This is a genomic window from Duganella phyllosphaerae, assembly GCF_001758785.1.
GTDB classification, from domain to species: Bacteria; Pseudomonadota; Gammaproteobacteria; order Burkholderiales; family Burkholderiaceae_D; genus Rugamonas; species Rugamonas phyllosphaerae.
The window spans coordinates 1-57,671 of record NZ_LROM01000065.1 but is presented as its reverse complement, the minus strand read 5'-3'; the positions used below and the strand labels follow the sequence as shown (position 1 = coordinate 57,671).

The window sequence follows — 57,671 nt, the reverse complement described above, 5'->3', positions numbered from 1 at the left end:
ACCGGCCGCGCCTGCGACAGGCTGTACACCGCCATCACGCCGGTGGTGCCGCCCAGATACACGATGCCCCACTCCGCCTTGCCCGTCATCGGATCGACAAAGATCTTGCGCAGGTGCCGGCGCGGCGTGGGAAAGCGCGGATCGCGCAGCAAGTCCTTGAGCGATGGCGGCTGCGGCGGCTGGCCGGCCGGCGTGGCATCGGCATAGCTTTGCAGCGCATCGCTGAAGGCGGCGCCGATCACCAGCAATTGCTGCTCGGCGCGGCTGCGCTGCACCGTGGCACCCAGCTTGAGCGAGGCGGCAGCCACCAGGCCGATGATCGCCACCATGATGATCAGGCTCACATAGGTGAAGCCGCCCGCGCGGCGCGCACGGCTATGGCGCATCACCAGTCGGCATAAGGCTTGCCGCTGCGATCATTGCCGGGGGCGCCGCTCTTGATGTCGTACACGTTGCCCTTGAGGCCATCCTCGGGCGGCACGACGATCCAGGTAGTGTCGCTGTCGGTGACCGGGTCGCGCGGCAACGCGCGCAGGTATTTTTTCTCCACCAGCTGGTCGAGCGAGTCGGGATAGCGGCCGGTGTCGCCGTAGTACTGGTCGATCAGGCCGCGCAGGTTGCGCAGGTTATCGGCCAGCACCACCTCCTTCGACTTGTCGATGCTGGGGAAGTAGCGCGGCACGGCCAGCGTGAGCATCAGTGCGACAATGCCCAGCACCACCAGCAACTCGATCAGCGTAAATCCCCTGGTGCGTTTTTTCATGGCTACCACTTCTTGTAGGGCACGCCGTTCAGGCCCGCCTGCTCGCTCTGGCTATAGACATCGTAGACATCGTCGCCCTCTTTCGGATCGTCAGCTTCGCTGGCGTAGCTGCGCTTGCCCCAGGTTTGCGCCCCCGCCAGCGCCGCGTCGGTGTTGAACGGATCGCGCGGCACCCGGCGCAGGAAGTAGATCCTGGCCTGCTTGGGATTCTGGATATCGGGCACGCCTTCGACCAGCACCTCGAGGTTGCGCGGATAACCGGTGGACGTCACGCTGCGCGTCACGCGTCCCTGGTCGTAGGCCAGCTTGTAGGCGTCGATGGCGCTGCGAATCTGGTACAGCGCCTCGCGCAGGTCCTGCTCCTGGCGCCGCTGCACCACCACCTGGGCGGTCGGAATCACCAGCGCGCCAAGCAGGCCGACGATGGCCAGCGTCACCAGCAGTTCTATCAGGGTAAAGCCGCGCGCGCGCATGGTTGCCTGTCTCCGCTTATTGTAACGGGCGCGGCTGGCCCCTGGCAGGCGGCAGCGGCGCTGGCTGATCGCGCGACAGCGGCACGTCCTGCACCGGCGGCGGCACCGACGGGATCGGCGACTCTTCCGCTGGTGCTGCGGGTGCGGGTGCGGATTCCGGTGCAGGCAAAGCAGGTTCCGCATTTTGCTCTGCCGGTTGCGCCGCCTGCGGCTGCGGTTGCTCTTGCCGCTGCTGTTGCTGTTGCTGTTGCTGTTGCCGCTGTTGTTGCTGGATCTGCTGCATTTGCTGTAACTGCTGCTGTTGCAGCTGCTGCGGCGATGGTCCCGAAGGCTGCGATGGCAGCGAAGGTTGCGAAGGTTGCGACGGCGACAGCATCACCGGCGCCGTCTGCGCGGCCGGCGCCAGCTCGATCACCGCACCCACGCCCGGCCGTGGCTGGGCGCCCGGCAGCGCCGGCATTTGCACGGCGGGACGCGGGCTCATGTCCGGACGGCGGCGGAAGCTGGCGTCGGTCCCGGCCGAGAATTCCGAGGCCGAGGCTTCGGGCCGCTGCACGTTGCGGATCAGGCGCGGCGTGATCGACAGCACGATCTCGGTTTTCTGGTTGTCGTCGCGCTGGGTGCCGAACAGGCGGCCCAGGATCGGCAGGTCGCCGGCGCCGGGGATCTTGTTGCCGGTGCCGCGCTGCTCGTTGTTGATCAGGCCCGCCAGCACCTGGTTCTCGCCATCCTTCAGTTGCAAGGTGGTGCTGGCCTGGCGCGTACCGAGCTGGTACGCGGTGCTGCCGTTCCTGGTAGTGAGTGTGCTGACCAGGTTGCTCACCTCGAGCTCGACCTTGATGGCGATTTCGTCGTTGAGGTAAATGGTCGGCTCCACCGCCAGCTTCAGGCCCACGTCCACGTAGGTCACGCTCTCGCTGGCAAAGCCGCCCACGCCGCCCGACACGGTAGGCGTGACCACCGGCAGCTTGTCGCCGATGACGATATTGGCCTTTTGCTTGTTGCGCACGCGGATGCGCGGATTGGCCAGCAGGTTCGAGTCGGTATCGGTCTTGTTGATGTTGATCGCGCCGGTGATGCCGGACAGCAGGATGCGGTCCGAGTTCAGGTTGCGCAGCTCATTGACCGTCGCACCATCGGCAAACTGGGTCAACGGCGTGATGCCGATACTGCCCGGCCACTGCACGCCCAGGTTCATCAGCGTGCTGCGTTTGACCTCGAGGATTTCCACCTCCAGCATCACTTCCGCCTCGGGCATGTCCTGGGTGGCGATCACGCGTTCGGCCAGGCGGATCGCTTCCGGGTTGTCGCGCACGATCAGCAGGTTGAGCTTTTCATCGACCACCACGTCGCGAGTTTTAAGAATCGTCTTGAGGGTGTTGGCCACCATCTTGGCGTCGGCATTGGCCAGGTAGAAGGTCTTGACCGTCATCTCCTGGTATTCCTTCTGCTTGGCGGCCGTGTTCGGATAGATCAGCACGGTGTTGGCGTCCATCACCTGCTGTTCCAGCTGGTTGGTCAGCAGCAGGAAATAGATCGCCGCCTCCACCGTGCTGTTGCGCAGCAGGACCGTGGTGCGCTGGTCGGTCTTGACGTCCTTGTCGAACACGAAGTTCAGGTTGGACCGGCGCGAGATCACCTCGAAGACCTGCTTCAAGGGCGCGTCGCGGAACTCGATGGTGATCGGCTGCTTGTACGCTTTTGCCAGGCCGGTTTCGGCGGCGGACGGCGCGGTCTTTTCGGTCACTTCGCGCAGCAACTGGCGCGCCGGCTCGTTCGACGGTGTCTCGGTCAGCAAGGCATTGAGGCGCTGCTTGGCCAGGTCGTACTCGCCCTTGGCCACGTGTTCGCGGGCGATGGCCAGCAGCTTGGCGTGGCGCTGGTTACGCTCGAGCGTGCGCAACCCGGCGCGGGCGCGCTCGTTGGCCGGGTCGAGCGCCAGCGCGCGGCGCCAGCCCTGCTCGGCCAGTTCCGGCTGGCCGTCGGCCGACTGGCGTTCGGCTTCACGCACAAAACCCTGGACGGCGCGGTCGCGCGCCTGCACGTAGGCGGCGCGGTATTCGGCGTTGGTCGGTTCGGCCTTGAGCGCCTCCTGGTACTTGAGCAGGCCCGCCTCCACCTGGTCCTGCGCCATCAGCGTGTTGCCGTCGCGGTAGGCCATCTGGCCGGCGCAGCCCCCCAGCGCCAGCACCAGGGCCAGCAGCGGCGGCAATGCCAGCCGCCGGCGGTGTTGTTTCAGAAAAACCTCCATCAGTGAACCTCGCAAAACCGTAGCGAGCGGTTCGCTATCGTCGTGAGTAGCGGAGGCGTACGGATGTACGCTGACGCTGGGCATTGGAGCGGCGATAGCGAGCCGCGCAGTAGGTTTTTCGAGGCTTCCATTAATCGATTGCTCCAATATTTATTTGCTGCACCTGGTTCAGGGGCAGGTAGGTCACGGTGAGCAGCGGCGGCGCGATGCGGTCGATGCGCCAGGCGCCTTCGATCACGCTCTGGTTGCGCGCTATGTAAGTCTTGTCGCCGCGCGCCAGGTACACCTCCCAGGCGCCGTCCTGCACGGCCTTGCCGAAATAGTTGAACGGCACCGGCGGCGCCACTGCCGGTGGCGGCGGCGCGTTGGCGGCCGCGCGTTCGGCGGCCGTGGGCAGTGGCGCCGGTGGATTCCAGTTCTGGCCGAGGAACACGCCCTCGCCGGCGCCAAAGGTGGCATCGCCGGTCTCGCCCACCAGCTGCGCACGCGGCACCAGGCGCGCGATCGCCACTTCCGGCTTGGCGCCGGCCTGGGCCCGCGCCGATGGTGCAGCCGCCGACGACGGCGACGGCGCGCCACGGCGCACCACCGGCTCGACGATCTCGCCGCCCGGCGTGCGGTCGCCGAACAGGACCAGCGCAGCGGCGCCAGCCAGCGCCAGTCCCATGGCAACCTGGTACGGTTTCATGGCGCGTCCTTCAGGTAGAACGTGAAGCGCAATCGCGCCTCCACCACCGGCTCGGCGATGGTCTCGCGGCGGAAGCTCACTTCGTCGAGCGCGGCAAACGGCATGTCGCGCAGGCCCTGCATGGCGAACTGCCACAGCGGCTGGTAGCCGCCCTTGACCGGCAGCGTGACCTGGTACGTGCTCACCCGGCTGGCCTTGTCGTAGCTTGATTTATATTCACCCTGGTTCAGCGCCAGGCCCGACTTGGCGGCCAGGTCGAACAACATGCGCACCTGCTGCTCGGCGTGGCGCTTTTCGCCCAGCGTGGCATAAAAGTCGGCCAGGTTCTGGTTGGCCGACGGTGGCGCCACTGCCGGCTGCTGCGCCAGCAGCGAGGCCGGCGTGGGCAGCGGCTGCGCCATCAGCCGGGCCTGGGCCGCGCGCTGCGGCAGCAGCCAGGCCCATGCCGCCACGCCCGCCACGCACAATGCCGCCGCCACGCAGGCCGGCGCACCAACGCGTGCCAGCGCCAGCCGCACGCGCAGCACCAGCGCCTGCATGCCGGCGGCATCGATCCTGATGGTGCTCAGCGGGTTACCCACGTGGCCTCCAGTTGAAAACGCAATGGCCGGCTGGGATCGGCCTCCTGCACGTCGTGCCGCGTGAGCGCCACCGCGCTGAAGGCTTCCTGCTGCTTGAGCTGGGCGACATAATCGACCATGTCGTCGCTCGATTTCGCCTCGGCGGTAATCTTGAGCACCTGCTTGCGCGCGTCCGGCTCCAGCGCCACCAGCGCAATGCTGGACGGCGTGGCCGAAGCCACCGCATCCTGCAGCGCGCGCCACGGCAGGTTCAACTGGCCGATGGCGCCGTTGACAAACGCCGCCTGCGCCTCGGGGATGGCCACGGTGGCCACGGTGGCCACCTGCGCCGGCCGCGCCGACATCGCCGCCGCGCGCTCCTGCACGTGTTGCATCTGCTGCGCGCGGTCACGGCGGTCGTCCGCCAGCCGGGTGGCCGTGGTCACTGCACCCGCGCACAGCAGCACGCCAAGAAAGCCCAGCGCCAGCAGCGCCGGATGGGTGTGGAACAGCGTGCGGCGCAGGCTGCGCGGCGCAAAATCGATGCGCATGGCGCGTGATTTCCTGATCATCGGGCGCCTCCCCAGGCCAGTTGCGCGACCGGCGAGAAGCCGGCGCCCAGCGACTGCCGCGCGTGGTCGAGCGCTTCGCAGCCGATCGGTGCTGCGGCTGCGGCAGGGGCAGCGGCTGCCGCACTTGCCGCCCGCAACCAGCTCGCCGGCACCGCGCCGCATGCCTGCAACAGCGCCGGCGCCGGCAGGTCGAGCAGCAGGGCCTCGCGCTGCAAGGTGTGCGTGAGCCAGGCCGGGTCGGCGGCGGGCGCTGCGGGCAGAGGCAATACCCGCAGCGCCCGTACGCCGTCGTCGGCCACGGGCGCCAGCGTCATCAGGCCATCGTGCACCAGCGCATACCAGGCGCCAGGTTTGAGGGCGCCGTGCCAGCGGTTCCAGGTGCTGACGAAATGCGGTTCCACGCCGACCACCGCCAGCCGGAATTCCTCGGCCACCATGGTCAGCGACGCCAGCAAGGCGCGCGGCACGGCGGCGGCAAAGAACGGCTGCACTGCGTTCCAGTCGGCGCCGATCTGCCAGGCCGATGGCGCCTCGCCGTACAGCGACTGGAAACGCAGGCCGGCGGCCGCTTCGAGGTCGTCGATCCGGGTGGCGCCTGGCGGCGGCGTCACGCGCCACAGGCGCGCCAGGTCGTCGGCCAGTACGAAGGCCGCCGGCCAGCCAGCCAGGCTTCGCACCTGCTGCTGCTCCTGCAAGAGTGCGCGCAAGGCGCTGGCAATCGCATCGAACGGATGCGCCGACGACGTCGCGATGGTGTGCTCGGCCAGCACCGTCACCGGCGAGCCTGTTGCGCGCCAGCGGCTTACCCGCAGCAGGCTGACGGCGTGGGCGGCGACACCGATGCGCAACGATTGTCCGATGGCTCTACGCATGCAGGGTCACCCGCTTGATTTCGGTGAGCGTGGTGCCGCCGCGCCTGACCAGTTCCAGGGCGGCCAGGCGCAGGCTGCGGGTGCCGTTGGCATGGGCGGCCTGCTTGATCTGGCGGATCGGCCGCTTGTCAACGATCAGCTCGCGGATCTCGTCGTTGAGCGTGAGGATCTCGGCGATCGAGCGGCGGCCCTTGTAGCCGGTGCCGCGGCAGTCGCCGCAGCCTTTGCCCTGCATGAACAGGTAATCCTGCGCTTCGGCGCGCGCCAGGCCCACGCTGGCCAGTTCGGCGTCGTCCGGGGTGTACTGGGCGGCGCAGTGCGGGCAGTTGATGCGCACCAGGCGCTGGGCCCAGATGCCGTTCAAGGCCGAGACGAACGCGTACGGGTCGATGCCCATGTGGGTAAAGCGGCCGAACACGTCGAACACGTTGTTGGCGTGGACGGTGGTGAGCACCAGGTGGCCGGTCAGCGCCGACTGCACGGCGATTTCGGCCGTCTCGCGGTCGCGGATTTCGCCGACCATGATCTTGTCCGGGTCATGGCGCAGGATCGAGCGCAGGCCCTTGGCAAAGGTGAGGCCCTTTTTTTCGTTGACCGGGATTTGCAGGATGCCGGGCAGCTGGTACTCGACCGGGTCTTCGATGGTGATGATTTTCTCGCGGCCGTTATGGATCTCGGTGAGCGCAGCGTACAGGGTAGTGGTCTTGCCCGAGCCGGTGGGGCCGGTGACCAGCAGCATGCCATACGCCTCCTGCGCCAGCACGCGCAAGGTGGCCAGCGACGGCGCATCGAACCCCAGAGCTTCGAGCGTGAGCGAACCATACGCCTCGATCATGGCGCGCTTGTCCAGAATGCGGATCACCGCGTCTTCGCCATGGATGCTGGGCATGATCGAGACGCGCAGGTCGATCTCGCGCCCGCCCGCCTCCACCCGGAAGCTGCCGTCCTGCGGCACGCGGCGCTCGGCGATATCGAGTTCGGCCAGCACCTTCAGGCGCGAGATGATTTGTTCTGCCACTTCGATGCCGTTGACGGCAGTGGCGTGATCGAGCACGCCATCGACGCGGTATTTGACGGCCAGCCCGCCGGCCGTGCTTTCCAGGTGGATGTCCGAGGCGCCGGCCTTGAGCGCGTCGTACAGCGTGGAATTGACCAGCCGCACGGCAGGACTGGCCGCCTCCGACACCGAGGCGAACGACAGCACGGCGGCGGTCTTGCCGTCGCGCCGGCCTTCGCTGGCGCCGGGCAGCAGGTTGTCGGTGGCGCGCGCGGATTCTTCCTGCTTGGACAGATAGGCCTGGATGTCGGCCTGCAGCGCCAGGCGCACGGGCAGCGGCGCGTGCGGCGTGGCGCGCGCTTGCGTGGACAACCAGGTTTGCAGGTCGAGATCGAACGGGTCGGCGATCACCGCCAGCAGCTGGCCAGCATCGGCCCCTGGCGCCGCCGGCAGGGTGCGCAGCAGCACGCAGTGGCGCGCCATGGCCTGCGACAGCGGCAGCAGGTCGAAGGCCGGCGCGCAGGCCAGCATGTCGGCCGTCTCCAGCACCGGCAGGGCGAACGGCTGCGCCAGCGCGCGCACCAGCTCGCGCGGCTCGGCGCCGGTGAGGCCTTCGAGTTCCTCGACCAGGGTACGCTTCGATTGCGCGCGCAGGTGGCGCGCGCGCGCCAGCAGCGCAGCGTCCAGGACAGGCGCAACAGGATCGTTGACGACAGCGCTCATGACATGTCTCCGGCCAGATCGAAGATCGGCATATACAGCAGCACCACGATGGCGCCCACCACCAGGCCGATGCCGGCCATTAGCAGCGGTTCGAAGGTGCGCGTGAAGCGTTCGATCCAGCGTGTGATTTCGCCGTCATAGAATGCCGCCGACTGGGTCAGCATCGGCCCCATGTCGCCGGTGCGCTCGCCCACGCGCAGCATGCGCAAGGAGATGGGGGTGGTCAGCTGGTGCGCCTCGAAGGCGGTGGACAGCGGCTGGCCCGATTCGATGTCGGCGCGCGCCGCCTGCAGGTTCTGGCGCAGCCCGGCCGACACCATGCCCTGCACGGTGTTAATGGCGTGGATGATGGTGATGCCGCCTTCGCTGAGCATGCCCAGCGTCAGGTACAGGCGCGAGAGCTCGTAGATGCGCACGCGCTCGCCGATGGCCGGCAGCCGGCCCAGCAGGCGCAGCACGCCGCCGTTGCGCAGCAGGCGCCGTACGCCAAGCACCAGCGCCGCAAGTACGAAGGCGATCATGCCCAGTAACAGGCTGGTGTGGCCGCTGGCAAACTGGCCCCAGTTGAGCATTTGCTGCGACAGCCACGGCAGGTCGCGGCCGGCGCCCTGGTACACCTCGGCAAAGCGCGGCACCACGTAACCGATCAGGAACAGGCTGACACCGCCGCCGACCAGCAGCAGGATGCACGGGTAGATCGCGGCCGAGACCAGCTTGCCGCGCACCAGGTCGATGCGCTGCTGGTAGTCGATGAAGCGCGAGAGCGAACGCGGCAGGTCGGACGTGCCTTCGGCCGCCTTGACGATGCCGATATACAGCGGCGGAAACAGGTCGGGCTGCTCGGCCAGCACGGCCGAGAAACGCTGGCCTTCGCGCAGGCCGGCCAGCAGCCGCTCGAGCACGCTGCGGGTGGCGGGATTGGCTTCCTTTTCCAGCAGGGCCTCCAGGCCCTCGACAATGCCAAGGCCGGCGGTGAGCAGCGCCAGCAGCTCCTGGCTGAACAGCACCAGCGAGAGTGCGCTGCGCTTGCCACTGGCGCGCAGCCCCTTGCCGGCAGGCGCGATGGCGCTGACGAACAGGCCACGCGCCTCCACCTGGCGGCGCGCATCGGCCTCGTCGCGGCCATCGATCACGAGCTGGGAAATGACCATCTCGGCCGACAGGGTGCGTACGTCAAACTGCATGATGAAGTCGGCTTTCGGTGAAGACTGTGCTGTGCGAGACGCTGACTGGAACGTTTATTGCGAGACGATGTCGGCATCGTCGCCGCTGCCGCCTGGCTGGCCGTCGCGGCCCAGCGAGGTGATCTCGAATTCGGCCTTGGCGCCGGGCGCCTTGTACTGGTAAGGACGGCCCCACGGATCGGACGGGACCTTGGGCAGGTACGGGCCATTCCAGCGGGCGCCGGCCGTGGGCGGCGCCACCAGCAGCGCGTTCATGCCCTCTTCCGTGTTCGGATAGCGGCCGACATCGAGGCGGTAAGTGTCGAGCGCTTTTTCGAATGAATTGATTTGCGCCTTGGCCATGGTCACTTCGGACTTGCCCAATTGCGAGAAATACTTGGGTCCTACATAGGCCGCCAGCAAACCGATGATCACGATCACTACCAGCAATTCCAGCAAGGTAAAGCCCTTCGACTTGTTGCTGCCAGTTACTACCTGCGTGCGCATCTTTACCACATCCATCCAACCACTCCTTAGTGTTGCCTGCTGCCTTGAAAGTCTTGCGGCGCCGTGTGGCTACCACTCGACAAGGCTACCATGCTGTTTGCTTGGAGGACAATCTTTTTCAACGAGCACGACCGCAGATAGTGTGGCACTCACGCCGCATACGCCAGCGGTTGGAACAGCCGCAATGCGGCGCTGCGTGCTATGGCATGGGTCCGGTTCGACACACCAAGCAGGCGGTACAGACGCTGCAAGTGGTTCTTCACGGTCAGGCCGCTGATGCCGAGGATCTGGCCGATCTCGTGGTTGCTCTTGCCTTCGCGCACCCAGTGCAAAATCTCGGCCTCGCGCGCGCTGACCGGGCGTGACAGAACGGTCAGCCCCGCGGTAGCGCGCGACGCCGCGCCGCAGTGCGCCAGGTGCTGCAGCATCAGGTGCAAATGCGGCAGCAACAGCGCCAGGAAATATGCGTGGCGCGCCTGGGGCCGCTGCGGCAAACCGAGCAGCACGAACACACTGGACCCGCCCGCCAGGCGGCCGGTAGCGTGCAGCGCCAGGTTATCGAAACCGAGCGCGCGCAACTGCGTGCGGAACGGCGCGGCGAATCGCGCAGCGGCGCCATCGCCATCGTCAGCGGCATTAGCGGCATCAGCGACATTAGCGACATGGGCGCAATCGGCGCCATGGGCTGCGTCGAGCAGCAAGGAACGGCAGTCGTGCTGGCGGCAATGGCGCGCCAGGCGCAGCGCCAGGCCGTCGTCGCCGGCCAGGCGCTGGCGCAGGGCGGCATCGAGCACTGTGCTGTGCTGGCATTCCACGTGCAGCAACCGGTCGTGGCCATCGAAGTGCAGCGCCACCAGCACCCGGTGCGGCAACAGCGCCTGCAACGGCCCCTGGGTCCACAGGAAAAACTGCCGCGCATTGTCCACCGGCACCGCTGCCTCCACTGCGTGCAGCAAGTATTCCTGCTCGCGCTGGCTGAGGATGACCATCGCCGTTGCCGTTGCCGTTGCTACCGGTAATGTGCTCACGCGGCAGCCCCCACGAAGCGATAGCCGCTGCCACGCACGGTCTCGATGCGGCGCTGGTAGCCGGCCGGTTGCAGCGCGCTGCGCAGGCGGCCCACGTGGGTGTCCACCGTGCGTTCTTCCAGTACCACGGCGTTGCCCCACACCTGGTCGAGCAACTGGGCGCGGCTGTGGATGCGGCCCGGATGGCGCATCAGCACGTCGAGCAGCTTGAATTCCACCCGGCCCAGCGCCAGTTCGCGCGCGCCGGCCATCACCCGCAGCGTGTGCGGATCGAGCCGCAACCCGGCGGTCTCGATCGCGTCGTGCGCCCCGCCCTGACCGCTCTGCCCGCCCGACCAACCCGCGCTCGCCGGCGCACGGCGCAGCAAGGCATGCACGCGCGCCACCATTTCGCGTGGACTGAAGGGCTTGGTCATATGGTCGTCGGCGCCGCCTTCTAGCGCCATGATCTTGTCCGCCTCGCTGGCGCGCGCGGTCACCATCATCACCGGCAGCGCCCGCGTGCGCGGCTGCGCGCGCAGCCGCCGCACCAGCGCCAGCCCCGACTGCCCGGGCAGGGTCCAGTCGAGCAGAACCAGGTCGGGACAGTGGTCCTCGAGCAGCATCAGCGCGCTTTCCGCGTCGGGCGTGCAGCGGACGACGTGACCGGCCATGCCGAGGTTGAGCGCGATCAGCTGCTGGACCGCGCGGTCGTTTTCGATGACAAGGATGTGGGCGGCTGGCATGGCATATCCGTGTAAAAATAACACTATGCAATATGCAGCCAGCCCCTGACTAATATGTTTTCCTTGTGATATTTATATCCTGATCAAATAAATACCGCTCAATATCAACCGTGCTGGCGCCGACGCCGCGCCACGCCACCGAGCAGTGCCAGGCCGGCGCCCAGCATCAGCCAGGTATGCGGCTCCGGTACGGCACTGACCGAGGTGCCGATCTGGTTGACCAGCGGCGTGGCGACCGCACTGCCCAGCGACGTCCAGTTCAGCACCACCAGCGCACCGTTGGCGGCGGCGGTGCCCAGCGCCACGGTGCCGCTGTTGTCGAACAGCGACACCCCGAACGCCGAACCGAGCCCCGACAGCGACGGATCGAGGTCGCCGCTGAAGGTCACCGTGAAGCCCACCTTGCCGCCGAAATTGACGCCATGGAACAGGTCGTTGTAACCGCTGGCATCATTGTTGCCGATCACGTAGCCAGACGCCAGCGAGCCGCTGACATTGCCTGCCGTGACAGCGTTGGCGGCATCGCCGAAGCCGAAGAAATTGGTCAGCAGCGCCTGGGCATACGGCGTGCCGCTGTTGCCAGGATTAAATTGCAGGTCGATCCAGCCGCTGGGGCCATTGGCAGCCACCAGCGAGCTGGTGTCGAGTTCGATCTGGAACACCGAGGCGGCGGACGCCAGGCTGGTGCAGGCGCTCAGCGCCAGCACCAGGGCCGCGCGACGCAGGGAAGTGAAGGTAGGTGTAAACATGGTCGGTCCTTAGAAATTGCCGCTGTAGACGGTGGTGGTGTAAGTGATGGCGGCAGTGCCGGTCTTGGTAAAGCTGACCGGCACAGTGATGGTGGCGCCGGGCGCCAGGCTGGACACTGCGGCAGTGATATAGGGCGCACCGCTTTGGCTGCCGCTGGCGTTGAACAACGTTACGCCAGCCGGCAAGCCTTTCAGGGCGATCTGCAACGGCCCGGTCAGCGCGGTGGCGGCGGTGTTGGTGATGCTCAGCGTGCCGGTCCACTTGCCGCTGGCGCGGGCAAACACCAGGCCCGAGGCCGCCGTGCGCACGCTGGCCGTCACATCGGCAGGCAGACCTGCCAGGTTCAGCGTCAGCACCACCGGATCGTGGTCCGAGGCGCGGTACGGCGCGTCGGTGTACTTGTCCTGCGGCTTGCCGTCGGTGTTGTAATCGACTGCCACCGGCTCATCGGCATTGTTGTGCCACTCGGCCGCGTCGGCCACCTGGGCGCTGAGCGCGGCGCTGGCCAATGCGTGGTCGAGGTAGCCGGCTTCGCCGTTGAACACGTACGAGTACGGCATGGCGCCGGCGCCGCGCACGAAGCGCTCGAGCTGGTTCACAAAGCCCTGGTTGACGATGGCCTGGATCGGGTCTTCGTGGCCGTAGGCATTGAAGTCGCCGATCAGCAGCACCTTCGGGTCGCCGGCGGCAGCGACCACCTGCGGCACGAAAGTGCCCACCAGGCGCTGCGCCTGCTGCACGCGGGTGGCGTTCCAGCAACTCTGGCCGTCATTCTTGTCGCCATCGACACTCGCGGCGGACGGGCAGCTGCCCTTGGACTTCAGGTGGTTGACCACCACCGTGAACTTGGCGCCGTTGGGGGCGACAAAGGTCTGCGCCATCGGCGGCCGGTTGTTGATGGCGTCGCTGTCGGTCAGGGCCGTGCCTTGCAAGGTCACTGCGGCCGGCTTGTAGATCATGGCCACGCGGATGGCGTCGGTGCCGGTGGTGACCGGCTTGGGCACGACCGCGTAGGTCCTGGTGCCGGGCGCAATCGCAGCGTTGAGTGCATCGACCAGTTGCGAGACCGAATAGTCGCCGTCGTTCTGGATTTCCATCAGGCCCACCACGTCGGCGTTCAGCGCTTTCAGTTCGCCGACGATCTTGGCGCTCTGGCGCTGGAATTCCACCAGGTTGTCGGCGCCGCGGCAATTGCTGCGCGACGGCGTGCCGCCGCCCACGCTGCAACCCTGGCCGGTCTGGCCCAGGTGGTTGCCACCGTTGGTAAACGTGGTGAAGTAATTGAGTACGTTGGCGCTGGCCACCTTGACGTTGCCGCTGGCCAGGGCCGGCACCGCCGGACGCGGATTGTCCTGCGAGAACACCGGCGGCACGGTCGGCTGCAGCTTGAAGGCCGCGCCGCCACCGCCCTTGGCGCCGAAATCGACCACGCCGGTCAGGCCGGAAACGGTGTCGCCGGCGCGCAGCGAGCCATCCACGCCCAGGTACGGAATCACGGTCGGCGTGGTGAAAACGCCGTCGTCGAGGATGATCTGGTTGCGCGCATTGGCGGCCGCCAGCGCCTGCGCCTCGGGTGTGCCCGGGCGGTAGCGGTTGGTCGGGGTTTCCAGCCGGCCCGACGACAGCGTCACTTCGCCGCGATCGGCCAGGTACTGCAATTGCGATACGGTCAAATTGTTATTGAAGCGCACCAGCATGCCTTCCACCTGCGTGAAATCGGCAAACGGCAGCTCGATATTGGTCGGTGCAATCGCGATGCCCTTGGCCAGGCCGACGATGCCGGTAATGGTGGTCAGCTCGGTATAAGGTTGGCTGCTGCCGGTCGGGACGTAGTCGGCCACGGTGCCCGTGATGCGGATGCGGTCGCCCACCTGCACGGTGGCGGTGTTGGCGGCCGTGGTGAAGATGAACAGGCCGTCCGAGGTTTGCGGATCGCCGTCGCCCACCTCGTCCTGGATGAAGAAGCCGGAGCCCACCTTGGCGGTGACCACGCCTTCGGTAGTTTGCACCGTGCCGGCCACCGGGCTGGCTGCGCCGCTGCCCTGGATTTGCGGAATGGTGCGGGTGAGCGTGGCTGGCGCGGCAATCTTGACGTTGACCGTGCACGCCGCTTGCTGCGACTGGTCGTTGTCGAAGCGGATGGTGACCGGATAGGTGCCGGCCGCCAGGCTGCTCGCTACGGCCAGGTTGGCCGTGGCCGTGCCGCCGGCGCCTGGGGCCGACTGAAAATCGGTCAACGCGATGCCGCCCACGGCGCCAGCGGTGATCGTGGCGGCATTGACGATGCCGTCGGCATCGCTGGCCGACACGCCGGCGCTGCCGCCCGTCGGCCGGGCAGCTGGCCACGATTGGCGGCTGCGCCGGCACGCCGCACTGGTTGCGCGGGCTGGCGGTGGTGCGCGGCGCCGGTGCGCCGGTGGCAAAATCGCTGGCGTTGTTGTCGGTGTCGGTGCAGCCGCCGTTGGCGCGCAAGGCCGCCAGGGTGTTCGACAGGCCGGGGCCGGCCGCGCCTTCGAAACCGCCGGCGTTATAGCCGAACAGGTCCACCAGCGCACCGCCACTTGGATTGGTGCCGGACAGCGCGGTGCCGTTCGACACCAGCGCCACCTTGCCGGCGCTGCCGCTCATGGCCAGCGTGCCGGGCACGAAAGGCGCCGGCAGGTCGGCCGAGCCGCCGTTGCCGGCAGCTTGCTGGAACAGGAAATACTGGCCCGGTTCGAGCACGGCAGTGTTGGCGGGCACGCGGGTGGCGTTCCAGGTACCGCCGGCCGCGCTGGCGTACTGCACGCTCCAGCCGCTGATATCGACAGCAGCGCCGCTGCGGTTAAAAATTTCGATGAAATCGTTTTTATACGTGGCGCCGCTGTTGCCGCCACCGCCATATACCTGGCTGATGACGACGGGCGCGTCCGCCCGGGCCTGGGCGGACAGGGCCGCCAGCAGGGCGGCGGCGATCAGGGTACGGGTGCCAGGGGCGTTGGCGGCAATGCGAATGGGGGTCATGTGCGATCCAGGTTATCAAAATGTTTTTTATATTGCATTTTGCATATTATTGGATCTGCATGACGACATCATGACAGGCGCTTGGTCCGAATGGATCAAGCACCCGGTTGTGGACAAGTTCAGCGCGCGTAGGGTGCGGCCAGCGGGTCGCCGATGAACACGCCCTGCGCCGGCCAGGCCACGCTGCGCCAATACGCCTCGATGGCGCTGTCGCCGCTCAGGTAGCGCTTGAGCAGCACCGCGGGTTGCGGGAATTTTTGCCAGTGGTTGCACGGCTCCGACACGGTGCCGTAACTGGCCGTGGCGCCCGCCTCCAGCCAGCGCAGGCTGCTCATCTGGCTGGTGCCCAGCAGGTCGCCGCCGGTCGACGTCAGGTGGTCGGCCAGCGCACCGGGCAAAAATTTCAGCGTGTCGAGCTTGTCCACCTTCACCATGCCGGTCTGGTACACCATGATGTCGCTCACGCCTTCGAGCACATCGGCACGCATATTCCTGATGGTCAGTTCGTGCGACTTGACCTGCCCCGACGGCGGGAACAGCCGCGCGCGTGAACTGCGCGCCGTGTCGGACGTGGTCAGGTAATAGGCGCTGGCCTGCGGCAAGCGGAAGTTGCGCATGGTGCCACGCGCGATCAGGGCTTTGCCGAGGTCGAGCGACGTGGTGGGCAGCAGCATGCTGATACGCATGGCAGCAGCCGCTGGCGCCAGCGCATTGGCGTCGCCATAGTAGGCGCTGGGCTTGCCGGGACCGCAAGGCGTGTTGCACTGGTCGGCATCGTAGCCGAGCGTGAGCGCCGACGTGATGGCGTTGCAGCCCACCGCGTACGGCGCGGTCCACACCATCAGCACGGCGCGGATGTCGGGCCGCAGTTGGGCCAGGATCTGCTGGCGCACCGGGGCGAAGTCTTCAGGGCTGAGCTTGCGGGCGCGCGGATCGAGCTGCACGTGAATGATGTTTTTTTCGGGCACCTGGTGCGCCTCGCGATACAGCGCAGCCAGCGCGACGCTATTGGGCTCGTTGTCGTTGACCACCAGCGCCAGCTGGCTGGGCCCGAGCGCGGCATGGGCGCCTCCCGTGACGGTCGCCCCCAGCAAACCCAGCGACAACAAGATGGATGAACGCATCGTCCCACTCCCAAGATCCCGGTCGGCACGACCTGGCTGGCCTCATTATAGGGGTGACGCTGGCGCGCCATAAAAAAATCCCCCGGGCCTGCGCGCGGGGGATTCTTGTCGGTGCGGCGGCGTGGCCGCCTCACCTGCCTAATCAGGCAGCGTTCTTGGCTTTGCGACGACGGGCCATGAAGCCCAGCAGTGCCAGGCCGCCAACCATCATGCCATAGGTTTCTGGTTCTGGTACGGCGGTCACAGTGATGTCGCCGCTGTAGGTGGCGCCAGCTTTTGCGTTGCCGAACAGCGACAGCACGAATGGTGCGCTGTCGGTCGAAGCGAGGTAACCGAAGCTGTATTTGCCGTAGTTATCGAACGTGCCCTTTGCGCCGTTCAGGTTCGACATTGCGCTGTCGAAAGTCAGGTTCTGGCTGCTGATGGTCACCACCACGTTGTACATGCCCGAAGCCAGGCCGGTCAGGGTGATGATGTCGCTGCCGCCGGACAGGATGCCGTCGGTCGGGGTGAACTGACCATTGAAGTGGTTCTGGTTGCCATCGGTCGGGTTGAGGAAGACCGGTACGGATTGGTCGGCAGCAGCAGCACTGAACGAGGCAGCAGCCAACAGGCTGGCAACAAGCATTTTGAATTTCATTTGAAAATTCCTTAGAGGTAATTGGCTACGCTATTGCGCTATAAATGTGTTTTTAGAACAACTTTAAGAATGATAGCACAACAATCTGTAATTCTGTTGTAATTTCCCTACTTTAAATAATTTTTTTGACATAACTTTTCCACAAGGAAATTAAAGCCGACAACGCGGGGCAAAAAGAGACGAATGAGGACGACAAGGCAGGAGGGGGAGCAGGAGAGCGTGGCCGGAGACGAGCGCCCCCGGCCAGGGAGGCGACAGCAGCTAGTGTTTAAGCGATATTCTCTTTCTCTACAACGTCCGCGTCGCTGCGCGGCTTGCTGCGGCGGTCGCGGGCGTTGGTCCACTCGCTGGCGGTGTACTCGGACACGTGCTTCATCTCGCCGGCGCGGTTGACGCTGTACTCCTTGAAGACGATCATTTCTTCCAGGCTGACATCCGCGAACACGCGCGTGTACTCAAACAACACGCTGCGCACAATTTTGGCGCCGGCGCAGATATGACTGCCATGGCCGATCCAGGTAGGGCCGATGATGGTGCTGCCCGCTTCGATCTTGCAACCGGAGCCGATGTATACCGGGCCTTCGATGGTGGTGCCTTCCCAATCGATATTGGTGTTCAAGCCCACCCAGATGCCGTCCGCCAGCTGAATGCCCGGCACGTCCATGTGCGCCACTTCGCCCATCATGACGCTCTGCGACACTTCCCAGTAATCCTTGACGCTGCCGATGTCGATCCAGTTGAAGGCGCGGTTCTGCGCATAGAACGGCACGCCTTTCTCGACCAGCAGCGGGAACAGTTGCGAACCGATATCGAACACCGTGTTTTCCGGAATCAGGTCGAGAATTTCAGGTTCGAAGATATAGATACCGGTGCTGACGAAGTTCGACAGCGCTTCTTCCTCGCTCGGTTTTTCCTGGAATTGGGTGATGCGGCCATCCTTGTCGCTGACCACCACGCCATAGCTCGACACCTTGTCGTATGGTACTTCGCGGCAGATCACGGTCGCCTTGGAACCCTTGCGGCGGTGTTCGAACAGCGCCGATTTCAGGTCGAGGTTGATCACTGCATCGCCGCACAGGACGATGGTGGTGTCGTCGAAGAAGCCGCCGAATTGCTGGATCTTTTTCATGCCGCCGGCCGAACCGAGCGCTTCGGGCACGACTTCGCCTTCGTTGTTGGTGTGGCCTTCGAACGAATAGCCGATCTGGACGCCGTATTGATGGCCTTCGCCGAAGTAGTCCTCGATTTTCTCGTGCAGGTAGCTGACATTGACCATGATCTCGTTGACGCCGTACTTGGCCAGGTGTTCGATCAGGTAAGCCATTACCGGCTTGCCCAGCACCGGTATCATCGGTTTAGGAAGGTCAAACGTCAGGGGGCGCACGCGGGTGCCCTTGCCTGCGGCCAAGATCATAGCTTTCATAATGAGGTCCTTTAGATAGTTAAAAATGTGTGGTACAGGCGGGCGGCGCGGTGCGCGTCATCGCGCACAGGCGGCCGCCGCAGACCTGGTTGTTGACCGTATCGTGCGAGATCATGACATAGCGTCAACTTTTTGACCAGTCCAAATTGCTGCGTGTGCACATCGCCGTCGCGGACGCGCGACGTGACTGGTCTCTTGCAACGCAATATAGCAGAGCCAACTGCCGCTACTCGGTTCCGCTGGCAGCAGTGCGCGCCACGCCGGGATTAAATAGCAATTGAATATCGGCCGTGATAATAATATATTTCAATAAAAATATTTCTATAAAACAATATATTTTTACCATCTACGGATATTCATTATATTAGTAACTAAATTTAACATTTTGCGTGCGTTGAATATCTATTATATTGCTTGCTTTTTGGTTAAAGCAAACCGTGGGTGACTTGCGAAAACCCAGCAACTACGCGGCTTGCAGCGCTTTTTGTGCGTGTGATCAATACGCTCACGATTTGTTGCAGGGGTGCTGCATTCGACCAAATTGAATTGAAAAAAATTTCGCTACGGAAAGACATTGTGTATAATTAATTTCAGGTTGAGTGATCGCCCATTCATTTGAAATTAAATCCAGGAGTTAGACATGTTTCTCAATAATCCGCTTTCTGTGTCCGCACGCCAGCTCACCAAAATGATCGGCTGGTCGGTATTGAGTGCGTGCGCCCTGAGCTTGAACGTGCAAGCGCAGACCACCACCACGCCGCCAGTGAGCATGAGCACGCCTCCAGCGTTCTCCACCTATACCAACCCGTTCGCCGCGCAATCGCTGTGGAACGTCCGTCCGGTGAACCCGGTACTCGACACCTCGTTCACCATTCCTACCTCGAGCTACTACCCGGAGATCAACTCGGGCGCCTACTCGACCGGTTTCTTCCTGGCCAAGGACACCGACCTGCCGATGAAAATTTACGGCCAGGGCGGCGCCAACCTGGTCAACAACCCCGATGCCGGCGGCAGTACGGAAGTCACCCTGCCACGCTGGCCTGCCAACACCCTGCCCGCCACTGGCAGCGACGGCCATGCCGACATCTATGATCCGGTGACCAATGTCATCCACTCGTTCTGGCAGCTCAAGAAGGTCAACGGCAAATGGCAGGCCGCGCTGTACGCCTGGTCGCCAGCCAACGACACCGGCTGGGGCACTCCGGCCCACTTCTATCTTGGCGCCCGCGCCACCGGCGTGGCCGCCTCGGCCGGCCTGATCCGCGCCCAGGAAATCAACGACGGCTTGCCGATGTACCGTCACGCGCTGGCCATGTCGCTGACCTATAACGCCCTGTCGGCAACCGAGCCATATGTGTATCCTGCGACCTCGGCCGACAACGATGCCGCCAAGACCAACACCGGCAAGATTCCCCAGGGTGCGCTGATGATGTTGCCCGCGAACTACGACACCTCGAAGATTTCCAATCTCGCGCTGCGGAAGGTCGCTGAAACGCTGAAAAACTACGGCGCCTACGTGGTGGACCGCAACGTCGGCACGCCGTTCGTGATTTACGTGGAAACCGGCAGCACGCTTGGCCTGCACGCCAAGGGCTGGGACAACAATGTTGCTGCTGAACTGGACCGCATGCGCCAGAACATGCGCCGCGTGATAGGCGCCCAGAGCTGGCAGGATGGCAATGGCAAGGCGTTCGATGCCGCCCAGCCCAACCTCAATGCGCTGTCGATGCGCGGGCCGTGGATCAAGAATTCGGGTACCGTTACCGGCACCTACGATACCTGGTCGCAGTCGATGGTCTTCCCTGCATCGCCGACGAAAAGTGTGATGCAAAACGGCAACTCCACCGGCCTGAGCAAGGTCAAATGGGGCGCGCCAGTGGTCGGCAGCACACAGCAGCTGAAGGTCATCAGCACCGGCGGCGCCACCCTGCGCATGGCGCTGTACTCGGGCGGCACCATGGTGTTCGATACGGGCAACCAGAACAACGGTTACATCAAGCGCTTCGTCTGGCCAGCCGGCGCCTGGTTCGTGCTCTACACCACCAACGGCACCAACCAGGTCTCGAGCGTGCGTGGCGAACTGGTCACCGTGCAACTGGCGCCAGCGACGGCTGCCGCCAACGCCGCCAAGGCCGCCACGCTGAAGACCTTGCTCGAAGCATCGCCGACCTACACCGGCGCGCGTACCGGCGTGCGATAACTAATTGCCGGCTATTATTGCCGGCAATATCCGTTGCTTGCTCACTGGCCGACCTCGCGTCGGCCAGTGGCATTTTGCAGTGCATCAAAAAACCCTACTGTGCGCCCTGCAAGTGAATTAAAATACATCACTTGATGATCAGATAGCATGCGCCGCTGCCGCGCTGCCGCGCACCATGAACCGTTCCCTCTTCAGTTCGCTGGCCCTGCTCTGCCTGGCCAATACCTCGTTCGCTGCCACGCCTGCGTCCACGCCCCCTGTATTTGGTACCGTAGAGCATCCATTCGCCGTCGATTCTCCCTGGAACGCCCGTCCGGTCGGCCCGGTTTTCGGCACTGACGAGATTCCGACGTCGAACTATTTCCCCAACATCGGCGGCGGCCCCTTCTCCACCATCGGTTTCCTCGGTGGCAAAGAATCGCCGTCGCAGGAAGTACTGGGCGCCAAGGGCAAACCCGATGTCTGGGATTACAACCAGGGCGTTCAACGTTCGATCACCATTACCCACTGGCCGGCCGGCCTCACCCCCGCCAGCGGCAGCGACGGCCACGCCGACATCGCCGAGCCGGATACGGGCATGTTGCATTCGTTCTGGCAATTGCGCCAGCGTGGCGACCACTGGTCGGCCGTGGGCTATGCCTGGAGCCGTCTCAAGGGCCGGGGCTGGGGCGATCCCGCCGACTTTTACCAGGGCACGCGCGCGGTGGGCATCCCGTCCACTGCTGGCCTGATCCGTCGTCACGAAATCGACGACGGCCTGCCCACCTACCGCCACGCGCTGGCCATGTCGCTCACGTTTAACGGCCTGGCGAAATCGCCAGCCTACATCTTCCCGGCCACCGCCGCCGATATCGACGCCTCGCGCAACACCGGCAGCATCCCCGAAGGCGCGCTGATGATGCTGCCGCCCAACTACGACACCAGCAAGATCGGCAATCCGCACCTGCGCAAGGTGGCAGACACCCTGAAAACCTACGGCGCTTACGTGGTCGACCGTAACGAGGGCACGCCGTTCTATATATATGTTGAAAATGGCAGCGGCTTCAATTTGCACGGCAATGGCTGGAATGTCGAAGTGGGCAAGGAGCTGCAGCGCATGCGCGCCCACCTGCGCCAGGTGGTCTCGACAAGCGGCTGGCTCGATGGCAACGGCAAACCGATGAAAATGGAAAAGCCGACCAACCTGCTCTCGATGCGCGGCCCGTGGCGCGGCCAGGGCGGCGCATACGACGCCATCACCGACCGGCTCACGCTCGAAGCGGGCGCCAGGTCGCGCAGCTCGGTGCTGCGCGACATCGGCCGCGTCAGCTGGGCCGCGCCGCGCGCCGGCGCCCAATGCCGCTTCAGCGTGCAGGCCACAGGTGGCGCCACCCTGGCCCTGCAGGTCCGCAGCGAGGACATGAGCCGCCAGTTGTTCGACAGCGGCCCGCTGGCCGACGGCGCCAGCGCCACCCTGCCCTGCCCTTCGGGAAAAGCGCGGTATGACCTGATCGCCGCCGGCGGCAAGTCCGACGCTACCGTGCGCGCCACCCTGGCGCCGCAAGATTAATCCTCATGACACGAAAGCACGCACACCATGGCTGATGATGCAGACTGGGCGGCCGACCTGGACCGTTACGGCATGCGCCGCCCCTTCCTCAAGGAACAATCGATCTGGGCGGTGTGGCTTTACCGCCGCGGACGCCGGCTCGACCGCCGTCCGCCTGGCCTCGGGCGCAAGCTCGGGCTGGCCGTGTACTGGGGCTTGTTCCGCGTGATCGAAACGGTGACCGGCGTCAGCCTGCCCAAGAGCGCGACCATCGGCCCCGGCCTGCGGGTCTGGCACTTCGGCAATATTTTCGTGCACCCGGACACCGTGATCGGCGCCCGCTGCACGCTGCGCCAGGGCGTTACCATCGGCAACCGCCACGCCGGCGGCCCCACCCCGGTGATCGGCGACGACGTCGAATTCGGCGCCTATGCGCAAGTGATCGGCGGCGTGCGCATCGGTAATAATGCGCGCATCGGCGCCATGTCGGTGGTGCTGTGCGACGTGCCCGACGGCGCCACTGCGGTCGGCGCCCCGGCGCGCATCATTGCCGCCCGGGAGGCTGCATGATTACCGTGCTCAGCATTATTCTTTGCGCCGTGCTGGCATTGCTGGCCGTACCCGTGCTGGTGCTGCTGGTGCAGTCGCTGCTGGCGGCCAAGCCGGCCGGCCCGGGCCCGGTCCTGGCCGGGCGCCGCCCACGGGTAGCGGTACTGGTGCCGGCCCATAACGAACAGGACGGCATCGGCGCCACCCTGGCCACCCTGCTGCCGCAGATGCTGGCCGGCGACCGCGTGCTGGTCGTCGCCGACAACTGCTCCGACAACACCGCCGGCGCCGCCCGCGCGGCCGGCGCCGAAGTGCGCGAGCGTCACCATGACGAACAGCGCGGCAAGGGCTATGCGCTCGACTTCGGCGTGCAATGCCTGGCCGAAGACCCGCCCGAAGTGATGCTCATCGTCGATGCCGACTGCCTGGTGGAACCGGGCGCCATCGACCGCCTGGCGCGCACCGCGCTGGCCAGCGGCCGGCCGGTGCAGGCGCTGTACCTGATGCGCTCACCACCGGGCAGCGGCCCGATGAAGAAGATCGCCGAATTTGCCTGGACCGTGAAAAACCTGGTGCGCCCGCTCGGCTTCCTGCGCCTGGGCATCCCTTGCCCGTTGATGGGCAGCGGCATGGCCTTCCCGTGGCCGGTGATCAGCACCGCCTCGCTGGCCAACGGCCACATCGTGGAAGACATGAAACTGGGCATGGACCTGACCCGCGCCGGCACGCCGCCACTGTTCTGTCCGTACGTGCTGGTCTCGAGCACCTTCCCCAGCAGCGACGCCGGTACCCAGAGCCAGCGCCGCCGCTGGGAACACGGCCACCTGAGCATGATCGTCTCGGCCGCGCCGCGCTTCCTGCTCGAAGGCCTGGCGCGCGGCCGCCTGGCCATGGTAGGCATGGCGCTCGACCTGATCGTGCCGCCGCTGGCGCTGCTGTCGCTGGCGGTGATCGCCGCGCTGGGCGCCAGCGGCCTGTTCGCACTGATTACCGGCGCGATGGCGCCGCTGCTGCTGGCGCTGTCGATCGCCGTGGCGATGGGCGTGGCGGTCTTGCTGGCCTGGTGGCGCTACGGCCGTCAGACCCTGAGCGCGGTCAACCTGGCCATGGCAGTACTGTATATTTTCTGGAAAGTGCCGGTGTATATCGGCTTCCTGGTCAATCGCCAGGTCGAATGGGTGCGCTCCAAGCGCGACAGCGAATAATTTTATCTACCAAGGAATACTCATGAAAGTTCTGGTTACCGGCGGCGCCGGCTATATTGGCTCGCACACCTGCGTCGAACTGCTGCAGGCCGGTCACGACATCGTCATCGTCGACGACCTTTCCAACAGCACGGTCGAGGTGATCGACCGCGTGACGACGCTGGCTGGCCGCGCGCCGATCTTCGTCGAGGCCGACATCCGCGACCGCGCCGCCATGGAGCAGGTGTTCGCCGCCCACGCGGTGGACGCGGTGATCCATTTCGCCGGCCTCAAGGCAGTCGGCGAATCGGTAGCGCAGCCGCTGCGCTACTACGACGTCAACGTCCACGGCAGCATCGTGCTGCTGGAAACCATGGCTCGCCACAACGTCAAAAAAATCATCTTCAGCTCGTCCGCCACGGTCTACGGTGACCCGGACACGGTGCCGATCCGCGAAGACTTCCCGCTGCGCACCACCAATCCTTACGGCGCCTCCAAGCTGATGGTGGAAAACATCATGCGCGACCACGCCAAGGCCGCGCCGGACTGGGGCATCGTTCTGCTGCGCTACTTCAACCCGGTGGGCGCCCACGAAAGCGGCCTGATCGGCGAAGATCCGCGCGGCATCCCGAACAACCTGATGCCATTCATCGCCCAGGTGGCAGAAGGCCGCCGCGAGCGCCTGTCCGTGTTCGGCAACGACTACGCCACCACCGACGGCACCGGCATGCGCGACTACATCCACGTGGTGGACCTGGCGATCGGCCACGTCAAGGCCCTGAACAAGCTCGACGACAACCACGGCGTGCTGACCTACAACCTCGGCACCGGCGCCGCCAGCAGCGTGCTCGACATGGTGCGCGCCTTCGAACAGGCCTGCGGCAAGACCATTCCGTACAAGATCGAGCCGCGCCGGGCCGGCGACATCGCCGTGTGCTATGCCGCCACCGACGTGGCCGAGCGCGAGCTGGGCTGGAAGGCCCAGCGCAACATCGAGCAGATGTGCACCGACACCTGGCGCTACCAGAGCAGCCTGATCCGCTAAGCCGCAGGTTCCGCCCCAACAAAAAGGCCGCTCAATGCAGATTGAGCGGCCTTTTTGTTGGCATCGAAGCCTTGTAGTGCGTTATTCGTTACACCTTTTCGCCGAAATACTCGCGGCGCATCGACGACGAGATGAAACTCAGGCGGCGCAGGCGGCGCAGCAGCTCGATCGGACGTTTCACCAGCCACTTCGGGAAATATTGCGTCAACACGCTGGCCGACTTGCTGTGCGATCCGACGTGACCCACGCGGTAAACCGCGCCCACGAACGGCACCGGCGCCAGCGACTTGCCGTTCTTTTCCAGGAAGTCGCGGATGAAAATGTGGCTGCCCAACATGCGTTTGACATATTCGTCCGATGCTTGCTCGAAGCTCGCCGGCAGTTCGTACAAGTCAGCCCTGATCAGGTAGCACGTACCGCACAATTTCGAGAAGTCGGCAAAGCGGTAGACATAGTTGCTGCCATCACCCCACACATAACCTTCGCGGATGTACCAGCCGTTCGCCTGCGGGCTGGAGACCGCCAATGCCGCCAGCTTGTTGCTGATGAAATCGTCGTCATCGACCACCATCACGTGTTGCATTGCACCGGCGTGCAACATGCCCGCCAAAATCCGGCGCCCCTTGTCCAGCCTGACCGCTTCGTAAAATGTTTCCTTGTCCACGCTGCCCTGCTCGTGCAGGGGATTGGCCTCGAAGTCGACCCACTTGACATCGAAGCCGGCAGGCAATACCGGCAGATCGGCGCCACGATTGGCGACGATGATCGCTTTCCAGTCAGCGCTTTCCTGCGCCGCAATCGACTTGACGGTCGCGGTGAGATTACTTTTGAGCTTGGCCCAATCACGTGCGTTGTCCTGGTGGCGGACGGGAATTACAAAGGTCAGTGCTTTTTTCATCTTGGTTTCACATCAGTCTGGGCGCTGCAAAAAGAATCGAATGGTTGACACGCGGGCGAACGCTTCAATGGCGCTGTCCGCGCTTGATCAGCACAGCCAGTTTGGCCGCTTCGGTATCGATCGAGTGGCGCTCGACCGCACGCTGGTGGGCGCGTTCGCCCATGGCGGCGATCTGGTCGAGCGGCGTGGCCAGCACGCGCTCGAGGCCGGCGGCGACCGCATCGACATCACCGGCCGGAATCAGCCAGCCGTTCTCGCCGTCGTGCACCAGTTCGGGAATGCCGGCCACGTAGGTGGTCAGCACCGGCCGCCGCAGTACCATCGACTCCATCACCACCACCGGCAGACCTTCGGCAAAGCTCGGCAAGGCCAGCGCGCGCGATGCCAGGATTTCTGCGCGCACCTGGTCGCTGCTGATCCAGCCAGTGATGCGCACCACGTCCTGCAACTGGTGGCGCGCGATCAGGGTCTCGATCTCGCCGCGCATTTCGCCGTCGCCGGCCAGTACCAGTTCCACCGCCACGCCGCGCGCCACCAGTTGCGCCACCGCGCGTACCAGCAGCAACTGGCCCTTCTGTTCGCACAAGCGGCCCACGCACACCAGGCGCGGCGCGGGCGGCGGCGGCACCGCTGCGCCAGCGTGGAACGCCGGCTCCAGGCCGCAATGGACGATTTCAACTTTCGGCCAGTCGGTATACGGGATCCAGCGGAACAGCTGGCTGCGGCCGAAGCTGCTGATCGCCACCACGAACGCCGAACGGGCAATCTTTTCCTTGATATGCAAAAACTCGGGCTTGTCGAATTCTTCGGGCCCGTGCACGGTAAAACTGTAGGCCGGACCACCGAGCGCGCGCGCCAGCATGGCCACCTCGGCCGGGTTGGTGCCGAAGTGGGCGTGCAGGTGCCGCACGCCGGACGCACGCATCCAGCCCACCATGCGGCATGCTTCGGCCAGGTAGATCAGGTGCAGTGGCAGTGGCCGGTCGGCGCGGCGCGCCATGCGTACAGCCAGTTTGGCGGCGCCGAAGAACTGTCCGGGCGCACGCACCAGTTCGGAGAACATGGACTTGGCCAGGGCCAGCGCGCCGTCGCGCAGCAGGTACCGGGTTTTTTCGCGTTCGCGCAAATCTTCGGCATCGACCAGCTGGTCCGCCCAGCCGCGCAGCGCAAAGCGCTCGACCTCGAAGCCCTGGCGCTCCAGCGCCAGGATTTCACGACGGATGAAGCTGTGGCTGACTTTGGGGTACTGATTGATGAGGTAAGCTATTTTCATTAATTCTTCAATTTGACTTTAACGGGGGACATGCCGATGCCGGGCTTTCAGCCTCGGCCGGGGCTTCCGCTTCCACCAGCGGATCGACCGGCTCGCGCTGCGCCGCGTCGGGCGCCGCTTCGGCCACCACGTCGGCGGTAATGGCAACCGCGGGCGTGCGCGACCGGCTGCCGTCGAACCAGCCATTGACGGTGTCGGCCCAGTGCTTGCCGCGCTTCATGAACCAGCTCTCGTAGTACCTGGTCGAAGCATAGGCCAGCAGGAACAGCACGGCAAAGAACAGCGGCCGCTTCAGGTATTTGACGATCACGTCGCCGCTGCCCAGCCAGGTAAAGGTGAGCATCGGATGAATCACGTACAGCGCATACGAAATGCCGGCCACGAACACCAGTACACGACTGTGCAGCCCCAGCACCATGGCTGCAGACGGCTGCATCAGCGTACCGCCCACCAGCAGCAGCGCGAAGTACGGACGCAGGAAATTGAGCCACTGGCCCTGCGGCATGCTGGAAAACAGCAGCAGCAAAGCAAGCAGCCACAGCGGCACCATGCGCAGGCAATCACGCGCACGCGTGCCGAAACTGCCGTGAAACAGCAGGGCCAGCGTACAGCCGGCCAGGATTTCATCGATGCGGTAGTAGCTGATACTCGAGGCGATCACGCCATCCCATACGCGCAGGGCGGTAAACCCCAGTCCTATGAACGGCAGCAACAGCAGACCACGGCCGCGCAGCACCACCACCAGCAGCGCCACCCCCACGTAGAACTGCAGCTCCATGCACAAGCTCCACAAGTGCTCGGTCATGGGCACCAGGTCGTTGGGCATGGCCTGGTCCAGCGGCATGTTGGCGTAAAACAGCAAGTGGCTGGCCCACCGCGACAACGGCGCCAGCGACAGCAGCAGCGCGATGATCATGTACAACCAGGCCAGCGGCAATACCCGGCAAAAACGCTTGACCAGGAAGCCGCCGATGCGCTGATCACGGAGCAGGAACGACGTGATCAGGAAGCCGGACAGGATGAAGAAGATCACCATGCCGAACACCCCGGCGCTGTGGTTGAACAGAAAATGATGCGGCCCCAGCGGCAGCAAATGCGCAGCCAGCACCAGCAAAATACTCAAGCCCCGCCAGCCGTCGAGGACCGACAGATGGCCCCCGTGCGGCACGGCAGAGGCAGGCTCGGGCATTTGCATGTTCTTCATCAAAAGGTTCAGTAGCGTGGCTGAACGGCGGACTGGTACGGGGCCGTCATCGGCGGGGGCACCGTCGACGCGGTAACCTTGGGCGGAGTCACCGCCAGCACGCGCGCCAGCGCGCAACCGGCGCCAACCACGAACCACAGGTACCAGTTATATGACAGGTAATAGAACATATTGTCGCTGAACGAGCAGATCAGGAAACTCAGGATGATCAGGATCAGCGAGAACGAGGCCAGCTTGTCAAACTTCAGCAACCGCGCCAGTTGGCGGATCAGGCTGGCCGATTGCCAGAGGAAGGCCAGCAGCCCGATTACGCCCAATTCGAAAATCAGCTGCACGAAAACGCTGTGGGCGCCGAACTTGGTCTTGCCCGCCAGCGGGAAGAAGATCGGCGAATACTCGGCAAAGGTTTGCAGTCCCAGTCCCCACACGTAATGGAGCGGCGTCATCCAGGCGAACGCGCATTCCCACAGGTACACGCGCCAGGCGAACGAGTTCAGCGTGGCGTAGGTGGCCACTTCGTTGCCCTGCCCCAGGTCAAGCAGCCGGTCGCCGATACCGGGCACAAACAGCGCACCGACGCCGAGCAGCACCATGTACACCAGGAAGCGCCGCTCGAAGATCAGCGCATACAAGGCAAAGCCGATCGCCGTTGCCAGCCAGGCGCTGCGGGTCTTGGTGAGCAGCAGCATCAGCAGCAGCAACAGCACGTAGGCGACCAGGCCCAGGCGCGCGGCACCGCTGGCGCCTGGGTCCATGGTTTTAAGCAGGTAAAACGCCACCACGATGATCACGGTCAGGTAGAACGCCAGCACGTTGGGGTGGGCAAACGTACTTTCCAGGCGGAAGCCGCCACCGAAGTGCAGCGCGATATCGACAAACGCGTACAGCACCGGAATGGCCGACGACCACACCACCAGCCGCAACATGCGGCGGAAATCGGCGCGGTCGGCCACGCACTGGTAGCCGCCCACGAACATGGCGAAATACGACAGCTGTTGCAGGAACAGGCGCACCGATTCGCCGGTGAATGGCGAATGCACGGCGCCCAGTGCCAGGATGACCAGGAACGGCGCCCAGGCCATATAAGCGCGGCCAGGCAGCACCTTGGGACGCTCGAACACCAGCAGCAGCGCCAGCAAGATCACGATGCCGTTGATCACGCCGCCGATGCCGACCATGTAGCCGCCCAGCGAAAAACGGGTGAACTCGAGCGCGTTGTCTCCGCCCGCGCGCAGCACGACGATCAGCAGCAGCGTGAGCTTGCGGTCGTAAATCACCAGCAGCCCGAAGACCATGGCCGCCGGCAAGGCCACCAGCTTGGACAGGCTGCCGTCCATCAGCTCCACCAGGATGGGCGTGGCCGCGCCAAGCAAGCCGGCCAGGCATACCGCCAGCACCACCATCACGTAGATGAGGCGGAACGGGTTCTTGATAAAATCGGGCGCCTTCAACGAGCGCCACGCAGGGCTTTTCAGCAACGCGGGCATAACATACCTATCTCAAATAATACTTCAGGCCAGCTGGGCCGATACACTCATGCGGCGTTTGCCGGGCAAGCGACGGATCAGCCAGGAACGCACCGCGTTCCATTCGCCGGTTTCCGGCGAGTTGGCGGCGCGAAAGCGGTTGTAGCGCCACAGCAGGCTCGCTTCGTGGCGGGTGGAAATGGTTTTGCGGTAGGTGAGCTCGCGTTCGAGTTCATCGGACGGGCCCAGGCCGCGCCGCAGCACGCTGGCCATGCGCTCGAATTCGGCATCGAAATTGCGCTGGCCCTCGACGTCCATCAGGATGCCGCCGTGGTTGCAGAACGGCGCCGGATCGAAATACGGCAACTGGTGGATGGTGCAGAACGCCCGCACCAGGAAACGCGATACATCGAGCGACACTTCCATCTGGTCCATGAACCGGGTGGCGCTGACGTTGTTGCCGTGCCAGCGGTAGCGGATCAGTTTTTCAGGCACGTTGGCGCAGCGGCCCTGGATCGCCAGCTGGCCGAACAGGAAGTAGTCTTCGGCCAGCGACGGCACTTCCAGGCTGTGCTGCGGCGGCAGCACCTTGAGCATGTCGATGCCGTAGCGCACGCCCATGCGGCGCACTTCGTCGAAGCGCAGCATCGACGTCGGGTGCGCGATCGGGTTGCGGAACAGGCTGGCGGCGGCAACCCGGGCGGTGCCGATCGGCATGCTCATCTCGCCGATGTTGGCGCCGGATGCGTCGATCACGTCGGCCTGGCCACCGATGGCCACGCAATTTGGCTGGGCGGCAAACGCGGCCAGGCTGATGGCCATGCGGTCGGGGAAGCAGACGTCGTCGGCGTCATGGCGCAACACGTAGTCGCAGTCGGCCAGGTCGAGGCCGCAATTGAGCAGGCCGGACAGGCCTTTTGCTTCAGGGAACGAATGCAGTTCGATGCGCGGATCGCGCTCGTGGTAGCGCTCCACCATCTCGCGGCTGCCGTCGGTGGAACCGTGGTCGAGCACCAGCACGCGCCAGTCCTGGACGGTCTGCGCCTGGATGCTGTCGAGCGACTCCGCCAGGAAGTCGACGCCGTTTTTAACCGGCAACAATACGTCTATCTTTGCCACTGTGCAGCTCCTCTAAAACTTGCGCCGTTCCCCTCGCTGCCGACGCTGTCAGTTGTGAGCAAACACGCAAAAATAATATCATGCAAAAATTACAAAAACAATCAGGCCTGGGGCCGCTGCCAGCTGCTGACAGCCGCAGTCAGCCTCGATAAGGCGTGCGCAGGTGCAGCGCCTCGAGCGTGAGCCGGCCCAGCTTCTGGATGCTGTGGCGGACGAACGACACCAGGTTGGCGGCCGAGCCTTCGGCCTGCAGCGCCGACCAGTAATAGCCGAAACCGGTACGCGACTGGCCGCGGTTGAACATGCGGTGGCCGATGTCGTAACGCAGACCGACGATCTCGTGGCGCACGGCCGGCGCCAGCGCCGGCCGTTTGCCCACCAGCGGCGAGTCGAGCAATGCCACCAGCACGCGCTCGTGGCATTGCAGCGTCTCGACGAAATTATTGGTGAGGTTGGTCTCGTGCGAAGTCTTGTCCACCAGCACTTGCGACTGCAACAGGAACGGCCCCACGTCGGCGCAGCGCAGCCACAGGTCGTAATCCTCGGCCTGGCGGTAGCGCGGGTCGAACTGCCCTGCCCGCGCCAGCACCTCGCGGCGGATCACCACGTTCGAGCAGGTGCCGACAAAATTGGCCTTGACCAGCGCCTTGAGCGGATCGTTGATCACGGTATCGAATACGATGTCGGGATCGCCCCGGAACTGGGCGAAATGGGCCACGGGACCGCCGATCGAATGGTCGATCACCGTGTAGTTACACGCTAGAAAACCCACCTCGGGATGGCGTTCGAGCAGCGCCAGTTGCACTGCCAGCTTGTCGGGCGACCACAAGTCGTCCGCATCGAGGAAAGCGATCAGCTTGCCTTCGCTGGCGGCAATACCGACATTGCGCGCATTCGACACGCCGCCGTTGGGAATGCTGATGACGCGTATCGCATCGCCGAATTGGGCCAACTGGCCCAGCGTGTCGTCACGCGAGCCGTCGTTGACCACGATCAGTTCGAAATCGCGGCAGGTCTGGGCGAGCACCGTCCTGACCGTATCGGCGATAAAGGCTGCGCCGTTATAGACAGGAATGACGACAGAAAAAGTCACGGACATCTAACACTCACCTCTCAATAAATTGGCGGATCCCGGCGCGGTGCACGGACTGTCCGTTCAGCGCACGACCAGCGCGTGACCGCGTGCATCGGACGCCGCCACCAGTTGCCGCAGGAAGTCCTGTTGCACGGCGTAAGCGGCCGGCGCTTCGGTGTCGTCGCGCACCAGCATCGAGGAACGCACCAGGATGCCGTCTGCCACTTTGCCACGCAGGCCGTCGCGGAAGATCTGCATGCGCATCGCAAAACCACCCTGCGGGTAGGCGTCGCTGATACGGGTCCAGTACGTGACCGCTTCGAGCCGGCCCTGGCCGGTGGCCAGCATGTGCTTGGCCGGCAGCGCCGCAGCGCCGGGCGTGACCACCATCGGCGCTGGCGACAGCGCCAGCACCTTGTAGCCTTGCGCCGGGTAGCAGATTTCAGGCAGGTGCAGCTTGACGTCCTGGCGCTGTTCCTTGGCGTAGGCCAGCGCCAGCATCACCTGCTGCCCCTGGCTGTTGACATAGGTCCGCATCAGCACGTCGTCGTACGGCTGCTCGAGGCTGCGGCCGCCGTCTTCGGCGGTGGACAGCTCGGCCTGGGTAACCACGCCTTGCAACTCGCGCCAGTCGCCGAAGCGGGTGGGCACGCTGGCAGCCAGATCGATGGTTTGCGGGTTGGGCGTGAACTTGGGCGTAAGTGCCCAGGCGCCGCCAACCGCCAGCAACATGCCGGCCAGCAGCAACACCGCCGGACGGGTGGCGACCTGGCCCAGCTGGGCCCAGGCGCCGGGCGCGAGCGACGGCAGTTGCAGACCGGCGCCTTCGTCGCTGGCGCCGCCACGGCGCACCATCCAGCTCAGTGCGCTATCGACGCCGATAATCAGCAGCAGCGCCGACAGGAACAGCACCAGGCCCGAGAAGCCATGCAGGAAACCCTGGCCGGCGGCATCGCCAAAATGGTACGTGATGAGCGACAGGAAAATGATGCGGATGGTGTTGGCGGCAAACGAGATCGGAATGATCAGCATGGCCAGCAGCACGTTGCGCACCAGCGAAGGATGGCGCACCAGGTTCATGTACAGCAGGCCCAGCGCTTCGAGCGTAAACAAGGAGTTCAGGCCGGCGCAGGCGTCGGCCACCAGCAGCTGGTAATGGCCGATGGTGAGAATCACGCCGCTGCGGGCGATCGGGTAATTCATCCAGTACAGCAGATGTTCGGTGGCGGCCGACACGGCAATCTTCATCGGCAGCGTGACCACGTCGACGATGGACGCCGGCAGCGGGATCATGAACATCATGAAGAAGAACGCAAACCACATGCGGCTCCAGGTGCGCACGCCGAACAGTGCGATCATCAGGCCGGCCAGCACCAGGATCAGCGAACCGACTTCGAGCACGTGCACCTGTTGTGAACGGCCGAGCACGTAGCACAGCAGGCCCAGCACGACCACCGGGTAGCCGATGGCCGGCATCGGATTGCGTTCGAACATCTTCTGCGAAATCAGCTGGCGCGTGCGGAAATACAGGAAACCGAAGGCCACGGTCATGACGATCGGACCGTGGGCGTTGCGGTCCGAGCTCCATGGCCCATGGAACAGGTCGATCAGGGTCGGCACGTACAGCGCCGCCAGGCCGGCAAGCAGCACCAGCCACGGGGCGAGCGCTGCAGGCGAAGGCGAAGGTGTCGCCGTGGAGTTCAACGTGTGGGCCATGGCCATATCGGAATCAGAAATTATTGAGCACGGAACCAACCACGTGCACGCGCGCTTCGTTCAACGAGGTGATCAGCTCATGCACCTTGCCGACGTGGGTCACGTCCTGGCGCGCCACCACCACGGCGGCGCCGGTGCGGCCGGCCACCATCTGTGCATCCGACGAATCGCTGCCGGCCGGGGTGTCGATCAGGATCACGTCGTACTGCCCTGCCAGCGTGCGCAGCAGCTGACCCAGCGCCGGCCGACCCAGCAGTTCGGACGGGTTCGGCGGCGGCGCGCCGGCGGTCAGCACCGACAGGTCGAGCAGTGCTGGCACGCGCTGCACCGCTTCGACACTGTTACGGCCCGACAGCACCGACGACAGGCCGACCCGGTTTTCCAGGCTGAAGATGGTGTGCTGGCTCGGATGGCGCATGTCGGCATCGATCAGCAGCGTGCGCTGGCCTTGCTGCGAGAACACCACGGCCAGGTTGGCGGCCAGGAAACTGCGGCCATCGCCGCGCTCGGCGCCGGTGATGGCCAGCGCGCGGCGTTCCTCGCCGGTGTCGAACCAGCGCCACATGAGCTGGTTACGCAGCGCGCGCAACGATTCCACCCGCTCGGTGAACGGCTCGTAAGCGGCCACAACAGACTCGCTGATGTCGCTCTCGCCACGCAGCAGGTACGGGTAATCGTACTGGCGCGACAGCGCAAACTCGATGTCGGCCTCGGACAGCACACCCAGCGCCAGCGCGGCGTCGCCAAAACGCACATTGCGTTCGACCTGGTGGCGCATTACGCGCTCGGCATCGGCCACCGACAGGCGGCCCATCTTGATCAGGATGGCGCCGATAGAACGGTCGGGCACGGCCGACGCCGGCGACTTGTCGCGCAGGTCCGGCACGATATACGGTTGAATGGGTGGATTCTGGTTCATGGAATTACTCCGTAATGATCTGGTGTCGGCGGTCACTGCTGCGGTTGCGGCAACAGTGCTGGCGGCGGGGTGTTCTTGCTGCGCTTGCCGATGCGCTGCTTGGCGATCGTGCCCAGCACCGGCAGGCCAAAGGCGTGCGACATATGCGCGGCCGAGCGCACGCGCTGGTCGAGCAACTCGAGCACCAGGACCGCGCCGGCGCCGAGGATGGTGCCGATCACGACGGCCAGCAGCAGGTTGACGATCAGGCGCGGCGACGTCGGGCTGCCCGGTACTTCGGCGGTGGACAGCACGGCGATATCGGACTGGCGCGCCTGGCCTTCGAGGTTGGTCTGGTTGTAGCGCTGCATGGCGCTTTCGTACGAGCGGCGGGCATTGTCCACTTCGTTGCTGAGCACGACGAATTCGTCGCGCGCGCCGTTCAGTTCCAGCACGCGGGCTTTTTGCGCCGACAGTGCCGAGCGCAGTTCGTTTTCACGCTGGCGGTAGATGTTGCTGCTGCTGGACACGCCGGACGAGGCGACGCGGATCTGTTCATCAAGGTTCGAGCGCAGCTTGTCCACTTCGGACTTCGCCGCGATGTATTGCGGGTGGCTCGAGGCCAGGCGCTGCGAGGTGTCGGCGAAACGCGCTTCGGCCGTGGCCAGCTGCGATTTCAGGCTCTGGATCAGGCTGTTGTTGAGCACGTCTGGCGAGGCGCCGGCATTGCCGCTGGCCTGGCGCGAACGCGATTCCGCTTCCATCAGCTGGCCCTGCGCCTGCACCAGCTGGCTCGACAGCTCGTTCAGGCGCGCGGTTTCCACGTCAACGCGGTTGTCGGCGCTGTAGATGTTGTTCTCTTTCTGGTATTTCGACAGGCGGCTCTGGGCCAGCTCGTATTGTTCGCGCAGCACCTTGATCTGGGTGTTGATGAAGCCCGACGCCTGCTGCGCCGGATCGGTCTTGAGCTGCACCGTGAAATCGAGGTAACCCTGGGCGAAGGCATTGGCGACCGCTGCAACGAACTGCGGATCGTTACCGCGGAAGTTAATGGTCAGCACGCTGCTGTCGCGCGCTGGCTCGACGTCCACCTTGGCCAGCAACAGGCCGGCCAGCCACTCCTTGATCGAACCCTGGCCGTTGCGCGCCTGGCGGAACTGTTCCTGCACCGCCGGGCTGTCGGCCAGGCGCAGGGTTTCCACGGCCTTGAGCGCCACGCTCTTGCTGCGGATGATGTCGGCCTGGGTGGCGACGTAGCCGGTCATCAACTGCACCGGCAGCGTGACGCCGGTGACCGGATCGACGCCCTTGGTATTGAGCACCAGCGAGGTGCTGGCCTTGTAGACCTTGGGCAGCATGGCAGTGATGGCCAGTGCGGCTGCGACCGTGACTGCCAGGATCACGAGGACGATCTTGTAGCGGGCGCGCAGGGCAAAAAACAAATGGGTGAAATTCATGGTGGTCTTTCTCAGTGAAGGTCAGGCGACATCGGCCTTAGAACAGGCTCTCGCGGACGTACAGCACGTCGTCGGGGCGCACCAGGTCATCGTATTTCGCTTCGATGATCTCGATCTTGCCGGCCGCGTCGCGACGCTTGATGCGCAGGCCACGCTCGGTGCCGCGCTGGGTGAGGCCGCCGCCGGTGGCCAGCGCCTGCAACACCGTCATCGAACGCTCGATGCGGAAGGTGCCGGGACGCTGTACTTCACCGTAGATATAGAAACGCGGTGCGCGCTCGATGTACACCACGTCGTTGCCGCTCAACGTCAGGTTGGCCGGCTGGTCGCCGCTGAGGAACAGATCGGTCAGGTTGATCACCTGCTTGGTGGCCTTGCCGTCGGCGCTGCGCATCACCGTGACCTGGTCGCCGCCTTCGGCGCTGACGCCACCGGCCAGGGCCAGCACGTCGAGCAGGTTGCGGCTGGCGTCGAGCGGGAAGCGGCCCGGGCGGTTAACCTGGCCCAGTACCGACACTTGCTGGCTCTGTAGCGACGTCACCAGCATATTGACTTGCGGGTTTTTGACAAAATTGCCGGACACCAGGGCCGCAGCGATTTTTTTCTCGGCCGCAGCGGCCGACAGGCCCGCCACGCTCACCTGGCCGATCAGCGGGAACGTGATGGCGCCATTGGCGCTGACCCGGGTTTCCAGGTTCAGGTCGGGGTTGTTGTAGACGGAAATCTTGACCACGTCGCCGGTACCGAGTACCAAGTCGTTTTGCGGGGCGGCATTGGCCGTGCCCAGCACCAGCGCCAGCAGTGGCGTCATCATCCAGAGTGCGATTTTTTTCATCATATGCTCAATCGTAAGTTAGTGTTATCGGGAGGCCGCTACGGGGCCGTTACTTCAGGCCAGCCACGCCGCGCGCGTGGACGTCGGCTTCCTTGTCGGCTGCCGTGGCCGGCGCTGCCGGTGCGCCCGCAACCGGAGCGGCTGGCGCCGCGCCTGGCTCGTCGGCCTTGTTCTGGTACTCGATCTTGGTGGCCGCACGCAGGCGCGCCAGTTCGGCGGTGGCCGCTTCCTTGATGCGCGCATTGGTCAGGAACTGGGCGATCTGCGCTTCGGAGGCTTGCAGCGTGACCGGCGTATCCTTGATGTCAGCCACCGTCATCAGGGTGCTGCGGTCGCCTTCGCGGACGATGAACAGTTGCCCCTTGGGCAGGTTGACGATTTTTTCGCTCAAGGCCGGCGCCAGGTCGGCCGTGCTGCGGCTTATTTGCTGACGGGCAAACTTGATGTTGTTGCGCTCCATGAAGGCCGCCACGTCGTCGATCGACTTGGCGCTGTCGATTTCTTTTTTCAGGTTATCGGACAGGTCGCTGGTGGCCAGGTTGAGCTGGCGCAGCTCCATCGTCTTGCGCTGCGCAAACAGGGCCGGATTCTTGTCGAAATATTGGGCAATTTCATCGCGGGTAGGCTTGGCCGGCGTGCCCGTCTTGTTTTGCATGTAGGCTTGGGCGATGATCAGCGCCTTGGCGCGTTCGATGGACTGCACCACTTTCGGATCGCGATCGACTTTCTCTTCCATCGCCTGGTTAAGGACGATCTGGCGGTCCACCAGCGATTCGAGCACCTGCTTGCGCGCCTGCGCCTGCTGCGCGACCGGCACGTTGACCCGTTGCAGCTCTTCGTTCAGCTGCAGCGCGGTGACTTCTTCCTTGCCGACCTTGACCAGCGCCTGGCCCGACTTGCTTTCGCCTTTGCCGCAAGCGACCAGCGCAACGGCCATGGTCACTGCCAGCGCCGCCGAACCGAGCTTGCGCTGGAGGTGGGTATTGCCAAATTTATTGTGTTTCAAGATAGTTCCTCATTGTTCTCGTTGGTGCCGTGCGCAGCGTGCCATCCACGTAATTCATTGCCATTTTCCCAATTCACGTGCACTAAAAGCAATTTCAAGACCGGATTATCACACAACTCTCTGCGGTGCAGCATATTTTCTTTGTAAAAATGTTATCGGTCCATGTGCGTGCTCAGTGAGCATTCTCGCGTTTCAGGACCACCAGCACGGTACGCACGATAATCCACATATCGAGCCACACCGACCAGTTGCGCAGGTAGTCGAGGTCGTACTGGATGCGGGCCTGCATCTTGTCCAGCGTATCGGTTTCGCCGCGCAAGCCGTTCACCTGGGCCCAGCCGGTAATGCCCGGCTTGGCCTTGTGGCGCAACATGTAACCCTTGATCAGCTTGCGGTACTGCTCGTTGTGCGCCACCGCGTGCGGCCGCGGTCCGACGATGCTCATGCGGCCTTGCAGCACATTGATAAATTGCGGCAATTCGTCGAGCGACGTACGGCGCAGAAAACCGCCAATTTTGGTCAGGCGCTGATCGCCCTTTTTCGCCTGGACCACCTTGGCGCCGTCCTCGGCCACCGTCATCGAGCGGAACTTGTAGACCAGGATTTCCTCGCCATACAGTCCGTACCGGCGCTGGCGGAAAATCACCGGGCCCGGCGACGTCAGTTTCACTGCCGCAGCAATCGTCAGCATGATCGGCGTGAGCATGATCTGGATGATCAGCGCCAGCACGATGTCGCTGATGCGCTTGATCATGCTGTTAAACCCTGTGAACGGCGACTCGCGGATGCCGATCACCGGCATGCCACCCACGCTGGCGAAGCGCGCCTGCATCAGGTCGAAGATATAGATATCGGGCAGGAAATAAACCGAGGCCGTGGTGTCTTCCAGATCTTCCAGCAAAGACATGATGCGCGGCTGGGCCGAAATCGGCTGGCTGATCACGATCATCTTGATGTTGTGCTTGCGTACGTACGCCGGGATATCGCTCATCTGCCCCAGCAGCGGGTGTTCCATGTTATGGGGACGGCGCTCCTGGGCACGGTCGTCGAAATAACCGTGCACGGCCATGACCGAACTTTCATGGCGATCGATGGTGGCGGCGAAGCGCACGCTGACGTCGTTGGCGCCGATGATCACGACCGAGGTTTTCTGACCCTCGAGCGGAGCGGCGCGCAGCCTGAACACGGCCAGGTGACCGAGCATCAGTACCAGCGGGGTGCCGACGCACCAGGCCAGCAAGACCTCGCGGTCGTAATGCACCAGCATGCCGCTGCTCACGCCGATCAGCGCCAGTACCGTCACCGACAGCAGCCAGCCCAGCACGATATCGCGCGCGACCTTGCTCAGCTTGCCGGTGCGCCAGGTACTGTACGGATCGATGTACTTGTACAGCGACGACGAGACGAAGAACGCCAGCACCATCAGGATCAGCGAGTAGCCGTTGAAGCCATTACCCAGCACCAGGGTGCACAGGTACAACATGCCCATGATGACGAGCGGATCGACGACACGCTCGAAAAAGGAGACGAGAGGAATTTCGTTGACGTTCATGAGGCTTAGAAGGTCACGGTGGCGTTAAAAGCGGCACCTTTGGCGCGGAAACTGCTGGTCCTCGCAGCAATACTGCCATCGCGTTCGGTATGGAAGGCAGACAGCCCAAGACTGAGGTTGCGCAGCGGCTTGTAAGTGACGCCGAGGTTGGCTGTCTTGGTCGTGTCAGTCAGTCCGGTCAGGTTGAAGACGCCCTGCAATGGCTTGAAGTCGCGCTTCTCGTTCTTGTATGCGGCATTGACTTCGATTTTGGAGGTGGCGGTCCACTTGGCGTTGATGCCCTGGCCGGTGGACAGTGCCGTATTGACGAATACGCCCTCGGCGGCGCCGAACTCGCGCCAGGCCATGCCCGTCAATTGCACCGAGGAGAACTTGTTCCAGTTCACGATCAGGCGGCCATTGGTGCCCGAAGCGTTGCGCAGGCTCGACGAATTGACCTCGCGCCGCGCCCAGCCGCCCACGAAGATCACCTGCGAAATGCCGGTAGCGTTCCACACGACATTGAGCTTGACCTCATCCTGGGTAAAACCATTATCGATGAACACGCCGTTGTTGAGCGCCTGCGTCGGATACTTACCCTTGATCTGGCGCGCCAGCAGGCCGACCGTGCTCTCGCTCGGGGCCAGGTAGTCGAACCCGGTTTCCACGGTTTTTTCGGTGCGGTTGTTGAACTGCTGCGACGGCAGGTCGAAATCGAAATCCTCGGACGTGTAGCCGGCGCGCAGTTGCCACGACGGATGCAGGCGCCAGGCAACGTTACCGTACTGCTTATTCTGCACCCGCAGGTTGCGCGCGGCCACCTGGAAGTCGGCAAACGAGGCCAGCGACTGGCTGTAGGTGGCGCCGATATGGCCGCTCAGGGTTTGCGCAAGACGCCAGTCGAGGTCGAGCGCGGCATCCTTGCCGGTGTAGTCGAGCTCACCAAAGCGGTTGAACGTGACCTTGGTGGCGCGGATGTTGCCGGTCAGGCGCTGGCGGCTGATCGGTCGGTTGATGCCGACGCCAACCACCGCCGAGCGGTAGGTGTCGGAGGCGCCGTCGCTGCCGACCACGGACAGGTCGCGGCGCAGCAGGTTATCGTCGTACGACACGATGGCAGACGCGAACGGCGTCAGTGTATCGCTGATCTGGGCCTGGGCGTGGGGGGCATACAGGCTGCCTATAACCAGTGGTAATACAAGCAGTTTCCCGGCGCCGGGGACGCGGCGCATCACCACGCGTTCACCCTGCACAGGACAACGAGGGACATGGATAGTTGCAGGTAACTCAACATTTTTTTGCTCTTATTCGAAATGGACAGGCGGCGCGCCACCAACATATTGCACTGCGTCAATAAATATAATCGACGTTCAATAGCTGTTGCCAGATGCTAGCACCAACCATGGTAAAACGGCCACACGGGAGAACTTCTTACCATGCGCAAACCATCTTACCGGCCCCGGGGCCTGGACCAGTAACATTATGATCACAAAGCGCACCAAAAAATTATATTGCATGCAATCATCTCTGTCTATATCGCATTGCAGCATTTTTTGGCGGCCCACCTGTCTCGAGCAAAAACGTCGGGTTAGCTGCGCTGGCGCGCCTCGATCTGCTCCCACTTTTCCAGCGCCGCCAGCAACTCTTCCTCGATCTCGGCCACGCGCGTGTTCACACGCTTGGCTTCGCTGGCGTTCTTCTTGTAGAAATCGGCATCGCTCAGCTGCAGGTTCAGCGCGGTTTGCTCGTCTTCCAGCGCGGCGATCAGCTTGGGCAGTTCGTCGAGCTCGCGTTGTTCCTTGAAGCTGAGCTTTTTGGTCTTGGCGGCCGGGGCGGTGGCAACTGCTTCGACCTTGGCTGGCGCCGGACGGGCGGCAGGCTGCTTGGCGATGGTGTCGCGCACGCGCTCCCAGTCGGTATAGCCGCCGACGAATTCGCGCCAGTGGCCCTCCCCTTCGGCCACGATCACCTGGGTGACCACGTTGTCGAGGAAGGTACGGTCGTGGCTGACCAGGAAGACGGTGCCCGTGTACTCTTCCAGCAACTCTTCAAGCAACTCCAGGGTGTCGATATCGAGATCGTTGGTCGGTTCATCGAGCACCAGGCAGTTGGCAGGCTTGGCGAACAGGCGCGCCAGCAGCAAACGGTTGCGCTCGCCACCTGACAGCGTCTTGACCGGCGAACGCGCACGCTCGGGCGAGAACAGGAAATCGTTCAAATAGCTCATCGAGTGCTTGCGCTGACCGTTTACTTCCACCCAGTCGCTGCCCGGCGAAATGGTTTCGATCAGGCTCGCTTCTTCATTGAGCTGGGTACGCATCTGGTCGAAGTACGCCACTTGCAGCTTGGTGCCAAGCTTGGCGGAACCGCTGTCGGGCGCCAGTTCGCCGAGGATCATCTTGAGCAAGGTGGTCTTGCCGGCGCCGTTGGCGCCGATCAGGCCGACCTTGTCGCCGCGCAGGATGGTGCCGGTGAAGTCGTTGATGATGACGCGGTCGCCAAAGCGCTTGCTGACGTTTTCCAGTTCGGCCACGATCTTGCCCGAGCGTTCGCTCGAGCCCACTTCGAGCTTGACCTGGCCCTGCTGGTCGCGGCGCACGCTGCGCTGCATGCGCAAGGCCTCGAGGCGGCGCACGCGGCCTTCGTCGCGCACCCGGCGCGCCTTGACGCCCTTGCGGATCCAGACTTCTTCCTGCGCCAGGAATTTATCGAACTTGGCGTTTTCCACCTCTTCGTTTTCCAGCTGCTCGGCCTTGCGCACCTGATAGGTCGTGAAATTGCCCGGATACGACAGCAGGCGCCCACGGTCGAGTTCGATAATCCGGGTGGAGACATTGTCGAGGAACGAACGGTCGTGGGTAATGAACAACACGCTGCCACGGAAGTCGCGCAGCAGGCCCTCGAGCCAGACGATGGAGCTGAAGTCGAGGTGGTTGGTCGGTTCGTCGAGCAGCAGCACGTCGGGCGCCGAGACCAGCGCGCGCGCCAGCGCCACGCGCTTCTGCATCCCGCCCGAGAGCGTCTTCATCAGCATGTCGCCGGTCAGGTTCAGTTTGTCGAGCACGGTTTCCACCTTGTTCGACAGGCTCCACGCATCGGCGGCGTCGAGCTTGACCTGGATGTCGTGCATGCGTTCCATGACGGCGTCGTCGTTGCCCTGGCCGAACTGGCCGGTCAGCGCATCGTATTCCTTGAGCAAGCCTGGCAACTCGCCCATGCCGGACGCCACGGCGTCGTGCACGGTCATTTCCGGATCAAACACCGGCTCCTGCTCGACGTACGCGATTTGCAGATTTTGTTGCATTACCAGCAAGCCGTCATCCAGCTTGAAGCGGCCGGAGATAATTTTGAGCAAGGAGGACTTGCCGGTGCCGTTGCGGCCGATCAGGCCGACGCGCTCGCCGGTTTCCAGCGAAAACTCGGCGTGGTCGAGCAAGGCAACGTGGCCGAAGGCCAGTTGGGCCGAAGAAAGGGAAATGACTGCCATAGGGAGTGAACTATGCGCGATACGCCGTGGCGCCGCGTCGTGGTGATGAGAGAAGCTAGCATTGTACCGATTGTCGGATCATCGGTGCCAGATAACGACAGTAGGACCCAGAGTGGGGCCAGGTTTGGAGCTGTCGCCGCGTATTGCAATAACATATTATCTATTGCCGCGCATAACAAGGTATAGTGAAGAGGAAGTACCAAAAATATAAGATAGTTTTCTAAAAAAACATTTTGCGCAGGCCCAAAACATGTCCAAAACCAGTATCCAGACCGATATCAGCGGTCTGCGGGCGCTTAGCGTCGTCATCGTGGTGCTCTACCACTTCAACCTGAAGATACTCAGCGGCGGCTTCATCGGCGTCGATATCTTTTTTGTCATCTCCGGTTTTCTGATGAGCAGGATCATCGTGGACGCCATGGGGGCGGGTCGTTTCCACTACGGCCAATTCCTGCTGCGGCGGGCGCTGCGCATCGTGCCGGCACTGCTGGCAATGTCACTGGTACTTCTGGCGCTGGGGGCAGCGCTGCTGCCGCCGAGCGACCTCGCCAGCATGGGGACACAGGCACTGCGGGCGTTGCTGTTCGTGTCCAACTACTACTACGCTGGCCAGCAGGGGTATTTCAGCGAAGGTGTGGACGACCGTTGGCTCCTGCACACCTGGTCGCTGTCGGTGGAATGGCAGTTCTACATGTTGTATCCCGCCATCGTCTGGCTGGGCTTGCGCATCACCCAGGCCGTCGGCGCCACGCCGCGCGCCTTGACATTCTACTTGCTGGCCATCGCTATTGCTTCGCTGGCGCTGTGCCTGCTCGTCGACCACCAGAGCGCATTTTTTTCAGTCCTGACGCGGGCCTGGCAAATGATCGCTGGCGGCCTGGTGTACCTAATGCGCGACAGCGTGGCGTTGCGCGCGCTACAGAAACAAGGGCGCGCCCGCATACTCAGCTACGCGGGCCTGCTGGTCATCGGGTTGACGGCCGGGCTGATCCATCACTGGCAGCTCGAAGCAACCTGGCCGGGTCCATACGCTCTGCTGCCCGTGGCTGGCGCGTGCATGGTGCTGGCCGCCGGCTACCAGCGCAATATGCTGCTCAACCACGGCGTCATGCAAAAACTGGGCGCGTGGTCGTACTCGATCTACCTGTGGCATTGGCCGGTAGTGATCGCTTTCACCATGATCGGCCTGATGGACGAAGCGCCCAAGCTGGCCAAACTAATCGGCATCCCGCTCTCGATCGCGCTCGGATACCTGTCCTACCGTTACGTGGAGCCGATGCGGCCGTTGCGCGCGGTTCCGCCGTTGCGCGCGGCGCTGGCGATGGGTGCAGCCAGCGTCACGCTGTGCGGCTTGGCTGTCACCTACAGCGGCACTAAAGGCTTGGAAATGCGCACGCACGACCCGGAACTGTACCGCGCCATCGCGGCAGCCACCGGCTTGCACACGTATGCGTCAGAATGCGAAAACTCCGGCGCGACCCGCGACCGGTTCTGCCACCTGAACCCGAACCAGCCCGGCGACAAGATTCTGGTGCTGGGCGACTCGCACGCCGGTCACCTGTATCCGTGGTTCGTGCAGCACAGCCGGCGCGACACCACGTTTTACGTCAAGTCGGGCTGCCCAGTAATTCCCGGCTTCGAGCGCATCGGCTTGGATAACCACTGCCGCGAATACACCGAGCAGGCATTCCGCTTGGCCGCTTCGGGCACGTACCAGACCGTCATTGTGTCGCAGAACTGGTCCTTCTTTTCCCCGCAGGCCACGGGCATTTGCAGCATGGAAGGGGGCCGTTGTGTGACGCCACGCGCGTCGCCCCACCCGATGCTGCCGGTCGAACGCACGCGGGAAGCGTTGCAGCGACTGCTGGCTGCCGGCGTACGGGTGGTGGTGGTCGATGCGACACCCTGGTTTGCCTTCAATGTTCCCAAGTACGTCGAGCGCTCACTGTTCTGGCGCGACACCATCGACGCCCGCGTTGCCTCGCCGAATCTGATCGCCGACAACGTCGAGTTCGACCGCCTGTTTGCCGACCTCTCGCGCCAGCCTGGCTTTTCCCTGGTTTCATTGCGCAACGAGCTGTGCCAAGCTTCGCAGTGCACGATCTTCGACGCCCGACAGCGCATACCGGTATTCGTCGATAAGAGCCACCTGAATCCAAGGTGGATCGAGCGCAACGGCCAGCAATTCCAGCGCTTTGCCGGCGCGCCCGGCATTCAGACTGCTCCTGCAAGCAAATAGGCCGGTTAGCGATACTTTAAACACATGCGCAGGAAGACCAGGATGTCCCAGGTGTAGCGGCGCAGCAGGCGGCGCGGCTCCAGGCTCAGGCGGAACAACCATTCGAGCCGCAGGCGCTGCATCAGGCGTGGCGCGCGCGGCTTGTCGCCGGCCCAGAAATCGAACAGCGCCCCCACGCCCATCCAGATCCCGCCCTCGAGCGCGGTGCGGTGCTCGAGGATCCAGCGCTCCTGGATCGGATTGCCCATCGCCACCAGCACCACGTCGGCGCCGCTCGCATGGATGCGCTGGTCGATATCGGCGGCCGTGCGCAGGCCGTCGTAGCCGTCGCAACTGCCCACCACCTGCTGACCCAGCCGCTGCTGCACGTGGGCCACGGCGCGCGCCAGGATCTCCGGCTTGCCGCCCACCATGAACACCTTGAGCGGACGCGCACTGCGGGCAAACAGCAGCGGCGTGAAGTCGGTGCCGTTGAGATTGTCCGCGAAGCGCTTGCCGTGCAACAGCTTGGCGGCGATGTCGAGACCGATGCCATCGTTGACCAGCAACATGCCGGGGTCGTTGACGTGATCGAGCAGGAAGCGGCACTTGACCACCAGGTTGGTGTTGGCATAGAACAGCACCGTCTGTTCGCCGCGCGCCAGCCGGCCCAGCAGGCGTTCGGCCAGCGCGTCGCCCGTGGTGCTCAGCACGGGAAACTGGCTGATCGACAAAATCTCGGCGCGTGCTTCCATGGTCAACCTGCCGAGCGTACGAGCGGTGCAGCGGCGCGCAGGTCGGCCTTGAGCAGCTCGACTTTTTCCAGCATGCGGCTGTGCGCGCGTTCCATGTTGGCGTCGCCGCTCAGCTGCGGCTCAATCCGGCTGAGCTTGAGCAGGCTCTCGGCCGCGCCTTGCGCAAAACGCTTGGGCACCAGCCGCAGGAAGCGGCGGTTGGCGCGGATGCGCACCACCAGCGCCTCGTTGGGGCCGGCTTTTTTCATCAGCGCCTCCACCATGCTGGACGCCGCCAGCGGTTGCGGCCGCAGGTCGAGGTCGAGCGCCGAGGCCCAGTCGAACCACTTCATGTGATGGCGCTGCTGGATCGGCTCCACCGCCACGAACGGCACCCGCAGCGCATCGGCCACGATGGCGCCGTGCATCGCTTCGGTGATCAGCAGCTCGGAACTCAAAATGTCCTGCAGGGTCTGGTCGACGGTGGCGGTCGGGTCGATGTAATGGACGCCGGCCAGCTGGCACGCCAGCCGCCAGTTGCCATCGTAGGTGCTCTCGAAGTGCGGCATGAACGACACCTTGTGCACCTTGGCGGGGCGCTCGGTGATGCACGAGCGCAGCAGGATGGCCGAGTCGCCCAGCGCCATCGACGGGTCGAGCTTGCACTCGCGCGCGGTTTGCAGGCCGCGCACGAAATAGAATTTCCACTTGTCGTCGATCACCGGCAGTGGCGTGTAACCGCCATAACCGGCGCCAAACACGATCTTGTTGGCCTGTTTGGGATGCGAATCGAAAATGATCGAACCGATGCCGAGGAACATCTCGTTCGGATTGTCGTCCCAGACGCCCGGCAGCAGCTTCGGCCACATCCATGGATTCAGGTCATCACCAAAGTTCGGCTTGTCGCCCCGGTAGTAATAGAGTTTCATTGTGTTTAGTCGAAAGAAATGGTTAAGACAAATTACGCGGCTTTGGTACGAGAAATGACGTTTTTAACGATACTCAACAACTCGTCGGCAGCAGTGCGGTACAGCAGCATGACCAGGGTGATGAAGGTTGCCACCACCACCAGGCCGCCAGCGATCAGACGCAGAAGCAAATTCCAGTCCATCACCACGTAGTGGCGCACCGCATACCCGGCCGCGGCCGACAACAGCGCCAGACTGACCGGGCGCAGCAATTGCAGCGCGTAGAACCGGAACTTCATGTGCAGGGCCTTGCACACCTGGTACACCACCCAGCCCCATAACACGTAGGCGCGGATGACGATGGCGGCGGCAATGACTTCGATGCTCTGCCCGGCCACCATGCTCAGCACGATGATATTGGCCACCACCTGCATCACCTGGTAGCGGGTCCATACGCCCGGCTTCCACATGCTGCGCAGCAGCCCGCCCTGCAGGATGCCGATGGTCTGGATAATCCCCAGCAGCAGGAACCAGCGGTACACCGGCACGGCCTGCTCCCATTTCGGGCCGAACAGCAACGGCACGAAATCGTCGGCGGTCACCCACAGCGCAGCGATCAGCGGCAACACCATCATCGTCACCAGCCGCACCGCTTTCAGGAACGCCGCCTGCAAGCGCTGGCGGTCGTCCTGCATCTGCGAAAACGCCGGCAGCGAGACGTTGGACGTGGCGCCAACGAGCACCTCGATGATCACATCGTTGAGACGCTTGCCGAAACCATACAGGCCCAGGTCGGCCAGGGTAAGGCGCGACGCGATGAAGAAACGGTCAACGGTCTGTCCCAGCGCTTCCATCAATTGCCACATGATCACGTGCGGCGAATAGCCTTTGAGCAGCAGCAGGTCGGCGCGGTGCCAGCGCAGCGCATAGCGTTGCTTGCCGGTGTACAGCAAGGCGACCGCACTCAGCAGCGACGTGACCAGCTGCGAAATCACCAGCGACAGCATGCCGAAACCGAGGAACAGCAGCGACACGTTAACCACGGTGGAAGCGACGTTGGCCATGATCGACACCCGCGCCAGGAAGCGGAAATCGAGCTGGCGCACGCGCAGCGCATTGGGCACCGACATGGCCGTATCGATCAGCAGCTTGAGCGCCAGCACCACGATACACATGCCCACACCCGGAGTTTCGCCACCGCGTTCGAGGTACAACGCCACCCCGAGCATCACCGCGCACAGCACGGCCCCGACCATCACGCTGAAGGTGAACACGGAGTTGATCAGGCTGTTGGTCAGTTCCTTGGCCTGGACTACCGGTTCCTTGTAGGCATTCATTGCCAGCCACTGGGTGCCAGTCAGCACCATCATGGCCAATAAAAAACTACCGTATTCGTTGGGCGACACGAAGCGGCCCACGACTGCAAAATTAATCAACGACATCACGGCAGTAGTACCCTGCCCGACAATCGCCCAGATCGCGCTGCGACCTACCTGTCTGCTAAAACTCATATGAATGGTAACCGCTGAATGTTGCTGTGCAAAAAAAATATTGCTGAAGGGATCTAAAACATGCCTGCCGTGTCCACTGCACTGGCTTATCATCTTTCCGAATCATAACACCATGACAATACCGCACGACATTTTACTCTAGCGTCCCGTGACACGTCGGCTATAATGCCGTCGCGTCCTCCCCGTAGCACAATGGATAGTGCACATGCCTCCTAAGCGTGGGATACTGGTTCGATTCCAGTCGGGGGGACCACCTTCCGCACCCGCCTCGCCCTCGCTCCCCCTCCGCAACATCTCTCCCCGCATAAAACCAGGTTCACATGATGGCTTATTTTGCAATGCAATATATTTTTATTGGCAAAAATTTCGACCAAAAGTCGTGAAACTGGCGCGCACGATTGGACGACCTTTGAGATTTCTCTTAAGCTAAGTATGGACTTTTTGATACGTATCTAGGAGGAAACATGTCAGGCGAGGCAATCGCTTACCAGGGATCCGGCAGCCGACTTGCCTTTATCGACATCGCCAAAGGGCTGGGCATCATCCTGATCGTGCTCGGGCATAACCCGGCTTTTTTATTCCGCTTTCCCGATGTCGCCGATTTCCTGATGGCCTTCCGGTTACCGTTTTTCTTCTTCATGGCGGGTGTGACATTTTCGGCCCAGACCAAGACGCTCAAGCAGGTAGCGCTCCAGCGCGCCGATGCCTGGCTCAAGCCGGTCATGGTGGTCGTGGTCATTTCCGGCCTGCTGCACGCGGTGTTTGGCGAACGCTCGCCGCAAACCATCTTGCTTGGCCTGATCTACCCCGCCGGCTTCACGCTCAATCCGGTGCCGCTCTGGTTCCTGGCGCACCTGTGGCTGCTGTACGTCTTCAGCACCCTGCTGCTGCGCGCGGACAAGCTGTTGCTCGACAGTCCGCTCAAGCGCGTGGTGTTACTGATTGCCCTGGCCGCTGGCGGCTACTACGTGATGGACGCGTTCGTCGATGCGTCGGTGGTCCCGGCGTGCCGCAACCAGTCCGAGTTCAGCGCCTCGCTGCTTGCCTGCGGCCTGCCGTTCAGTGCGGACCTGCTGTTGATGACCAGCTTTTACTTTTTACTTGGGAATTTTCTGGCGGCAAGGGTCAAGCAATTCCGGGTTCACCTGGCCTGGGCGCTGGTGGCGCTGGTTGCGATGGCGATATTCCAGTTCGGGTTCAGCTACACCATCGATTTCAACCTGCGCCACTACGACACCCCGGTGGCAACCACGCTGCAGGCACTATGCGGCATCTACCTGATGCTGTGCGTGTGCACCTTGCTGTGCCGGATCGAGCCCGCTGCCCGAATATTGCGGTACTTCGGCGCCGCCAGCCTGTTCATCCTGCTGTTCCACGTCAGTATTTTGCACACGATTTTGCCTCTGTTGCAGCGCGATATCCATTCGAGCGTCATCATCGTCGCGCTGTCGGTACCATTGGCGCTGTGCTTGCCGGCCCTGATGTGGGAATTGTGCAAGCGCAGCAAGGTGCTGTCGGCAATAATGCTGCCACGTAAGTGGCAGCGCACTGGTGGACAGAACGCGCAGCAGCATGACCCGGCGGCAGCGGCGGCGGCTACCGCACCTGTACAGAAATCATAAACATTGCAATTATTTCTACACACCTATACCATAATGCAACTAGTATCACGCCAGCCTCTGCTGATGTCTCCCTGAATAACCATGGTAAAACAAATGAATCGTCAGCCTGACAGTCACCAAGTTCAATTTTTGTCGATAAAGAATAAGAGCCTCCAGTGCCTGGCGTCGTTTGTTCTGTGCGTGGTATTTCTGTCGTTGACCGCAGCCTGGAACCGCTTCCCTTTCGTGTTCTCCGATAGCGGCACGTATATCGACGTGGCGATTACCCACTTCTGGCCTGGCGACCGCAGCGCCCTGTACTCGCTGTTCATCTATCCGCTGCACTTGAAGCTCACGCTGTGGCCGGTGGTGCTGGTCCAGGCGGCCATGACCTGGTACCTGGTGCGCGTCTTCTTCCGCACGTTTGCCCATGCATTTCGCGAAGAACAGGTGGTGCTGTCGGTCCTCGTGCTGGGCCTGTGCTCGAGTGCGCCGTGGTTCGTGGGCCAGATCATGCCCGATGTCTTTGCCGCCCTGCTGATCCTGGCGATCGCCACGGCCGTTATCGGCCAGGATCGGCTGGCCCGCTTCGATCGCGTGGCCATCCCGCTGCTGATCGCGTTCTTCATCACTACCCACCTGTCTTACCTCATCATCGCGTCGGGCACACTGGCGCTGTGCCTGCTGATCCGGTTGTTGTCGGGCCGGCCGACGCCGCCGCTGGCGCGTGTATTTACCAAGGTGAATATCTCGATGGTGGCGGCGATCGCGCTGGGCGTGCTGACCATGTTGTCGTTCAATATTATTACCAAGCGCGGTGCGACGCTGGCGTCCACCGGCAACGTCATGTTGCTCGGCAAGCTGATCGACCAGGGCATCGCCCTCGATTACATGACCGAAGCCTGCCCGTCGCGCGCCTGGCCGATTTGCGCCACCTTGCCCGAACTCAAGCAAATCAAGGCGCGCGCAGTCGCCCAGGGCAAGCCCATCGGCGCGGTGTCGGACACGTTCCTGTGGGGCGGACCGCTGGTGCAGCTTGGTGGCATGACGGTGGTCAGCAAGTATGCATCGGAGATCACCAATGGCGCCATGCGCGCCTATCCGTCGCAATTCCTGCAGGAGGCCTTGCGCGGCTTCCTGGCGCAGACCGTCACCTTCCAGGTGGGCGACGACATGATCCGCTACAACCCCGACACCAGCATTCACCAGATCATCGCGCGCCATTTCGACGCCGATACCTACGCGGCGTTCCAGTCGTCGCGGCAGTACCAGCAGCAGCTGCACGTGGACCGCTTCCGCATCGCCGACAACGTGCTGCTGGGCCTTTCCGCGCTGGTGGTCGCCGGGTACCTGCTGCTGCACTGGCGCAGCAACGTGCCACTGGCGCAGTTCACGCTGGTCGTGTTGGGGGGCATGGTGCTCAACACCATGGTCACCGGCGCCCTGTCGGCGGTCCACGACCGCTACGGCAGCCGGGTGAGCTGGCTGGTGCCGCTGATCGCGCTGTTCATCATCTCGGAATATATAAGAAACAAGACTGGTACCGTGCGTGTAGTGGAGACCGGGAAACCGCGCGATGCGATGTCGCCTGCCCGCAGCGTGTAATCAGAAAATATCGCCGTGGCACAAGCGCCCGGCCCTTCCAAGTTTTTTTAAAGGCTAGTCAACATGTCGTTCAAAGCTGAACTGTATTCGGATGTCACGGTTGCGGTGCTGGTGCCCTGCTACAACGAAGCAACCACCATCGCCAAGGTCGTCCGCGACTTCAAGGCTGCGCTGCCCAACAGCACCGTCTATGTCTACGACAACAATTCCAAAGACAACACAGCCGGCATCGCCGCCGCCGCTGGCGCAGTGGTCGTGCACGAAGCGCTGCAAGGCAAGGGCAACGTGGTGCGCCGCATGTTTTCGGACATTTCGGCCGACGTCTACATCATGGCCGACGGCGACGATACCTACGATGCCTCGGTGGCGCCGCAGATGATCCAGTTGCTGCTCGATAAAAATCTCGACTGCATCAACGGCGTGCGCCATTCGACCGAGATCGAAGCCTACCGCCAGGGCCACAAGTTCGGCAACTGGATGCTGACCACCATCGTGGCCAAGCTGTTCGGTAATTCCACCAAGGACATGCTGACCGGCTATCGCGTGTTTTCGCACAAGTTCGTCAAATCGTTCCCGGTGGTCTCCCAGGGTTTCGAAATTGAAACCGAACTGACTGTGCACAGCCTGGAACTGCGCATGCGCAGCGAGGACGTGGATACCGCCTACGGCGTGCGGCCTGAAGGTTCGGCCAGCAAGCTGAGCACCTACAAGGATGGCATGAAGATCCTCTGGATGATCTTCAAGCTGATCAAGCTGGAACGCCCGACGCTGTTCTTCAACACGGTCAGCCTGGTGTCGGTGGTGCTGTCGCTGGCACTGTTCTATCCGGTGCTGATGGATTACCTGCACACCGGACTGGTGCCGCGCCTGCCAACTGCCATCCTGTCGGGCTTTGTCATGCTGCTGGCCTTGTTCAGCTTTGCCGTCGGCCTGATCCTGGCATCGGTGACCCAGGGACGCCGCGAGACCAAGCAGCTCAGTTTCCTGGCTACGCCACGCCGGGCGCCCAAGCCCGGGATCGGGTCTTGAACCAGCAGTTCCTGGTCAAGTTTGTCAAGTTCGGACTGGTGGGCGGCGGCGTCGCCCTGTTCGACGCGGCATGCTTTTGGCTGGCCTTAAAACTGTTCCACAACAGCGTGATCGCCCGCACCGTCAGTGTACTGCTGGCCATCACGCTGTCGTGGCTGATCAACCGCCGGTTCACCTTCCACATCACGGCAACGCCGCTCAGCTGGCAGGAATGGTTGCGCTTTGCGCTGTCTCAATTTCCCGGCGCTTGCACCAATGCGCTGGTATCGGTGATTGCCTTCCATTACGTGCCGTATGCGCAGAACAACCCCTGGCTGTCGGTCGCTTGCGGCAGCGCTGCCGGACTGACAATCAATTTCCTGATGGCGAACTTCTTCGTCTTCAAACGGCCGCCAAGCCAGCCATAACGGCAGCGCAGCATTTGCTGCGCTGCACATATTTTTCCTGTTGAGTTCGCCGTTAAGGTATAGTTCGAGCAATAAAAATTAAAACAAGTTAATTGTTTTAATGTAAATGCTGGAACAAATCACTTTAACGGCGCCCATGTCCAACTCCAAACTCCAGACCGACATCAACGGCCTGCGCGCAATCAGCGTGCTGATGGTGGTGCTGTACCACTTCAACTTGCGTATCGCAAGCGGCGGCTTTATCGGCGTCGATGTGTTCTTCGTCATTTCCGGCTACCTGATGACCAAGATCATCTTCGACGGCATGCTGGCCCGGCGTTTTCACTATGGGGAGTTCCTGCTCAAGCGCGCGCTGCGCATCTTCCCGGCGCTGTTTGCAGTGGTGCTGGCGCTGCTGCTGGCCGGCGCCGTGCTGCTGCCGCCGGCGGACCTGGACAACCTGGCCGCGCAATGCCTGCGCGCGCTGCTGTTTGTCTCCAATACCTATTACGCCGGCCAGCAAGGGTATTTCAGCGCCGGCCTCGACGACCGCTGGCTGCTGCATACCTGGTCGCTCTCGGTCGAGTGGCAGTTCTACATGCTGTATCCGCTGATCATCTGGGCCGGTCTCAAGCTCGACGCTTTGGCCGGCGCTGACGGGCGCCATCGCGTATTCAAGCTGTTCCTGGCCGCGATTGCCGCCGCCTCGCTGGCGCTGTGCATCGTGGCGGACAACCAGAGCGCCTTCTTCTCGGTGGCAACGCGCTCGTGGCAGATGATCGCCGGCGGCCTGGTGTACCTGGCGCGCGACCTGTCGTGGCTGCGGCCGCTGCGCGGCCGGGTGCCCAGCTACGGCGGCGTGGCCCTGATACTCGCGTCGCCGTGGGTGGTGCACATGCTGCAACTGGAGCAGCGCTGGCCGTCGTACTATGCGATGCTGCCGGTGGCTGGCGCCTGCCTGCTGCTGGCGGCGCGCTTTGAAAACAATGTGCTGCTCAATAACCCGGTCATGAACCGGCTGGGCGCCTGGTCGTACTCGATCTACCTGTGGCATTGGCCGATCGTGATCGCCTTGACCATCTCCGGCCTGGTCGATACCTCACCGAAGCTGGCCAAGCTGGTGGGTATTCCGCTGTCGATCCTGCTCGGCTACCTGTCGTACCGCTACATCGAGCCGATGCGGCGACTGCGCGCGGCGCGCGCGGTCCCGGCGGCAGCGGCGCTGTGCGCGGCAGGCGGCGTGCTGCTGGGCGTGTCCGCCATCTACAACGCCACCGGTGGCCTCGAACAACGCGTCAGCGACCCGGCCGTGTTCCAGGCCACCACTGCGGCCAGCCGCGCCGCCACCTATCCCGAGCAGTGCGAGAACCGCATGGCCGACAACAGCCGCTTCTGCCACCTCAACCAGGGCAGCACCGGCAACAAGGTGCTGGTGCTGGGCGACTCGCACGCCGGCCACCTGTACTCGTGGTTTGCGGCCCACAGCAAGAGCGACACGACGTTTTACGTCAAGTCCGGCTGCCCGGTGATCCCCGGCTTCGAACTGAAGGGCCAGGACCGCAGTTGTCGCGCCTACACCAAGGCCGCCTTCGCGCTGGCGGCTTCGGGCGCTTATCGGACCGTGATCTTGTCGCAGAACTGGACCGGCTTTTCGCCCACGGCCACCGGGATTTGCACGGTGGAAAACGGGCGTTGCCTGTCGCCGGCCGAGGCAGGCGATACGCAACTGCCGGTCACGCGCACCCGCGCCGCCCTGCAGAATCTGCTCGACAAGCACATCCGGGTGGTGGTGGCCGACGCCACGCCGCAGTTCTCGTTCAACGTGCCCAAGACCATCGCCCGCCAGTACTACTGGCATCACAAGCTGGTCACGCGCGCGCCATCGCCGGAGCTGCTGGAGAAAAACCGCGAGTTCGACCAGCTGTTCGCCCAGCTGGGGCGCGATCCGAACTTTGCGCTGGTGTCTCTGCGCAAGGACCTGTGCCAGGGCGTGGCGTGCCGCGTATATGACGACCGCAACCGGATGCCGGTGTTTATCGATAAGGACCACTTCAACCCGGCCTGGATAGCCTTGCACGGCGAACGGTTTGCGCCGTTCGTAGCCACCGCATTGCACTGATGCATCAAGCCGTACAATTGTGATATCCATAAAAATATATTTCACAAAAGCAGCGGATTGCCCTATAATAAGTTTCATAAAAGCACTTACATATTCTCACGGTCAGTTACAGCCTTCTATCTTTCAAGGACTGTACATGAGAACTCGCGCCAACTGGCTCGGCCGCATTATCGCTACTACCGTTGTTCTGGGCACCATTGCAGCAGGCGCTGCACAAGCGCAAAACACTTATACGCACATCAACACCTTCGGCTCGTATTACCGGCCGTTTGCCGCTGATTCGCTGTGGAACCTCAAGCCCGTCGACCCGGTGCTGGGGACCAACGGCGTCAAGAAGCCGTTGATCAACCTCGACTGGATTCCGTCCATCGGCGACGGCGCCTATTCGGTCAAGGTGTTCATGGCCAAGGCCGGCGATCCGGCAATGACGGTGATCGGCACGCTCGGCCTCGCTGGCGTGGGCGACCCCGACACCGGCAATTACCGCACCATTAAAATTCCGCGCTGGCCGGCCGACGTGGCGCCGGCTACCGGCGAAGACGGCCACGCCGAAATCATCGATACGGTGACCGGCGTGATCCACTCGTTCTACCAGTTGCGCAAGGTGGGCGGCAAGTGGCGCGCGACCATGTATTCGTGGACCCGCGTCGATGGCCGTGGCTTCGGTAATCCGTCGCACTGGAGCCAGGGCGCCCGTTCGGCCGGCGTGGCGCCTACCGCCGGTCTGATCCGCTTGCACGAGATCAACGACAATCGCTCCCATTACCGCCATGCGCTGGCGATGTCGCTGCCATCCCATACCCTGGCCAACGGCATCACCCATCCCAGCTACGTCTATCCGGCCACCACGGCAGACACCTCGGCATGGCTCAATACCGGCGTGATTCCACTGGGCGCGCGGCTGATGTTGCCGGAATCGTTCGACACCTCCAAGCTCAGCACCAGCGCACTGCGCAAGATCGCCAACACCCTCAAGCTGTACGGCGCCTACGTGGTGGACCGCAACTACGATACGGCGTTCCGTCTGTACGTGGAAAATGGCGCCAGTTTCAGCATCATGCCCAACGGTACCTGGAATACCAGGGTCGTCTCCGACCTCGACAAGATCCGCGCCGGGCTGCGCGAGGTGGTGAGCGTGGGCAGCTACGCCGATGACAACAATGCCGCCAAAGCGGCCAGCACCGTCAAAGTGGCGGGCGAGGCCAGGAGCCTGCTGTCGATGCGCGGCGACTGGCTCGTGCCCGGCACCTCCACGCCGGCCAATGCCGCTTACGACACCTGGCTCGAGAGCGTGTCGTTCCCGACCACGACCAAGAAAATCAGCACGGTCAACTACAGCAACGGCATCAGCAAGGTCACCGGCTCGATGCCAGCCGCCAAAACGCCGATGCGCTTCACCGCGCGCACCGCCGGCGGCGCGCTGATCCGCCTGCAATTGTGGGACGGCAGCTCGCTCGCTTACGACAGCGGCTACCTGGCCGACGGTTCGTTCGCGTCGTTCACGTGGCCTGCCGCTACGGTATCGGTGCGGCTGCTGGCGCAAAGCGGCGTCGGCACCGCCTCGCGCGCGCGCGGCGTACTCGTCACCGAGTAAGCCTGGCGAGTTGGCAAGTGATAGGTCAGGTCTCCGGCACCACCGCGGTGACCTCGATCTCCACCCGGGCGCGGTCCTCCACCAGCCCGGCCACCTGCACCGCCGTCATGGCCGGGTAGTGGGCGCCGATCACCTCGCGGTAGGCGGCGCCCACCGCCTTGTAGGCCCCCGTGTATTCCTTGGTGTCGAGCACATACCAGGTCATGCGCACGATGTGCTCGGGCCCCGCTCCCGCTTCGGCCAGCACGGCCACGATGTTGTGCAGCGCCTGGCGCACCTGGCCGGCGAAATCGTCGGTGTGGAACACGCCTTGCGCATCCCAGCCGATCATGCCGCTGACATACACGGAGCGCCCGCTGGCGGCCACGCCGTTGGAATAGCCGCGCGGGCGCGGCCAGCCTGGTGGCAGCAAGAACTCCATCACACTTCCCCTTTCATTGCGGCGGCCTCGCGCAGCAGCTCGCGCGCGATGATCAGTTGCTGCACTTCGGTGGCGCCTTCGTAGATGCGCAGCGCGCGGATTTCGCGGTACAGCCGCTCGACCGGCTGCTCGCTCACCACGCCCAGGCCACCGAACATCTGCAGCGCGGCGTCGATCACCTGCTGCGCCGTTTCGGTGGCGGTGAGCTTGGCCATGGCCGCCTCTTTGGTTACCTTGCGCCCGCAATCGCGCTGCCAGGCCGCGCGGTAGGTCAGCAGCGCGGCGGCGTCGATGCCGGTGGCCATGTCGGCCAGCTTGGCTTGGGTGAGCTGGAAGTCCGACAGCATCTGGCCAAACATCTGGCGCTGGGTGGCGTGCGCCAGCGCCTCGTCCAGCGCGCGGCGCGCAAAGCCCAGCGCAGCGGCGGCCACCGACGTGCGGAAAACGTCGAGCGTGGACATCGCCACCTTGAAGCCCTGCCCCGCCGCGCCGACACGCTGCGCGGCAGGGATGCGGCACCGGTTGAACCGCAGGCGTGCCAGCGGATGGGGGGCGATCACGTCGATGCGTGCGGCGATCTCGAAGCCGGGCGTGTCAGCATCGACGATAAAGGCGCTGATGCCGCGCGCGCCCGGCTGCTCGCCGGTGCGCGCGAACACCACGTAAAAGTCGGCGATGCCGCCGTTGGAAATCCAGGTTTTTTCCCCCTCTAAAATATAGTGATCACCGTCAGCCGTGGCCGCGCACTGCATGGCGGCGACGTCGGAGCCGGCCTGCGGCTCCGACAGCGCAAACGCGGCAATCGCCGCGCC

Annotated in this window: 50 protein-coding genes, 1 tRNA gene and 1 pseudogene (1 of these 52 running past the window's edge); 14 read left to right on the top strand and 38 right to left on the bottom strand. The window is 63.5% G+C overall.

Annotated elements, in window-relative coordinates:
- The 15 genes from DUPY_RS28610 to DUPY_RS07325 all read right to left on the bottom strand — a co-directional run.
- Positions 1-386 carry the 5' end (the start) of a type II secretion system protein gene (locus tag DUPY_RS28610; protein WP_070247184.1) on the bottom strand. Its footprint begins 427 nt before the window's first position, so only the first 386 of its 813 coding nucleotides appear in the window; it begins with the start codon at positions 384-386; its stop codon lies off the left edge, out of view.
- On the bottom strand, positions 386-763 hold the full coding sequence (locus tag DUPY_RS07390; RefSeq protein WP_070247183.1) for a type II secretion system protein: 378 nt from the start codon (positions 761-763) through the stop codon (positions 386-388). Before DUPY_RS07390 ends, DUPY_RS28610 begins: the two co-directional genes overlap by 1 nt.
- Before the next feature lie 2 nt (positions 764-765).
- Positions 766-1,236 (bottom strand): type II secretion system protein, encoded by a 471-nt coding sequence (locus DUPY_RS07385; RefSeq protein WP_070247182.1) that lies wholly within the window; start codon positions 1,234-1,236, stop codon positions 766-768.
- 16 nt (positions 1,237-1,252) lie between these two features.
- Positions 1,253-3,487, bottom strand: coding sequence for a secretin GspD/PilQ domain-containing protein (locus DUPY_RS07380; protein ID WP_070247181.1), 2,235 nt, complete (start codon positions 3,485-3,487; stop codon positions 1,253-1,255).
- Positions 3,488-3,617: 130 nt separating this feature from the next.
- Positions 3,618-4,175: a hypothetical protein gene (locus tag DUPY_RS07375; RefSeq protein ID WP_070247180.1), complete on the bottom strand. Its 558-nt coding sequence runs from the start codon at positions 4,173-4,175 to the stop codon at positions 3,618-3,620.
- Complete coding sequence (locus tag DUPY_RS07370; protein WP_070247179.1) at positions 4,172-4,714, bottom strand: hypothetical protein; 543 nt, start codon at positions 4,712-4,714, stop codon at positions 4,172-4,174. The genes DUPY_RS07375 and DUPY_RS07370 overlap by 4 nt, the downstream gene beginning before the upstream one ends.
- 26 nt (positions 4,715-4,740) lie before the next feature.
- Positions 4,741-5,307: a PilN domain-containing protein gene (locus DUPY_RS07365; protein ID WP_229255271.1), complete on the bottom strand. Its 567-nt coding sequence runs from the start codon at positions 5,305-5,307 to the stop codon at positions 4,741-4,743.
- On the bottom strand, positions 5,304-6,179 hold the full coding sequence (locus DUPY_RS07360) for a hypothetical protein (RefSeq protein WP_070247177.1): 876 nt from the start codon (positions 6,177-6,179) through the stop codon (positions 5,304-5,306). Before DUPY_RS07360 ends, DUPY_RS07365 begins: the two co-directional genes overlap by 4 nt.
- On the bottom strand, positions 6,172-7,899 hold the full coding sequence (locus DUPY_RS07355; RefSeq protein WP_070247176.1) for a GspE/PulE family protein: 1,728 nt from the start codon (positions 7,897-7,899) through the stop codon (positions 6,172-6,174). The genes DUPY_RS07360 and DUPY_RS07355 overlap by 8 nt, the downstream gene beginning before the upstream one ends.
- Positions 7,896-9,083: a type II secretion system F family protein gene (locus tag DUPY_RS07350; protein WP_070247175.1), complete on the bottom strand. Its 1,188-nt coding sequence runs from the start codon at positions 9,081-9,083 to the stop codon at positions 7,896-7,898. Before DUPY_RS07350 ends, DUPY_RS07355 begins: the two co-directional genes overlap by 4 nt.
- 54 nt (positions 9,084-9,137) lie before the next feature.
- Positions 9,138-9,584 carry a type II secretion system major pseudopilin GspG gene (gene gspG, locus DUPY_RS07345; protein ID WP_070247174.1) on the bottom strand — a complete coding sequence of 149 codons (447 nt, stop codon included), beginning with the start codon at positions 9,582-9,584 and terminating at the stop codon, positions 9,138-9,140.
- Positions 9,585-9,718: 134 nt separating this feature from the next.
- Complete coding sequence (locus tag DUPY_RS07340) at positions 9,719-10,597, bottom strand: LuxR C-terminal-related transcriptional regulator (RefSeq protein WP_229255270.1); 879 nt, start codon at positions 10,595-10,597, stop codon at positions 9,719-9,721.
- The gene (locus DUPY_RS07335; protein WP_070247172.1) at positions 10,594-11,322 is read right to left on the bottom strand and encodes a response regulator transcription factor; all 729 of its coding nucleotides are present in this window, start codon (positions 11,320-11,322) and stop codon (positions 10,594-10,596) included. The genes DUPY_RS07340 and DUPY_RS07335 overlap by 4 nt, the downstream gene beginning before the upstream one ends.
- Positions 11,323-11,426: 104 nt before the next feature.
- Positions 11,427-12,071, bottom strand: a complete 645-nt coding sequence (locus DUPY_RS07330) for an NF038129 family PEP-CTERM protein (protein ID WP_070247171.1) — start codon at positions 12,069-12,071, stop codon at positions 11,427-11,429.
- Between the two features lie 9 nt (positions 12,072-12,080).
- Positions 12,081-14,381 carry an ExeM/NucH family extracellular endonuclease gene (locus DUPY_RS07325; RefSeq protein ID WP_307188189.1) on the bottom strand — a complete coding sequence of 767 codons (2,301 nt, stop codon included), beginning with the start codon at positions 14,379-14,381 and terminating at the stop codon, positions 12,081-12,083.
- Between the two features lie 68 nt (positions 14,382-14,449).
- Here DUPY_RS07325 and DUPY_RS29160 point away from each other — a divergent pair, with 68 nt between their 5' ends.
- The gene (locus tag DUPY_RS29160; protein ID WP_307188190.1) at positions 14,450-14,605 is read left to right on the top strand and encodes a hypothetical protein; all 156 of its coding nucleotides are present in this window, start codon (positions 14,450-14,452) and stop codon (positions 14,603-14,605) included.
- A gap of 113 nt (positions 14,606-14,718) precedes the next feature.
- On the opposite strand, the pseudogene DUPY_RS29155 reads toward DUPY_RS29160, so the two are convergent.
- From DUPY_RS29155 to DUPY_RS07310, 4 genes and pseudogenes are all read right to left on the bottom strand, one after another.
- Positions 14,719-15,075: pseudogene (locus tag DUPY_RS29155) on the bottom strand (lamin tail domain-containing protein); the annotation flags it as partial.
- Positions 15,076-15,194: 119 nt separating this feature from the next.
- Complete coding sequence (locus tag DUPY_RS07320; RefSeq protein WP_070247170.1) at positions 15,195-16,199, bottom strand: TIGR03790 family protein; 1,005 nt, start codon at positions 16,197-16,199, stop codon at positions 15,195-15,197.
- Between the two features lie 142 nt (positions 16,200-16,341).
- Complete coding sequence (locus DUPY_RS07315; protein WP_070247169.1) at positions 16,342-16,839, bottom strand: FxDxF family PEP-CTERM protein; 498 nt, start codon at positions 16,837-16,839, stop codon at positions 16,342-16,344.
- A gap of 268 nt (positions 16,840-17,107) precedes the next feature.
- On the bottom strand, positions 17,108-18,262 hold the full coding sequence (locus DUPY_RS07310) for a nucleotidyltransferase family protein (protein WP_070247168.1): 1,155 nt from the start codon (positions 18,260-18,262) through the stop codon (positions 17,108-17,110).
- Positions 18,263-18,902: 640 nt separating this feature from the next.
- On the opposite strand from DUPY_RS07310, the gene DUPY_RS07305 reads away from it, so the two are divergent.
- The 5 genes from DUPY_RS07305 (at position 18,903) to galE (ending at position 24,768) form a co-directional block, all read left to right on the top strand.
- A complete protein-coding gene (locus DUPY_RS07305) occupies positions 18,903-20,462 on the top strand; it encodes an Atrophin-1 multi-domain protein (RefSeq protein WP_070247167.1) in 1,560 nt (519 codons plus the stop codon).
- A 175-nt stretch (positions 20,463-20,637) separates the two neighbouring features.
- A complete protein-coding gene (locus DUPY_RS07300; protein ID WP_070247166.1) occupies positions 20,638-22,011 on the top strand; it encodes a hypothetical protein in 1,374 nt (457 codons plus the stop codon).
- A 27-nt stretch (positions 22,012-22,038) separates the two neighbouring features.
- Positions 22,039-22,560: a serine acetyltransferase gene (locus DUPY_RS07295; RefSeq protein ID WP_056139087.1), complete on the top strand. Its 522-nt coding sequence runs from the start codon at positions 22,039-22,041 to the stop codon at positions 22,558-22,560.
- Positions 22,557-23,744, top strand: coding sequence for a glycosyltransferase family 2 protein (locus tag DUPY_RS07290; RefSeq protein WP_070247165.1), 1,188 nt, complete (start codon positions 22,557-22,559; stop codon positions 23,742-23,744). The genes DUPY_RS07295 and DUPY_RS07290 overlap by 4 nt, the downstream gene beginning before the upstream one ends.
- 22 nt (positions 23,745-23,766) lie before the next feature.
- On the top strand, positions 23,767-24,768 hold the full coding sequence (galE, locus tag DUPY_RS07285; RefSeq protein ID WP_070247164.1) for a UDP-glucose 4-epimerase GalE: 1,002 nt from the start codon (positions 23,767-23,769) through the stop codon (positions 24,766-24,768).
- Positions 24,769-24,856: 88 nt separating this feature from the next.
- Here the strand turns inward: galE and DUPY_RS07280 are convergent, their stop codons facing one another.
- The 14 genes from DUPY_RS07280 to DUPY_RS07215 form a co-directional block, all read right to left on the bottom strand.
- Positions 24,857-25,666, bottom strand: coding sequence for a galactosyl transferase (locus DUPY_RS07280; protein ID WP_070247163.1), 810 nt, complete (start codon positions 25,664-25,666; stop codon positions 24,857-24,859).
- 64 nt (positions 25,667-25,730) lie between these two features.
- On the bottom strand, positions 25,731-26,939 hold the full coding sequence (locus DUPY_RS07275; RefSeq protein ID WP_070247162.1) for a glycosyltransferase family 4 protein: 1,209 nt from the start codon (positions 26,937-26,939) through the stop codon (positions 25,731-25,733).
- A 7-nt stretch (positions 26,940-26,946) separates the two neighbouring features.
- Positions 26,947-28,143 carry an acyltransferase family protein gene (locus DUPY_RS07270; RefSeq protein WP_229255269.1) on the bottom strand — a complete coding sequence of 399 codons (1,197 nt, stop codon included), beginning with the start codon at positions 28,141-28,143 and terminating at the stop codon, positions 26,947-26,949.
- Between the two features lie 8 nt (positions 28,144-28,151).
- Entirely contained in the window at positions 28,152-29,630 is a 1,479-nt protein-coding gene (locus DUPY_RS07265) for an O-antigen ligase family protein (protein ID WP_070247161.1), read from the bottom strand.
- Positions 29,631-29,654: 24 nt separating this feature from the next.
- Positions 29,655-30,728: a glycosyltransferase gene (locus tag DUPY_RS07260; protein ID WP_070247160.1), complete on the bottom strand. Its 1,074-nt coding sequence runs from the start codon at positions 30,726-30,728 to the stop codon at positions 29,655-29,657.
- A gap of 139 nt (positions 30,729-30,867) precedes the next feature.
- Positions 30,868-31,827: a glycosyltransferase family 2 protein gene (locus DUPY_RS07255; RefSeq protein WP_070247159.1), complete on the bottom strand. Its 960-nt coding sequence runs from the start codon at positions 31,825-31,827 to the stop codon at positions 30,868-30,870.
- A 57-nt stretch (positions 31,828-31,884) separates the two neighbouring features.
- Positions 31,885-33,519, bottom strand: coding sequence for an exosortase B (gene xrtB / locus DUPY_RS07250; protein WP_167359042.1), 1,635 nt, complete (start codon positions 33,517-33,519; stop codon positions 31,885-31,887).
- A 13-nt stretch (positions 33,520-33,532) separates the two neighbouring features.
- Positions 33,533-34,438 carry a chain length determinant protein tyrosine kinase EpsG gene (gene epsG / locus DUPY_RS07245; protein ID WP_141749450.1) on the bottom strand — a complete coding sequence of 302 codons (906 nt, stop codon included), beginning with the start codon at positions 34,436-34,438 and terminating at the stop codon, positions 33,533-33,535.
- A 32-nt stretch (positions 34,439-34,470) separates the two neighbouring features.
- A complete protein-coding gene (gene epsF / locus DUPY_RS07240) occupies positions 34,471-35,874 on the bottom strand; it encodes a chain length determinant protein EpsF (RefSeq protein WP_070247157.1) in 1,404 nt (467 codons plus the stop codon).
- A 37-nt stretch (positions 35,875-35,911) separates the two neighbouring features.
- On the bottom strand, positions 35,912-36,709 hold the full coding sequence (gene epsE, locus DUPY_RS07235; protein ID WP_070247156.1) for a polysaccharide export protein EpsE: 798 nt from the start codon (positions 36,707-36,709) through the stop codon (positions 35,912-35,914).
- Positions 36,710-36,758: 49 nt separating this feature from the next.
- Positions 36,759-37,715: an EpsD family peptidyl-prolyl cis-trans isomerase gene (locus DUPY_RS07230; RefSeq protein WP_070247155.1), complete on the bottom strand. Its 957-nt coding sequence runs from the start codon at positions 37,713-37,715 to the stop codon at positions 36,759-36,761.
- A 172-nt stretch (positions 37,716-37,887) separates the two neighbouring features.
- Entirely contained in the window at positions 37,888-39,267 is a 1,380-nt protein-coding gene (locus DUPY_RS07225) for an undecaprenyl-phosphate glucose phosphotransferase (RefSeq protein WP_070247154.1), read from the bottom strand.
- 5 nt (positions 39,268-39,272) lie between these two features.
- Complete coding sequence (gene epsL, locus DUPY_RS07220) at positions 39,273-40,478, bottom strand: XrtB/PEP-CTERM-associated polysaccharide biosynthesis outer membrane protein EpsL (protein ID WP_070247196.1); 1,206 nt, start codon at positions 40,476-40,478, stop codon at positions 39,273-39,275.
- 356 nt (positions 40,479-40,834) lie between these two features.
- Entirely contained in the window at positions 40,835-42,733 is a 1,899-nt protein-coding gene (locus DUPY_RS07215; protein WP_070247153.1) for an ATP-binding cassette domain-containing protein, read from the bottom strand.
- A gap of 250 nt (positions 42,734-42,983) precedes the next feature.
- Between DUPY_RS07215 and DUPY_RS07210 the strand changes: the two genes are divergently transcribed.
- The gene (locus DUPY_RS07210; RefSeq protein WP_070247152.1) at positions 42,984-44,972 is read left to right on the top strand and encodes an acyltransferase family protein; all 1,989 of its coding nucleotides are present in this window, start codon (positions 42,984-42,986) and stop codon (positions 44,970-44,972) included.
- A gap of 5 nt (positions 44,973-44,977) precedes the next feature.
- On the opposite strand, the gene DUPY_RS07205 is transcribed toward DUPY_RS07210, so the two are convergent.
- Genes DUPY_RS07205 through DUPY_RS07195 form a run of 3 tightly spaced genes read right to left on the bottom strand, consistent with a single transcriptional unit; the run spans position 44,978 to position 48,104 of the window.
- The gene (locus tag DUPY_RS07205; protein WP_070247151.1) at positions 44,978-45,706 is read right to left on the bottom strand and encodes a WecB/TagA/CpsF family glycosyltransferase; all 729 of its coding nucleotides are present in this window, start codon (positions 45,704-45,706) and stop codon (positions 44,978-44,980) included.
- 2 nt (positions 45,707-45,708) lie between these two features.
- Positions 45,709-46,614 (bottom strand): polysaccharide pyruvyl transferase family protein, encoded by a 906-nt coding sequence (locus DUPY_RS07200; RefSeq protein WP_070247150.1) that lies wholly within the window; start codon positions 46,612-46,614, stop codon positions 45,709-45,711.
- Between the two features lie 32 nt (positions 46,615-46,646).
- Entirely contained in the window at positions 46,647-48,104 is a 1,458-nt protein-coding gene (locus tag DUPY_RS07195; protein ID WP_071651595.1) for an oligosaccharide flippase family protein, read from the bottom strand.
- 178 nt (positions 48,105-48,282) lie between these two features.
- Between DUPY_RS07195 and DUPY_RS07190 the strand changes: the two genes are divergently transcribed.
- From DUPY_RS07190 to DUPY_RS07160, 7 genes are all read left to right on the top strand, one after another.
- Positions 48,283-48,357: transfer RNA gene (locus tag DUPY_RS07190), tRNA-Arg, on the top strand.
- A 211-nt stretch (positions 48,358-48,568) separates the two neighbouring features.
- Entirely contained in the window at positions 48,569-49,726 is a 1,158-nt protein-coding gene (locus DUPY_RS07185) for an acyltransferase family protein (protein ID WP_070247148.1), read from the top strand.
- Between the two features lie 195 nt (positions 49,727-49,921).
- Positions 49,922-51,310, top strand: a complete 1,389-nt coding sequence (locus DUPY_RS07180) for a hypothetical protein (protein WP_167359041.1) — start codon at positions 49,922-49,924, stop codon at positions 51,308-51,310.
- A 63-nt stretch (positions 51,311-51,373) separates the two neighbouring features.
- On the top strand, positions 51,374-52,339 hold the full coding sequence (locus tag DUPY_RS07175; RefSeq protein ID WP_070247146.1) for a glycosyltransferase family 2 protein: 966 nt from the start codon (positions 51,374-51,376) through the stop codon (positions 52,337-52,339).
- On the top strand, positions 52,336-52,746 hold the full coding sequence (locus DUPY_RS07170) for a GtrA family protein (RefSeq protein ID WP_070247145.1): 411 nt from the start codon (positions 52,336-52,338) through the stop codon (positions 52,744-52,746). Before DUPY_RS07175 ends, DUPY_RS07170 begins: the two co-directional genes overlap by 4 nt.
- Positions 52,747-52,882: 136 nt before the next feature.
- A complete protein-coding gene (locus DUPY_RS07165; protein ID WP_070247144.1) occupies positions 52,883-54,844 on the top strand; it encodes an acyltransferase family protein in 1,962 nt (653 codons plus the stop codon).
- A gap of 136 nt (positions 54,845-54,980) precedes the next feature.
- Positions 54,981-56,438, top strand: a complete 1,458-nt coding sequence (locus DUPY_RS07160; RefSeq protein ID WP_084640580.1) for a hypothetical protein — start codon at positions 54,981-54,983, stop codon at positions 56,436-56,438.
- Positions 56,439-56,463: 25 nt separating this feature from the next.
- Here the strand turns inward: DUPY_RS07160 and DUPY_RS07155 are convergent, their stop codons facing one another.
- Both DUPY_RS07155 and DUPY_RS07150 read right to left on the bottom strand, forming a co-directional pair.
- Positions 56,464-56,859 (bottom strand): RidA family protein, encoded by a 396-nt coding sequence (locus tag DUPY_RS07155; protein WP_070247143.1) that lies wholly within the window; start codon positions 56,857-56,859, stop codon positions 56,464-56,466.
- Positions 56,859-57,671, bottom strand: an 813-nt coding sequence (locus DUPY_RS07150; protein ID WP_070247142.1) for an acyl-CoA dehydrogenase family protein, incomplete at its 5' end; no start/stop codon positions are given. The genes DUPY_RS07150 and DUPY_RS07155, both read right to left, overlap by 1 nt.

Excerpts from the sequence above, each read along its gene's own strand:
- DUPY_RS07200 (WP_070247150.1), bottom strand. The coding sequence starts at position 46,614 with ATGAAACTCTATTACTACCGGGGCGACAAGCCGAACTTTGGTGATGAC.
- DUPY_RS07370 (WP_070247179.1), bottom strand. The coding sequence starts at position 4,714 with ATGCAGGCGCTGGTGCTGCGCGTGCGGCTGGCGCTGGCACGCGTTGGT.
- DUPY_RS07390 (WP_070247183.1), bottom strand. The coding sequence starts at position 763 with ATGAAAAAACGCACCAGGGGATTTACGCTGATCGAGTTGCTGGTGGTG.
- xrtB (WP_167359042.1), bottom strand. The coding sequence starts at position 33,519 with ATGGCCCACACGTTGAACTCCACGGCGACACCTTCGCCTTCGCCTGCA.
- DUPY_RS07195 (WP_071651595.1), bottom strand. The coding sequence starts at position 48,104 with ATGAGTTTTAGCAGACAGGTAGGTCGCAGCGCGATCTGGGCGATTGTC.
- DUPY_RS07355 (WP_070247176.1), bottom strand. The coding sequence starts at position 7,899 with ATGAGCGCTGTCGTCAACGATCCTGTTGCGCCTGTCCTGGACGCTGCG.
- DUPY_RS07225 (WP_070247154.1), bottom strand. The coding sequence starts at position 39,267 with ATGAACGTCAACGAAATTCCTCTCGTCTCCTTTTTCGAGCGTGTCGTC.
- DUPY_RS07160 (WP_084640580.1), top strand. The coding sequence starts at position 54,981 with ATGAGAACTCGCGCCAACTGGCTCGGCCGCATTATCGCTACTACCGTT.
- DUPY_RS07205 (WP_070247151.1), bottom strand. The coding sequence starts at position 45,706 with ATGGAAGCACGCGCCGAGATTTTGTCGATCAGCCAGTTTCCCGTGCTG.
- DUPY_RS07295 (WP_056139087.1), top strand. The coding sequence starts at position 22,039 with ATGGCTGATGATGCAGACTGGGCGGCCGACCTGGACCGTTACGGCATG.
- DUPY_RS07375 (WP_070247180.1), bottom strand. The coding sequence starts at position 4,175 with ATGAAACCGTACCAGGTTGCCATGGGACTGGCGCTGGCTGGCGCCGCT.
- DUPY_RS07305 (WP_070247167.1), top strand. The coding sequence starts at position 18,903 with ATGTTTCTCAATAATCCGCTTTCTGTGTCCGCACGCCAGCTCACCAAA.
- DUPY_RS07290 (WP_070247165.1), top strand. The coding sequence starts at position 22,557 with ATGATTACCGTGCTCAGCATTATTCTTTGCGCCGTGCTGGCATTGCTG.
- DUPY_RS07155 (WP_070247143.1), bottom strand. The coding sequence starts at position 56,859 with ATGGAGTTCTTGCTGCCACCAGGCTGGCCGCGCCCGCGCGGCTATTCC.
- DUPY_RS07275 (WP_070247162.1), bottom strand. The coding sequence starts at position 26,939 with ATGAAAATAGCTTACCTCATCAATCAGTACCCCAAAGTCAGCCACAGC.
- DUPY_RS07165 (WP_070247144.1), top strand. The coding sequence starts at position 52,883 with ATGTCCAACTCCAAACTCCAGACCGACATCAACGGCCTGCGCGCAATC.
- DUPY_RS07360 (WP_070247177.1), bottom strand. The coding sequence starts at position 6,179 with ATGCGTAGAGCCATCGGACAATCGTTGCGCATCGGTGTCGCCGCCCAC.
- DUPY_RS07185 (WP_070247148.1), top strand. The coding sequence starts at position 48,569 with ATGTCAGGCGAGGCAATCGCTTACCAGGGATCCGGCAGCCGACTTGCC.
- DUPY_RS07280 (WP_070247163.1), bottom strand. The coding sequence starts at position 25,666 with ATGAAAAAAGCACTGACCTTTGTAATTCCCGTCCGCCACCAGGACAAC.
- epsL (WP_070247196.1), bottom strand. The coding sequence starts at position 40,478 with ATGCGCCGCGTCCCCGGCGCCGGGAAACTGCTTGTATTACCACTGGTT.
- galE (WP_070247164.1), top strand. The coding sequence starts at position 23,767 with ATGAAAGTTCTGGTTACCGGCGGCGCCGGCTATATTGGCTCGCACACC.
- DUPY_RS07310 (WP_070247168.1), bottom strand. The coding sequence starts at position 18,262 with ATGAAAGCTATGATCTTGGCCGCAGGCAAGGGCACCCGCGTGCGCCCC.
- DUPY_RS07210 (WP_070247152.1), top strand. The coding sequence starts at position 42,984 with ATGTCCAAAACCAGTATCCAGACCGATATCAGCGGTCTGCGGGCGCTT.
- DUPY_RS07380 (WP_070247181.1), bottom strand. The coding sequence starts at position 3,487 with ATGGAGGTTTTTCTGAAACAACACCGCCGGCGGCTGGCATTGCCGCCG.
- DUPY_RS07270 (WP_229255269.1), bottom strand. The coding sequence starts at position 28,143 with ATGAAGAACATGCAAATGCCCGAGCCTGCCTCTGCCGTGCCGCACGGG.
- DUPY_RS07335 (WP_070247172.1), bottom strand. The coding sequence starts at position 11,322 with ATGCCAGCCGCCCACATCCTTGTCATCGAAAACGACCGCGCGGTCCAG.
- DUPY_RS07385 (WP_070247182.1), bottom strand. The coding sequence starts at position 1,236 with ATGCGCGCGCGCGGCTTTACCCTGATAGAACTGCTGGTGACGCTGGCC.
- DUPY_RS07315 (WP_070247169.1), bottom strand. The coding sequence starts at position 16,839 with ATGAAATTCAAAATGCTTGTTGCCAGCCTGTTGGCTGCTGCCTCGTTC.
- gspG (WP_070247174.1), bottom strand. The coding sequence starts at position 9,584 with ATGGATGTGGTAAAGATGCGCACGCAGGTAGTAACTGGCAGCAACAAG.
- epsE (WP_070247156.1), bottom strand. The coding sequence starts at position 36,709 with ATGAAAAAAATCGCACTCTGGATGATGACGCCACTGCTGGCGCTGGTG.
- DUPY_RS07300 (WP_070247166.1), top strand. The coding sequence starts at position 20,638 with ATGAACCGTTCCCTCTTCAGTTCGCTGGCCCTGCTCTGCCTGGCCAAT.
- epsG (WP_141749450.1), bottom strand. The coding sequence starts at position 34,438 with ATGAACCAGAATCCACCCATTCAACCGTATATCGTGCCGGACCTGCGC.
- DUPY_RS07350 (WP_070247175.1), bottom strand. The coding sequence starts at position 9,083 with ATGCAGTTTGACGTACGCACCCTGTCGGCCGAGATGGTCATTTCCCAG.
- DUPY_RS07330 (WP_070247171.1), bottom strand. The coding sequence starts at position 12,071 with ATGTTTACACCTACCTTCACTTCCCTGCGTCGCGCGGCCCTGGTGCTG.
- DUPY_RS07265 (WP_070247161.1), bottom strand. The coding sequence starts at position 29,630 with ATGCCCGCGTTGCTGAAAAGCCCTGCGTGGCGCTCGTTGAAGGCGCCC.
- DUPY_RS07175 (WP_070247146.1), top strand. The coding sequence starts at position 51,374 with ATGTCGTTCAAAGCTGAACTGTATTCGGATGTCACGGTTGCGGTGCTG.
- DUPY_RS07320 (WP_070247170.1), bottom strand. The coding sequence starts at position 16,199 with ATGCGTTCATCCATCTTGTTGTCGCTGGGTTTGCTGGGGGCGACCGTC.
- DUPY_RS07365 (WP_229255271.1), bottom strand. The coding sequence starts at position 5,307 with ATGATCAGGAAATCACGCGCCATGCGCATCGATTTTGCGCCGCGCAGC.
- DUPY_RS07215 (WP_070247153.1), bottom strand. The coding sequence starts at position 42,733 with ATGGCAGTCATTTCCCTTTCTTCGGCCCAACTGGCCTTCGGCCACGTT.
- epsF (WP_070247157.1), bottom strand. The coding sequence starts at position 35,874 with ATGAATTTCACCCATTTGTTTTTTGCCCTGCGCGCCCGCTACAAGATC.
- DUPY_RS07255 (WP_070247159.1), bottom strand. The coding sequence starts at position 31,827 with ATGTCCGTGACTTTTTCTGTCGTCATTCCTGTCTATAACGGCGCAGCC.